Source organism: Acinetobacter populi (assembly GCF_002174125.1).
Classification (GTDB): Bacteria; Pseudomonadota; Gammaproteobacteria; order Pseudomonadales; family Moraxellaceae; genus Acinetobacter; species Acinetobacter populi.
In genome coordinates this window covers 115,343-173,013 of sequence record NZ_NEXX01000004.1, presented here as the reverse complement: position 1 = coordinate 173,013, position 57,671 = coordinate 115,343, and the positions used below count along the sequence as shown (strand labels likewise).

At 40.1% G+C, this 57,671-nt stretch carries 54 protein-coding genes (1 of these 54 cut by a window edge); 35 read left to right on the top strand and 19 right to left on the bottom strand.

What is annotated here, in order from left to right:
* The 16 genes from CAP51_RS11960 to CAP51_RS11885 all read left to right on the top strand — a co-directional run.
* Positions 1-143, top strand: partial view of an ABC transporter permease gene (locus CAP51_RS11960; protein WP_087620994.1) — the end only. 721 nt of this gene lie to the left of the window's left edge; the window shows 143 of its 864 coding nt (coding positions 722-864); its start codon lies beyond the left edge, outside the window; its stop codon occupies positions 141-143.
* A gap of 10 nt (positions 144-153) precedes the next feature.
* Positions 154-942 carry an ABC transporter permease gene (locus CAP51_RS11955; RefSeq protein WP_087620993.1) on the top strand — a complete coding sequence of 263 codons (789 nt, stop codon included), beginning with the start codon at positions 154-156 and terminating at the stop codon, positions 940-942.
* 11 nt (positions 943-953) lie between these two features.
* Positions 954-2,057, top strand: a complete 1,104-nt coding sequence (locus CAP51_RS11950) for an ABC transporter substrate-binding protein (RefSeq protein ID WP_245809149.1) — start codon at positions 954-956, stop codon at positions 2,055-2,057.
* Positions 2,054-3,163 carry an ABC transporter substrate-binding protein gene (locus tag CAP51_RS11945; protein ID WP_087620991.1) on the top strand — a complete coding sequence of 370 codons (1,110 nt, stop codon included), beginning with the start codon at positions 2,054-2,056 and terminating at the stop codon, positions 3,161-3,163. The genes CAP51_RS11950 and CAP51_RS11945 overlap by 4 nt, the downstream gene beginning before the upstream one ends.
* Positions 3,160-3,987 carry an ABC transporter ATP-binding protein gene (locus CAP51_RS11940; RefSeq protein WP_087620990.1) on the top strand — a complete coding sequence of 276 codons (828 nt, stop codon included), beginning with the start codon at positions 3,160-3,162 and terminating at the stop codon, positions 3,985-3,987. Before CAP51_RS11945 ends, CAP51_RS11940 begins: the two co-directional genes overlap by 4 nt.
* Positions 3,988-4,022: 35 nt before the next feature.
* Positions 4,023-4,877 (top strand): ABC transporter permease, encoded by an 855-nt coding sequence (locus tag CAP51_RS11935; protein WP_087620989.1) that lies wholly within the window; start codon positions 4,023-4,025, stop codon positions 4,875-4,877.
* A gap of 5 nt (positions 4,878-4,882) precedes the next feature.
* Positions 4,883-5,941 (top strand): ABC transporter substrate-binding protein, encoded by a 1,059-nt coding sequence (locus CAP51_RS11930; RefSeq protein ID WP_087620988.1) that lies wholly within the window; start codon positions 4,883-4,885, stop codon positions 5,939-5,941.
* Positions 5,942-6,057: 116 nt separating this feature from the next.
* Positions 6,058-7,203: a sigma-54 interaction domain-containing protein gene (locus CAP51_RS11925; protein WP_087620987.1), complete on the top strand. Its 1,146-nt coding sequence runs from the start codon at positions 6,058-6,060 to the stop codon at positions 7,201-7,203.
* A gap of 483 nt (positions 7,204-7,686) precedes the next feature.
* Positions 7,687-8,382, top strand: a complete 696-nt coding sequence (gene msuE / locus CAP51_RS11920) for an FMN reductase (RefSeq protein ID WP_087620986.1) — start codon at positions 7,687-7,689, stop codon at positions 8,380-8,382.
* A gap of 67 nt (positions 8,383-8,449) precedes the next feature.
* On the top strand, positions 8,450-9,565 hold the full coding sequence (sfnG, locus tag CAP51_RS11915) for a dimethylsulfone monooxygenase SfnG (protein ID WP_087620985.1): 1,116 nt from the start codon (positions 8,450-8,452) through the stop codon (positions 9,563-9,565).
* A gap of 21 nt (positions 9,566-9,586) precedes the next feature.
* Positions 9,587-10,822 (top strand): acyl-CoA dehydrogenase family protein, encoded by a 1,236-nt coding sequence (locus tag CAP51_RS11910; RefSeq protein WP_087620984.1) that lies wholly within the window; start codon positions 9,587-9,589, stop codon positions 10,820-10,822.
* Positions 10,823-11,127: 305 nt separating this feature from the next.
* Entirely contained in the window at positions 11,128-11,871 is a 744-nt protein-coding gene (locus tag CAP51_RS11905) for a hypothetical protein (RefSeq protein ID WP_245809148.1), read from the top strand.
* 51 nt (positions 11,872-11,922) lie between these two features.
* The gene (locus CAP51_RS11900) at positions 11,923-12,243 is read left to right on the top strand and encodes a type II toxin-antitoxin system RelE/ParE family toxin (protein ID WP_087620982.1); all 321 of its coding nucleotides are present in this window, start codon (positions 11,923-11,925) and stop codon (positions 12,241-12,243) included.
* On the top strand, positions 12,236-12,508 hold the full coding sequence (nadS, locus tag CAP51_RS11895) for a NadS family protein (protein ID WP_087620981.1): 273 nt from the start codon (positions 12,236-12,238) through the stop codon (positions 12,506-12,508). Before CAP51_RS11900 ends, nadS begins: the two co-directional genes overlap by 8 nt.
* Positions 12,509-13,113: 605 nt before the next feature.
* On the top strand, positions 13,114-13,587 hold the full coding sequence (locus CAP51_RS11890) for a hypothetical protein (protein ID WP_087620980.1): 474 nt from the start codon (positions 13,114-13,116) through the stop codon (positions 13,585-13,587).
* A 20-nt stretch (positions 13,588-13,607) separates the two neighbouring features.
* Positions 13,608-14,105: a hypothetical protein gene (locus CAP51_RS11885; RefSeq protein WP_087620979.1), complete on the top strand. Its 498-nt coding sequence runs from the start codon at positions 13,608-13,610 to the stop codon at positions 14,103-14,105.
* A 231-nt stretch (positions 14,106-14,336) separates the two neighbouring features.
* Here the strand turns inward: CAP51_RS11885 and CAP51_RS11880 are convergent, their stop codons facing one another.
* From CAP51_RS11880 to ssuD, 3 genes are all read right to left on the bottom strand, one after another.
* Complete coding sequence (locus tag CAP51_RS11880; RefSeq protein WP_087620978.1) at positions 14,337-15,410, bottom strand: sigma-54 interaction domain-containing protein; 1,074 nt, start codon at positions 15,408-15,410, stop codon at positions 14,337-14,339.
* Between the two features lie 93 nt (positions 15,411-15,503).
* Complete coding sequence (locus tag CAP51_RS11875; RefSeq protein ID WP_087620977.1) at positions 15,504-16,700, bottom strand: acyl-CoA dehydrogenase family protein; 1,197 nt, start codon at positions 16,698-16,700, stop codon at positions 15,504-15,506.
* A gap of 106 nt (positions 16,701-16,806) precedes the next feature.
* Positions 16,807-17,958: an FMNH2-dependent alkanesulfonate monooxygenase gene (ssuD, locus tag CAP51_RS11870; protein ID WP_087620976.1), complete on the bottom strand. Its 1,152-nt coding sequence runs from the start codon at positions 17,956-17,958 to the stop codon at positions 16,807-16,809.
* 483 nt (positions 17,959-18,441) lie between these two features.
* On the opposite strand from ssuD, the gene CAP51_RS11865 reads away from it, so the two are divergent.
* Entirely contained in the window at positions 18,442-19,515 is a 1,074-nt protein-coding gene (locus CAP51_RS11865) for a sigma-54 interaction domain-containing protein (protein ID WP_087620975.1), read from the top strand.
* A 55-nt stretch (positions 19,516-19,570) separates the two neighbouring features.
* On the opposite strand, the gene CAP51_RS11860 is transcribed toward CAP51_RS11865, so the two are convergent.
* Genes CAP51_RS11860 through CAP51_RS11845 form a run of 4 tightly spaced genes read right to left on the bottom strand, consistent with a single transcriptional unit; the run spans position 19,571 to position 23,680 of the window.
* Positions 19,571-20,932 carry an LLM class flavin-dependent oxidoreductase gene (locus CAP51_RS11860; RefSeq protein WP_087620974.1) on the bottom strand — a complete coding sequence of 454 codons (1,362 nt, stop codon included), beginning with the start codon at positions 20,930-20,932 and terminating at the stop codon, positions 19,571-19,573.
* Positions 20,933-20,970: 38 nt separating this feature from the next.
* On the bottom strand, positions 20,971-21,852 hold the full coding sequence (locus CAP51_RS11855; RefSeq protein WP_087620973.1) for a MetQ/NlpA family ABC transporter substrate-binding protein: 882 nt from the start codon (positions 21,850-21,852) through the stop codon (positions 20,971-20,973).
* 55 nt (positions 21,853-21,907) lie between these two features.
* On the bottom strand, positions 21,908-22,606 hold the full coding sequence (locus tag CAP51_RS11850) for a methionine ABC transporter permease (protein WP_087620972.1): 699 nt from the start codon (positions 22,604-22,606) through the stop codon (positions 21,908-21,910).
* A gap of 57 nt (positions 22,607-22,663) precedes the next feature.
* Positions 22,664-23,680, bottom strand: a complete 1,017-nt coding sequence (locus CAP51_RS11845; protein WP_087620971.1) for a methionine ABC transporter ATP-binding protein — start codon at positions 23,678-23,680, stop codon at positions 22,664-22,666.
* Positions 23,681-24,098: 418 nt separating this feature from the next.
* Here CAP51_RS11845 and CAP51_RS11840 point away from each other — a divergent pair, with 418 nt between their 5' ends.
* Positions 24,099-25,322 (top strand): SfnB family sulfur acquisition oxidoreductase, encoded by a 1,224-nt coding sequence (locus tag CAP51_RS11840; RefSeq protein ID WP_087620970.1) that lies wholly within the window; start codon positions 24,099-24,101, stop codon positions 25,320-25,322.
* A 92-nt stretch (positions 25,323-25,414) separates the two neighbouring features.
* Here the strand turns inward: CAP51_RS11840 and CAP51_RS11835 are convergent, their stop codons facing one another.
* Together CAP51_RS11835 and CAP51_RS11830 are read right to left on the bottom strand one after the other, a co-directional pair.
* On the bottom strand, positions 25,415-26,170 hold the full coding sequence (locus CAP51_RS11835; protein ID WP_245809147.1) for a TorF family putative porin: 756 nt from the start codon (positions 26,168-26,170) through the stop codon (positions 25,415-25,417).
* A 152-nt stretch (positions 26,171-26,322) separates the two neighbouring features.
* On the bottom strand, positions 26,323-28,557 hold the full coding sequence (locus tag CAP51_RS11830) for a primosomal protein N' (protein ID WP_087620969.1): 2,235 nt from the start codon (positions 28,555-28,557) through the stop codon (positions 26,323-26,325).
* A 175-nt stretch (positions 28,558-28,732) separates the two neighbouring features.
* On the opposite strand from CAP51_RS11830, the gene gspF reads away from it, so the two are divergent.
* The 3 genes from gspF (at position 28,733) to CAP51_RS11815 (ending at position 31,089) form a co-directional block, all read left to right on the top strand.
* On the top strand, positions 28,733-29,938 hold the full coding sequence (gspF, locus tag CAP51_RS11825) for a type II secretion system inner membrane protein GspF (protein WP_087620968.1): 1,206 nt from the start codon (positions 28,733-28,735) through the stop codon (positions 29,936-29,938).
* Between the two features lie 42 nt (positions 29,939-29,980).
* Positions 29,981-30,430, top strand: a complete 450-nt coding sequence (gene gspG, locus CAP51_RS11820) for a type II secretion system major pseudopilin GspG (RefSeq protein ID WP_140404438.1) — start codon at positions 29,981-29,983, stop codon at positions 30,428-30,430.
* 332 nt (positions 30,431-30,762) lie between these two features.
* The gene (locus tag CAP51_RS11815) at positions 30,763-31,089 is read left to right on the top strand and encodes a hypothetical protein (protein ID WP_087620966.1); all 327 of its coding nucleotides are present in this window, start codon (positions 30,763-30,765) and stop codon (positions 31,087-31,089) included.
* A gap of 92 nt (positions 31,090-31,181) precedes the next feature.
* On the opposite strand, the gene lnt is transcribed toward CAP51_RS11815, so the two are convergent.
* Together lnt and CAP51_RS11805 are read right to left on the bottom strand one after the other, a co-directional pair.
* Positions 31,182-32,744 (bottom strand): apolipoprotein N-acyltransferase, encoded by a 1,563-nt coding sequence (lnt, locus tag CAP51_RS11810; protein WP_087620965.1) that lies wholly within the window; start codon positions 32,742-32,744, stop codon positions 31,182-31,184.
* The gene (locus tag CAP51_RS11805) at positions 32,741-33,580 is read right to left on the bottom strand and encodes a CorC family transporter (protein WP_087620964.1); all 840 of its coding nucleotides are present in this window, start codon (positions 33,578-33,580) and stop codon (positions 32,741-32,743) included. The genes lnt and CAP51_RS11805 overlap by 4 nt, the downstream gene beginning before the upstream one ends.
* A 159-nt stretch (positions 33,581-33,739) precedes the next feature.
* On the opposite strand from CAP51_RS11805, the gene tusA reads away from it, so the two are divergent.
* On the top strand, positions 33,740-34,003 hold the full coding sequence (gene tusA / locus CAP51_RS11800; protein WP_087620963.1) for a sulfurtransferase TusA: 264 nt from the start codon (positions 33,740-33,742) through the stop codon (positions 34,001-34,003).
* Between the two features lie 33 nt (positions 34,004-34,036).
* Here tusA and CAP51_RS11795 read toward each other — a convergent pair whose 3' ends face one another.
* Together CAP51_RS11795 and CAP51_RS11790 are read right to left on the bottom strand one after the other, a co-directional pair.
* Positions 34,037-34,285 carry a DUF2789 family protein gene (locus CAP51_RS11795; RefSeq protein ID WP_087620962.1) on the bottom strand — a complete coding sequence of 83 codons (249 nt, stop codon included), beginning with the start codon at positions 34,283-34,285 and terminating at the stop codon, positions 34,037-34,039.
* Between the two features lie 103 nt (positions 34,286-34,388).
* Positions 34,389-35,249, bottom strand: a complete 861-nt coding sequence (locus tag CAP51_RS11790) for a hypothetical protein (RefSeq protein WP_140404437.1) — start codon at positions 35,247-35,249, stop codon at positions 34,389-34,391.
* Positions 35,250-35,378: 129 nt separating this feature from the next.
* On the opposite strand from CAP51_RS11790, the gene CAP51_RS11785 reads away from it, so the two are divergent.
* The 4 genes from CAP51_RS11785 to codA all read left to right on the top strand — a co-directional run bounded on the left by CAP51_RS11785 (position 35,379) and on the right by codA (position 40,369).
* On the top strand, positions 35,379-36,341 hold the full coding sequence (locus tag CAP51_RS11785) for a 2-hydroxyacid dehydrogenase (protein WP_087620960.1): 963 nt from the start codon (positions 35,379-35,381) through the stop codon (positions 36,339-36,341).
* A 261-nt stretch (positions 36,342-36,602) separates the two neighbouring features.
* Entirely contained in the window at positions 36,603-37,871 is a 1,269-nt protein-coding gene (gene codB, locus CAP51_RS11780; protein WP_087620959.1) for a cytosine permease, read from the top strand.
* A 14-nt stretch (positions 37,872-37,885) separates the two neighbouring features.
* Positions 37,886-39,115, top strand: coding sequence for a PucR family transcriptional regulator (locus tag CAP51_RS11775; protein WP_087620958.1), 1,230 nt, complete (start codon positions 37,886-37,888; stop codon positions 39,113-39,115).
* A 9-nt stretch (positions 39,116-39,124) separates the two neighbouring features.
* Complete coding sequence (codA, locus tag CAP51_RS11770) at positions 39,125-40,369, top strand: cytosine deaminase (RefSeq protein WP_087620957.1); 1,245 nt, start codon at positions 39,125-39,127, stop codon at positions 40,367-40,369.
* Positions 40,370-40,388: 19 nt separating this feature from the next.
* Here codA and CAP51_RS11765 read toward each other — a convergent pair whose 3' ends face one another.
* From CAP51_RS11765 to glyQ, 4 genes are all read right to left on the bottom strand, one after another.
* Positions 40,389-40,823: a hypothetical protein gene (locus tag CAP51_RS11765; protein WP_140404436.1), complete on the bottom strand. Its 435-nt coding sequence runs from the start codon at positions 40,821-40,823 to the stop codon at positions 40,389-40,391.
* A gap of 41 nt (positions 40,824-40,864) precedes the next feature.
* Positions 40,865-41,293 carry a hypothetical protein gene (locus tag CAP51_RS11760; protein ID WP_087620955.1) on the bottom strand — a complete coding sequence of 143 codons (429 nt, stop codon included), beginning with the start codon at positions 41,291-41,293 and terminating at the stop codon, positions 40,865-40,867.
* Between the two features lie 232 nt (positions 41,294-41,525).
* Positions 41,526-43,595 (bottom strand): glycine--tRNA ligase subunit beta, encoded by a 2,070-nt coding sequence (gene glyS / locus CAP51_RS11755; protein ID WP_087620954.1) that lies wholly within the window; start codon positions 43,593-43,595, stop codon positions 41,526-41,528.
* A 3-nt stretch (positions 43,596-43,598) separates the two neighbouring features.
* A complete protein-coding gene (gene glyQ / locus CAP51_RS11750) occupies positions 43,599-44,594 on the bottom strand; it encodes a glycine--tRNA ligase subunit alpha (protein WP_087620953.1) in 996 nt (331 codons plus the stop codon).
* Positions 44,595-44,722: 128 nt separating this feature from the next.
* Between glyQ and CAP51_RS11745 the strand changes: the two genes are divergently transcribed.
* Positions 44,723-45,448: a hypothetical protein gene (locus CAP51_RS11745; RefSeq protein WP_140404435.1), complete on the top strand. Its 726-nt coding sequence runs from the start codon at positions 44,723-44,725 to the stop codon at positions 45,446-45,448.
* A 117-nt stretch (positions 45,449-45,565) separates the two neighbouring features.
* Positions 45,566-46,753 (top strand): MFS transporter, encoded by a 1,188-nt coding sequence (locus CAP51_RS11740; protein ID WP_087620951.1) that lies wholly within the window; start codon positions 45,566-45,568, stop codon positions 46,751-46,753.
* Between the two features lie 52 nt (positions 46,754-46,805).
* On the opposite strand, the gene CAP51_RS11735 is transcribed toward CAP51_RS11740, so the two are convergent.
* A complete protein-coding gene (locus CAP51_RS11735) occupies positions 46,806-47,273 on the bottom strand; it encodes a 2-thiouracil desulfurase family protein (protein ID WP_087620950.1) in 468 nt (155 codons plus the stop codon).
* 164 nt (positions 47,274-47,437) lie between these two features.
* Complete coding sequence (locus tag CAP51_RS11730) at positions 47,438-47,770, bottom strand: hypothetical protein (RefSeq protein ID WP_087620949.1); 333 nt, start codon at positions 47,768-47,770, stop codon at positions 47,438-47,440.
* Positions 47,771-48,048: 278 nt separating this feature from the next.
* Between CAP51_RS11730 and CAP51_RS11725 the strand changes: the two genes are divergently transcribed.
* The 7 genes from CAP51_RS11725 (at position 48,049) to CAP51_RS11695 (ending at position 57,589) form a co-directional block, all read left to right on the top strand.
* A complete protein-coding gene (locus tag CAP51_RS11725) occupies positions 48,049-49,311 on the top strand; it encodes a putative DNA modification/repair radical SAM protein (RefSeq protein WP_087620948.1) in 1,263 nt (420 codons plus the stop codon).
* 1 nt (position 49,312) lies between these two features.
* On the top strand, positions 49,313-50,107 hold the full coding sequence (locus CAP51_RS11720) for a TIGR03915 family putative DNA repair protein (RefSeq protein ID WP_087620947.1): 795 nt from the start codon (positions 49,313-49,315) through the stop codon (positions 50,105-50,107).
* Between the two features lie 82 nt (positions 50,108-50,189).
* Positions 50,190-52,637 (top strand): ExeM/NucH family extracellular endonuclease, encoded by a 2,448-nt coding sequence (locus CAP51_RS11715; protein WP_087620946.1) that lies wholly within the window; start codon positions 50,190-50,192, stop codon positions 52,635-52,637.
* A gap of 257 nt (positions 52,638-52,894) precedes the next feature.
* Positions 52,895-54,427 (top strand): hypothetical protein, encoded by a 1,533-nt coding sequence (locus tag CAP51_RS11710; protein ID WP_425426804.1) that lies wholly within the window; start codon positions 52,895-52,897, stop codon positions 54,425-54,427.
* A 46-nt stretch (positions 54,428-54,473) separates the two neighbouring features.
* Positions 54,474-54,743, top strand: a complete 270-nt coding sequence (locus CAP51_RS11705; protein WP_087620944.1) for a hypothetical protein — start codon at positions 54,474-54,476, stop codon at positions 54,741-54,743.
* A 136-nt stretch (positions 54,744-54,879) separates the two neighbouring features.
* Positions 54,880-55,299, top strand: coding sequence for a hypothetical protein (locus tag CAP51_RS11700; RefSeq protein WP_087620943.1), 420 nt, complete (start codon positions 54,880-54,882; stop codon positions 55,297-55,299).
* 448 nt (positions 55,300-55,747) lie between these two features.
* On the top strand, positions 55,748-57,589 hold the full coding sequence (locus CAP51_RS11695; protein WP_087620942.1) for a DEAD/DEAH box helicase: 1,842 nt from the start codon (positions 55,748-55,750) through the stop codon (positions 57,587-57,589).
* The last annotated feature ends 82 nt before the right edge of the window (positions 57,590-57,671 follow it).

Genomic DNA, 57,671 nt, shown 5'->3' with positions numbered 1-57,671 from the left:
TGATTGTATGGGGACGTCAATTGTCGCAACCCGATATTATCTATATGTCGATTATTGTGATTGGGGTAATTGGTTATTTGCTGGATAGCATTTTACAACTGATTGAAAAACGTTTTAACCATTGGCAAAACCACGCATTCTAGGAGGTGATTCATGGCATTTATTCATCGAATTCAATCAGTGAATTGGCAACAAATCAATTGGCGTGGTTGGGTGATTCCATTGTTGTTTATTCTGTTATGGAATATCGCTTCTTGGCAGAATTGGGTCAATCCGAAGCTGATTCCTGCACCAGTTGATGTGCTGATTACAGCATGGCAGCATGTTCTACAACTAGAATTTTGGCAAAGCATTGCAGCAAGTTTATGGCGTGATTTAAGTGGATTTGCCATTGGGAGTTTCTTTGGTATTGCCTTTGGTATTTTGGTTGGTTCATCCAAAATAGCCAACTATCTGTTTTCTCCAAGTTTTAATGTATTGCGGCAAGTGTCTTTATTTGCCTGGTTACCATTGATTACTACCTTTTTGGACTATGGTAATAGTGCCAAGATTTTGTTTATCAGTTTATCCGTCTTTTATCCTGTTGCACTACATACGATTGATGGGGTACGGGGTATTTCTGCCAAACAATATGAAGTGGCACAGGTGTATGCCTTTAGTCGTTGGCAGTTACTGCGACAGTTAATTCTACCGGCTGCTGCACCACAGATTTTTGTAGGATTACAGTTGGGGTTGATCTTTGCTTGGCTTGCGACCATCGGTTCGGAGTTCTTATTAGCTAGTTACGGTGTTGGCTTAGGGAATCTGGTGATTCAAGGACGTGCTGCACTGGATGTGGGTTTGATTGTATTTGGTCTGATCGTCATTGGTGTGATTGGTATTTTATTAAATACGCTTGCTAATCAGTTAGAACGTCGCTGGCTACACTGGCGCAATCAATGAGGGAAAAACTAATGCAAATCCGGAAAGTTTCTCCTCAATTGTGGATCGTTATTTGGCTGCTCGGATTGAGTGCATTTCTCGTGGGTTGTCAGCAATCAAATGAATCGACAAAAGGCAAAATCACCGAGTTACGTTATCAGGGTACGCCAGGTGCAGTGGGTTTACCCGAGCTTGCTGAGGATCTTGGTTACTTAGGTGAGCTTAAACTGAATTATGTTGGTAGTAGTCAGGGTGGTCCGGAAAATATGCAGGCTCTGATGAGTAAGGATGTTGATTTTGCCAGTGCATTTAATGGTGCGATTGTGAAGCTGACCCATGCGACACGTAATAGTCCCAATAGTATTGTCGCAGTTGTTGGTTCTTATGGTAGTGATAAACATACATGGGCATGTTATTGCGTTTTGGAAGATAGTGCTATCCAAACAGCACGGGATTTGATTGGTAAAAAAATTGCGGGAAATACTTTAGGTGCACATTTTGAATTTATTATACGGGAATGGTTGGCACAGCAAGGTTTAACCCAGAATGAAATCAAGCAAGTGCAACTGGTGGTATTACCTCCTGTGAGTACGGAACAGGCCTTACGTCAAGGTCAGATTCATGCAGCCTCCATGTCAACGATTTTAAGGGATAAAGCTTTTGCCCGAGGCGGTATTCGTAAATTATTTGCCGATACTGATTTATATGGTGAGTTCACTGCCGGGACATATGTATTCACCCGCCAGTTTACCCAACAACATCCTGATGTGGTAAAGCAGTTTGTTTCTGGTGTGGGCCGGGCCTTAGAGTGGAGTCGGAACAATCCACCTGAAGTGGTGCGCGAACGATTAACACACATTATTCACAAGCGAGGTCGTAATGAAAATGATCAACTTATTCAATACTGGAATAGTTATGGCGTAATAGAAACAGGTGGCTATGTTACAGCGCAGCAATTTCAGCCATGGATTGATTTTATGGTGAAAAATGGTGAATTAAAAGCCAATGAAATTACACCTGAAGATATTTTTAGCAACGAATTTAATCCTTTTACACCCCAAAATGCACAAATGACAGCTGAGGCGAAGACGGTGGCTTATACCGAATCTGGTATACCTATGGAGGATAAGCCATGAGTATGTATCCGTTTCAAGATAAATATTTTAAACGTCAGTCAAAGATATTATTGATCGGTCTTTTGACAGGCATATTTATATTAACGGGCTGTGATCGCAAGACTGCAACAGATAAAACTGCATTGGGGAATAATGATAAATCCTTTGTTCTTCGTTATCAGGATTATCCTGGACGGGTCAGCTTACCCGAATTGGCGGAGGATTTAGGGTTCCTGGGCAGTATTAGGCTAGATTACAAAGGCAGTATTCAGGGTGGACCTGAAAATATGCAGGCTATGATCAGCGGCGATGTTGATTATTCCAGTGCATTTAATGGTGCCATTGTCAAACTAGCACTTGCGACAAGAAATAGTCCAAACAGTATTGTTGCCGTAGTGGGATCAAATGGTAGTGATAAGCAGACCTTTTGGTGTTATTGCGTTTTGGAGGACAGTCCGATCAGAACAGCACGGGATTTGATTGGTAAAAAGGTTGCAGGTAATACGTTAGGAGCACATGTTGAATTTATTCTACGAGAATGGTTGCAACAAAATGGGCTGAGTCGGGAAGAAGCAAAGCAGGTACAACTCATTGCATTACCACCTGTTGCCACTGAACAAGCATTACGACAAGGGCAAATTCAGGTTGCAGCAATGAACGATATTATCCGTGATAAAGCATTTGAACGTGGTGGGTTGCGTCAGTTATTTGCCGATATTGATTTATATGGCGAGTTTACTTCGGCAGATTATGTGTTTACCCGCCGTTTTACTCAGCAACATCCAGAGGTCGTCCGTCAATTTGTCAGAGGTGTCGCACAAGCTTTGCAATGGAGTCGGGAGCAGCCAAGAGAAGTTGTACAACAGCGCATGCGTAGCATTATTGCCAAGCGTAAACGAAATGAAAATGATGCATTGGTTCAATACTGGAAAAGTTATGGTGTGGTGGAGGCCAATGCTTCCATTACGCCAAGCCAGTATCAGCCATGGATTGACTTTATGGTTAAGCAGGGTGAGCTAAAACTCAATGAAATCACCCCGGAAGATATTTTTAGTAATGAATTTAATCCTTTTGTGAATGATAGCTCGCATGCTACATCGACAATAAAGGAAGGAGTAACACAATGAGCAGTAATTTAAGTATTCAACAGATATACAAAACTTTTCCCGCAAAGAAAGTAAAAGGAACAATAGCTTCCGACTTTATTGCTGTGGAAAACATTTCATTAGAGGTCAAGGCTGGAGAGTTTTTGGTGATTGTCGGGCCGAGTGGTTGTGGAAAATCAACTTTGCTGGATTTATTGGCTGGTTTGACCACACCAAGTGGAGGTGAAATCAAAATTGATGGTAGAGCGATTACTGGGCCGGGCTTGGATCGAGGTATTGTGTTTCAACAATACGCTTTATTCCCTTGGTTGACAGCATTGCAAAATATTGAATTTGGTTTGGAAGCAAAAGGTATAGCCAAAGAAGAACGTCAGAAAACGGCACAGTATTTCCTGCAATTGGTGGGTTTGACCGATTTTAAAGATCATTATCCAAGTGAGCTTTCGGGAGGCATGAAACAGCGTGTGGCGATTGCTAGAAGTTTAGCTTATAACCCAGATGTATTATTAATGGATGAACCATTTGCTGCACTGGATGCACAAACACGGGAAACACTGCAAGGTGAACTATTAAGGATTTGGCAACAGACTGGGAAAACGGTTGTCTTTATTACACACAGCATTGATGAAGCAATTTACTTAGGTCAGCGTATAGCTGTAATGACTTCAAAACCTGGTCGCATTGAGACCATTATTGATGTTCCTGAGGCATTACGCAGTAATCAGGAAGATGTTCGTTCTACACTGGAATTTGGTCAGCTGCGTCATCGTATCTGGAGTTTATTACGGGAAGAAGTGATTAAGGCACAAGATCTGGAAAATCGTATTCAGCTTAGTGCTTCCTAATTTTAATAAGATAAATTTATTCAGGAGTTATGCTCATGACAAGCTCAAAACAAGACATAATATCTACTGAACAGGCGCTTAGATCTGATGTTATTCGGGCTGCCACTTTTAAAGCCAGCAGCTATGACTGGACTTGGTTGCAAAATGGTTTCAGACGCAGTATAGCAATTGTCCTTTTTTTCCTTTTATGGGAGTTATTGCCACGTTTAGGTGTGGTTGATGAAGCCTTTTTACCACCGTTTAGTAAGGTGTTAATTGCAGGTTATCAGTTAATTGCAAATGGACAATTTTTTGTGCATTTACAGGCCAGTCTGGTGCGCTCATTAAGTGGTTTTGTCATTGCTTTGGCAACTGCAATCCCATTGGGCTTTGCGATTGGCTGGTATCGTGGATTTTCTGATTATTTGAATCCTTTACTGGAATTATTACGAAATACCAGTGCTTTGGCGGTATTGCCAGTATTTATGCTGTTTTTGGGGATTGGAGAATCATCGAAAATCGCATTGATTATTTTTGCCTGTGTTTGGCCGATTTTATTAAATACTATTTCTGCGGTGCGTAATGTGGATCCATTACTGATTAAATCGGCTCGGACACTGGGACTGAGTGATGCTAAATTGTTTCGTAAAGTGATTTTACCTGCGGCTGTACCGACGATTTTTGTAGGAATACGTTTGGCCGGAACCTCCTGTATTTTGGTTTTGGTGGCAGCTGAAATGATTGGTGCAAAAGCAGGTCTAGGATATTTAATTATTTATTCGCAATATAACTTTCAGATACCGGAAATGTTTGTTGGTATTATTAGTATTACTGCATTTGGTTTTGCATTTAATTATCTTTTATTGGCTGTGGAAAAACATTTTACCGCATGGAATAGAGCAGCAGGGTGAATCTAATGCATATCAGAATAAAGAAAAATCATTTTAATATACTGCTTTATTTATTTCTGGGCAGTATGGTACTGATATTAAACGGATGCAATAAAAGCATAGAAACAACCTCTGCAACGGGTGAAGTAAATGTTCTGGGTGAAGAATTAGAAACTTTGAATTTTAATTATCTGGGTTCACCTGGAACAGTCACACCATTGGAACTTGCCGAAGATTTGGGTTATCTGGCACCGGTCAAATTAAATTATGTTGGGATTGCTACCGGAGGACCACAAGGTTTACAAGCAGCATTGTCAGGGGATGTAGATATTAGCAGTACCTCATTTGTTGGTTCTATTGTGAATATTGTTGCCAGTAATGCACCAGTCGTTGCAGTGGTTGCAGGTTATGGTTCACCGCCTGACGATAACAAAGGTTATTATGTGCTGGAAGGCAGTCCGATTAAACAACAACGTGACTTAATCGGTAAAAAAGTTGCGGTCAATATTTTAGGGGCACAAGCTGAATTTATATTAAAAGAATGGCTGAAACGAGGTGGGCTAACTGCAAATGAAATTAATCAGGTGACGATGGTGGTTGTTCCGCCAGGCAGTGGTGAACAGGCATTACGACAAGGCCATGTTGATGTTGCAGCATTGACGGGACCAGCCATAGATCGGGGTGGAGTGCGAATATTGTATCGTGATTGGCAAATGTTTGGTGATAAAACTCTGGGTGCTTATGCTATGTCTAAGCGTTATCTGGAGAAAAATCCTCATACTGCGCAGCAAGTGGTTACTGGTATTGGTCGGGCTTTGGATTGGGCGAATGAGCGTAGTCGTGAAGAAGTGATTGCACGTTTTGAAGCAATTGTGGCAAAACGCCAGCGACCAGAAAATACCGATGCTTTGCGATATTGGTATGGCTGGGGTGTCGCCAATGGTGGCAAGCTCAAAGATGAAGATTTTCAAATCTGGATTGATTGGCTGGTTAATGATGGACAACTAAAAGCAGGGCAAGTAAAAGCCAGTCAGATATATCAAAATGATTATAATTTTGCTGATACGATTAAAAGTACTGATTAATCCTTTGGATAAAAGCATTTGCTTTAATAATGAATAACTAATATGGATTAATGATTTTTATCATGATTAAAATTAATGCATTATCACTAATTGAGATTTAATATTAGGATAAAGTTATGTCTATTTTAATTCATCCCGATTCACGTCGACTGATTAAATCTGAACGTGCCACAGCAATGGTATATGAAGATAAAAAGTCCCGTGCATTATTAGCAAGAATTGAACAAATTGCTTCTAGTGAAGCAAGTGTTTTAATTATTGGTGATACAGGGACGGGCAAGGAGTTGGTGGCTAGACATGTACATATGTTAAGTCAAAGAAAAGATGGGCCTTTTGTTGCTGTCAACTGTGGTGCTTTCACGGAATCATTGGCCGAAAGTGAATTATTTGGTCATGAGAAAGGTGCCTTTACAGGTGCTTTGTATCATAAAATGGGCTGGTTTGAAGCTGCCAATAATGGCACTTTATTTTTAGATGAAATCGGTGATTTATCTTTAAGCTTACAGGTCAAGTTATTACGCGTGTTACAAGAACGGGAGATTTATCGTGTCGGTTCATTAAAACCGATTAAGCTCAATGTCCGTGTTATTGCCGCAACCAATGTGCAATTAGATGAAGCAGTACAAGCAGGTAAATTTCGGGAAGATTTATTTTATCGGTTAAATGTGGTGAGATTAAAAATCTTACCTTTGGCTGATCGTCCAGATGATATCTTGCCGTTGGCGAATCATTTTGTCACCGAATACAGTCGTAGATTAGGTTATATCCGTCCAAAATTTAGTCCGGAAGCAGAAAGAAAATTATTAGGTTATGCCTATCCGGGTAATATTCGTGAACTGGAAAATGCTATCCATCATGCATTACTTGTCTGCAAGAATAATGAAATACAACCGACAGATTTTTGTTTTGCTACATTGGCACGGCAAGCCAGTCACCCTTCGTATCGTAATTCAGAAAGTACTTTAGATCATATGCGACCAACTGGTCTCTCATTTGAAAATGCTGAAAATCTTTTACCTAAGCAGATGTTACAACAGTCATTATTAAAAATCTTTGAGTCAGGTTCTGCATTATCACATGAAACCATAGATCGATTAATTGAAGAAACCACAATCCGAGTGGCTTATGAATATTGTCATCGTAACCAAATGCAGACAGCAAAGTTACTGGGTGTTAGTCGTAATGTGGTGAGAAATAGATTATTAAAATTTGGTATTATTGGAGAAGAAATCTCTTCTGTTATTGATATCAATGCATTTTAAATCTTGATTAGGCAATTACCATAGTGACATAAAAAGTAAAAAATTATTTTGATATACATCTATTAAAATTATTAATGCATATAAAATCAGAATAAGTGAATTAAAAAAGAAGCTAAAATGTATGTCTTGTTGGGCATACACTTTACTTTATCTTGAGATATTTTTTATTTTATGTCTACTGATAAAGCCTTTCGACATTGCTTGGTCTTTATACAGGAACGTATGTTCACAGCAGATTAGTGCTTTTTGTCTATTTTGTCCAAAGTCCAACATATGATTCCGCAATAGAGAAAATAAAAAATTGAGTGTTGTTCCAGCAACAGCTCATCAACACATCAGTGTAAATTAGTCCGATAAAGCACATTAATAAAAATATTAAACATATGAAAATTAATGAAAAATATTGTGGCACGATTTTGGCGTATATAAAAAAATATCAGCACATTGCTCTGTCATTTATATTGAAAAATTAGGTTATGTATTATGAGTTCAGTATCTTCAATTCGCCCTTTACGCTTGGTTGCCGTCTCTGGCGCAACAAGTTCACCTTCCAAAACCGAAGCCTTAATTGATGCGATCGTGGCACAGTTACAACGGCAAATTAATCTTGACGTTGAGTATGTCAAGCTGAGTCAGATTGGTCATTTACTGCATGGTGCGGCACGACGTGATTTGCTTGCGCCAGAAATCCAACAGGCACTGGATCATATTGAAAGTGCAGATGCCTTAATTGTTGCCAGTCCGGTTTATCGCGCGTCATATACAGGATTATTTAAACATTTATTTGATTTTATTGATCAATTTGCATTGGTGGATAAACCAGTCTTGTTGGCAGCAACTGGCGGCAGTGAGCGTCATGCACTGGTGCTGGAACATCAATTCCGTCCGTTATTTAGCTTTTTCCAAGCCCATACCTTGCCGATTGGGGTGTTTGCCACAGATCCAGATTTTGCAAACTACCAAGTGGCAAATCCTGTATTGCTTGAACGTATTCAGTTGGCGGTAACACGTGCGCTTCCCCAGTTTTTATTTGCCAGTCAGGTCAATGTTTCTGCTGAACAGCTTGATAAGGCCTCATCACCATTGAAATTACATCAATTATTGGCCACGCAATTACCGACCACATTGTTGGGTTCTATCAAACCCCAAATTCAGAAGCTGGAAGCATCAGCCAGTTAAACAGTGATTCATTGATCAACCAACAAAAATCAATTTTTTAACATTATACAATTTCAGGAGTTTTAATATGACAACAGTAAATAAAGAGAGTTCACCAGCAGATATTCGTTTTGCTTATTGGGTACCGAATGTAAGTGGTGGTTTGGTGGTCAGTAATATCGAACAACGCACCGATTGGAGCATTGATTATAACCGTCGTTTGGCACAGACCGCCGAGCGTAATGGTTTTGATTATGCGCTATCGCAAATTCGCTTTACCGCAGGGTATGGTGCGGAATATCAGCATGAATCGGTATCTTTCAGTCATGCCATTTTGGCTGCAACAGATAAATTAAAAGTGATTGCTGCAATTTTACCTGGACCCTGGAAACCTGCATTGGCAGCAAAGCAATTGGCGACTATTGATCAACTGACCAATGGGCGGATTGCAGTCAATATTGTCAGTGGCTGGTTTAAAGGTGAATTTGATGCGATCGGTGAGCAATGGCCAGAACATGATGAACGTTATGTCCGTTCTGAAGAATTTATTCGCAGCTTAAAGGGCATCTGGACACAGGATAATTTTTCATTTGATGGTAAATATTATCAATTTAAAGACTACACTTTAAAGCCAAAACCATTACAACAACATCCAGAAATTTTTCAGGGCGGTAGTTCCCGTGCGGCACGTGATATGGCTGCTCGTGTTTCCGATTGGTATTTTACCAATGGCAATAGTGTTGAAGGAATCAAGGCTCAAGTCGATGATATTCGAGAAAAAGCCAAAGCCAATAATCATCATGTCAAGATTGGCGTAAATGCGTTTATTATCGCCCGTGATACCGAGGAAGAAGCACAGGCTGTGTTGCAGGAAATTATTGCCAAAGCTAATCCAGAAGCGGTTAATGCCTTTGGTGATGCCACCCGTGAAGCAGGTGCAGCAAGTCCAGAGGGGGAAGGGAACTGGGCAAAATCAACCTTTGATGATTTGGTGCAATATAACGATGGCTTTAAAACCAATCTGATTGGAACGCCACAACAAGTTGCCGAAAGAATCGTGGCATTAAAAGCCGTGGGTGTGGATCTGGTACTGGCTGCCTTTTTACATTTTATTGAAGAAGTCGAATACTTTGGTGAAAAAGTCTTACCTTTGGTGCGTGAACTTGAAGCACAACAAAAAGCACAGCTTGAAGAAGCGGTTTAATTAAAGAATGAGGATAATAAAATGACAAGCTTACACGATATTCCAGCGATTGCGTATAGTGCAGACTATAAAGCACTCGCACAAAAATACCGTCCGATCTTTGATCAAATTGCTGCGGGCGCTTTGCAACGGGAAAAAGAAAGAATTTTACCTTTTGAACCGATTCAGTGGCTTAAACAAGCAGGCTTTGGTGCGGTTCGTATTCCTGTTGAACAGGGTGGTGATGGTGCTTCGATTCCCCAACTTTTTCAGCTATTAATTGAGCTTTCCAAAGCAGATTCAAATGTCACGCAAGCCCTACGTGGACATTTCGCTTTTGTTGAGGATCGCTTGAATGCACAGCGAGATGCCGATCAAAGCCACTGGTTTAAACGCTTTGTTGCTGGTGAAATTGTCGGTAATGCCTGGACAGAAATTGGCAATGTCAAAATCGGCGATGTGATTACCAAAGTCACCAAACAGGGTGAGCAATGGATTGTAAATGGTAAAAAATATTACACCACTGGTAGTATCTTTGCCGACTGGTTTGACCTGTTTGCCCAGATTGAAGAAACAGGTGAGTCTGTGATTGCTGCGACCCGAACGCAGCAACAAGGCGTGACCATAGATGATGATTGGGATGGTTTTGGTCAACGCACCACAGGCAGCGGCACAGCGGTTTTAATCAATGCCGAGGTAGAAGAAGTGATTCCTTTTGATTCACGCTTTAAATATCAAACCGCCTTTTACCAACTGTTTCATTTATCGACATTAACAGGCATTGCCCAAGCCGCTGTGGCAGAGTTTACCCAGCAAGTACGGCAACGTACCCGTGTCTTTAGTCATGGCAATGGTGATCGGGTCGATCAGGATGTACAAGTGCTACAAGTGATTGGTAAAGCATCGGCACAAGCCTATGCAGCAGAAGCCATTACCATTCAGGCAGCTCAGGCTTCACAGCGGGCTTTTCAAGCACATTTTTCCCAAGATGAAGAGGCTGAAAAGCAAATCAATATTTTGGCAGAAATTGAATCTGCACAAGGACAGGTTGTGATTGCCGATCTGGTCTTGGATTTAACCAGTAAATTGTTCAATGTACTTGGTGCTTCGGCAGCAAGTCGTGATAAAGCATTGGATCGCTTCTGGCGCAATGCACGTACTGTATCTTCCCATAATCCTCTTATTTATAAAGAGAAAAGTATTGGCGACTGGGAAGTGAATGGTACAGAGCCAATTTATGCATGGCAGATTGGTGGTGGTAGTAAAGAGAACGGTTAGTCTTGTTTTAAAATAAAACGCTTATCGGCAGATGAGCGTTTTATTTTTGTAGAAATTGTAATAAAATATTTAAGAGAGATATTATTTTTTCATAAGTTATTAATTGTATTGTGAATTTTTATTTTGCATTAGAGATTTTATGTTAAATAAGTTAATATTTTTATTCTTTAGCTTTTTAAACTATTGTTAGCATATTTCAACTTCCAAAGAAATTTATGATCCATCACTACACTTCTATTAGTACATTGGCATTGATATTGGAAACCAAAAAAATTAGGTTTACTCGACTTGATTGTTTTGACGATATGCTTGAAGCAAAATCTGTTAAAGGTATTGATTTTGGAAATCAGTTATTTGCAAGCTGTTGGACAAAAGCAGATGAATCTATTCCTCAGTGGTATATGTATGGCTCTCAATTATCTGGAGTTAGACTATCTTTTTTACCTAATGAGTTATTTAATTGGTATCAATTACAAGGTGGTAGGAAAGTGGAAAGGAATGGAAAGCATGCGGGTATGGATATACCTTTACCTTTAGATGCTCCTTATTCACTTGATAATATTTATGGTTATGGCTATTCACTCGTACCTGAACCAGATATGAAGCAGAGGTTTTTAAGAGATATTGAATATGTAAATAATTTAGATGAAATTTTAGAAGAATTTGAGAAAAGAATTACTATTGAAAGTGGTATTATAACGATTAAAGGTATGTATAGTGATTTTGGATTCCATAAGTCTTCAATATGGAGTTTTCAAGAAGAATGTAGATTTATATTAACTGCTAACTGTTTCCTACAGACTTTAAATGTTACAGATGATCAGTTTTTTGATTTCTATATGCAAAGTGGTCGCTTGAATCCTTTAGAAATAAAAAGCATTGATTTACCATACAATTCAAATGCTTTGGATAATTTATTAGTAACACTTGGCCCATCGACCACGAAAGCAGATGAGATACTTGTTAGATCCTTACTTGAAAAATATGCTCCAAAAGCTCAATTAAAAAACAGTAATTTATCTGGAAAAATTAGAAGTGTTTCTAGATAAATTATTAAATAGATGATATATTCCTAATACGCCATTGACGTACTTTTACTTATGTTATTTATTGAAACCAGCATTTTCACCAAACAAATCAAAGAGCTTGTCTCTGATGATGAGTACAGAGAACTCCAACAGGAACTTTTAGTTCAACCAGATAAAGGAGATCTCATTAAAAATGGCGGTGGGATTCGTAAAGTACGTTGTGCTCAAGGTAATAAAGGCAAAAGTGGTGGCATTCGAGTTATATATTACTGGATCACTGAAGATGATCAGATCTTTATGCTATTGGCTTATCCTAAGTCTGTTAAAGAGAATCTAACTGATAAAGAAACAGCCATCCTACGTCAACTTGTGAAGGACCAATTTCATGGATAATAACTTATTTGATGACCTCGTTGCTTCGATCAAAGAAGCAGGTGCAATTAAACGTAATGAAGTTAAAGCAACTAGAGTGACTGAGCTAACTCTTCCTGATATTAAAGAAGTTCGAGAAAAAACAGGTTTGAGTCAAAATGAATTTGCTGCACGTCTTCATATCAGCCCTCGTACCCTACAAAATTGGGAACAAGGTCGTAGATATCCAACTGGCCCAGCAGCGACATTAATTCGTATTTTAGATGCTCATCCAAGTTTGATTTAAAATATAAGTAATAAAAAATCCCGACATCCAGTTGGGTTTTTTTGGTATTTAGTGCCTAAGCCTGACTCCTGTCGAGCTTCACGATCCTGGTGTTGCGCTTATCATTATTATTTTATGCTTGGAACATCCTGTTCTCTATGACTTCATGATAGGAAATTGACGTACTGTTGCCTATCGGACAGTCTTTTGAATCATTGTAAGAGATTTCTTACATACAAATTGTCCAGAAATTATCCCAATATTTATCCGCAAAAATTGCGGATAATTTCAGCACTGTGACCATTGAAAACTCAGGAATAAATGAACTTTTGATTATTTGTTGATCAGCTTTATTAGGGGAAATATCAATTTCGCTCAAAAAGAAAGCGACTTGGAAACAAGTCGTTTTTTCCGTGATGATTTTAGGTTTTTATAAATTATAAGTATTTGATTTTAAATAAAAATATTAAAGACATTTCGCATAACGACCATTATGTTAAATGGAGATTGAAAAAGTCTTTTACTTAAACGGAATAATTGGTTTATTAGCCTAAAAATTAAAAGTAGACAGAGGTTGTTTTTTAATCTAATATGAAATAAAAATAGATCATGGAGGTAGAGAAAAAGTGTTTAAAATAAGATGGATAACACTATTAATATTATTTTCGCCACTTAGTTCAGCTGAAACTCAAATGTGCTATTCAGATGCCGAATGTAAGCTTCATCAAATATGTAATGATGATGGAAAATGCGTAGCTGATGAAAGACCAGACTATCTCCTAAATGACTTAATACTAAATAATAAAGGAATATATAAAAATATAAGCTTAATCGATAAAAATCCTAAGGTAAAAATAGAGTCAAACATTACATTAAAAATGTTAAAAAAAATGAATCAAGATAAATCTTCATATTATTGTGGTCTAAAATTTAAGGAAAGCTCATCAACGCATGCTACTTTTGAGGCTCAGTATTACACTACTTTTTGGGTAAACATGGTAAAAGGCGGTGCTGTAGTGGCTCGCTCTTTAATGACATTGAAAAAAGGTGACTTATTACATTTAGAACTAGGCACACAAGGTTTTACGTGTGTTAACTAAGATTTCTATGGAGGCAAAGTATGTCAAGAGGATTGATTTTGACGAGCTTAATTGTACTTGTTAGCTCTAATCTATATGCGAAAGAAGATAACCGATATGCATACTGTACTGTAACAATGTCTGAAAAAAATAAGCTATATCCGTCAGAAGATTATGCAGTTTTATTTTCTAAAATATTTAAAGTTAGAGTGGATACGTTAGATCCAAATGTGTCTAGAGTTGAACTAGCTGGACAGTTTGTTAATTCACTTTATAAAAATATTGATGGAGACGGTTCTTTGTATGATCGTTATGTAAAAAAATACAACTTTGGCGGAGTAATAAGACAGGGGTGTAATTTTGATAACTCTACTTTTGAGAAAGCAAAGACAGCATATGATATTGAGCACAAATCTTTAATGAAAAAATCAAGGCATTATTCCGAGAAAAAACCATGTGAGTTTGTTGGCATAGTTAATTGGGCGTATAAAGATCAACCTCTGTATCCAAATACAAATTCTTTAGACTATTGTGAATAAGCAGAACAATTGATGGTGTACTAATTCTTAGTTTTTCTAAAATTAACATAATACGCCTTATACGAAATTCTAAAATTAGTTTAATTTTTTCAACAGCTTATAGTTAAACTATTCTGCCATAATAGCCGACAGCAACATGTCGGCTATCTTTTAGACTTACTGATACATATTACCAAAATTTCAGCAATTTTATGCCCAAAGTGAATTCTATTATTAAGTATCGCTTAAATTTTAATCCCCCCGTTTACTCACCACCAATTCCCCCAACTCGATTAATCTTGAACGAACCACATTGCGGCTTAGACCCAATAATTGAGCGGTTTTCACCTGATTTTGATGGCAATAATCATAGGCGACCCGTAGGAGCTGTTCTTCAAACTGTGAATATACTTTGCCTTCGTGTTGCTGAAATAAACCCTGAAAGACTTCTTTGAGTTTTGCATCAATCACTGGGCGTTTGGCTTCTTGTTGATGCTTATCATTGGCACGTTGGGCAGGGGATTTTAACAAGGGCAAATCATCACTTTGGATGATGCCATTTTGACAAATCAATAAGGCATGATGAATCATGTTTTCCAGTTCACGAATATTGCCGGGCCACCAGTAATCGTTTAGTTTTTGTTTCGCTTGATCTGAAAATTCAGCTTTTTCATAGCCTAGTTGAGCATGATATTTATCAATAAAATGATAGGCTAATGGTAAAATATCACCTTTACGTTCTCGTAATGATTTGATATTTAAGGTAACGACATTAAGGCGATAATATAAATCCTCACGGAATTGTTCGGCAATAATGGCTTGTTCCAGATTGACATTGGTGGCAGCTAAAACCCGTACATCGACGGCAATACTTTTACGTGAGCCTAAGCGCACGACTTCTCGTTCCTGTAAAACCCGTAATAATTTGACCTGAATGCGTTTGGATAAATCACCGATTTCATCGAGCAACAAGGTACCGCCATTGGCCGCTTCAAACCAACCCGCACTACTGGATAATGCGCCGGTAAAAGCACCTTTTTCATGTCCAAACAGTTCACTTTCCACCAGATTTTCAGAAAATGCACCGCAGTTCACCGCGATAAATGGTTTGTGGCGACGATGACTATGTTCATGAATTTGCCTTGCAATCAATTCCTTACCTGTACCTGTTTCACCATGAATCAGAACACTGGCTTCACTTGGCGCAATTTGTTTAATGTATTCCAGTAATTTTTGTGATTCTGGATCATTAAATACCTGTGCCGTCGCTTTGTGGGAATGACTACGTTGGGTAATTTCGGGCAAAGTAATAATATCTTGTCGCATTCCATTATATCCTTGTCACTACACGATAATTTAATATTGAGATAATGATTTCCTCAGCGGATCGTGCAGTATTGAAAAATGTCATCGTATCCATTATGAATAAAAAGATGCTTTGGGATAACGGTCATTTAAAGCCCATTGTCCAAGATCTTTAAGTTTATATTCCACCGGATCATGCAGAGTCTGGGTACGAACATTACGCCAGAAGCGATCAAAACGTAAGGCCGCATGTGTAGCGCGTGCGCCTGTCACTTCAAAGATACGATTACTAATATCCAGACTAGTACGGGTTGCAGCGACTTTAGCAGTTGCAACAGCAAGTGCAACTTCACCACGTTGTTGTTCGGTTAAATCTTCTCCGATCTCCCATGCCCATTGCAATTTACTGATGGCATGTTGATTAAGCAACCGTAACGACTCCAGTTCTAGCCAGAACTCACCATAATGCCGCAGGATATAAGGATCATCGGTTGCATGTTCTACATCGGACAAAAACCATGCCCGAGTTTCTTTGCTGGTATAGTGTTTGGCTTCGGCCAGTGCGCCTTCGGCGACACCAAGGAACATATTGACAAAAATTAGTTGGGCAATTAATGGTCGTAGTGAAGAAAATGGGGTACTGAGTGGACCCGGATCAATCAGCATGTCCTTGGCTTCGACGCGGACACGTTCAAAAATCGCACTGCCACTATCAGTTTGACGTTGTCCGATATTATCCCAGTCGTGATATAAGGTAATTCCCGAACGTGATGTCGGTACAGCTGCAATCAATAATTTTCCTGTGTGTTCATCCAGACCTGAGACAATCAGCATTTCAGAATCGAGTGCGCCGGAACAAAAACTTTTTTTACCAGAAAATTCGTACCAGCCGTCTTGATATTTGACTACCGTGCGTTTATCCAGTGGATTTAAAGCATTACCCCAAAACCATGATTTTTCGGCAGTGAGTTGATACCAGCGTTGCCACTGTTGTTGATTCCCAAACAAGCGTATGGTAGCCAAATGCAGATGATGAAAGCCAAAAACATGAGCAAGTGAGCTATCGGCTTGGGCAAAAATTCTTACTACATCTAAAGTTTGCTGCCATGAAGCAGAAAATCCGCCAAATTCTTCGGGAATCGATAAAGACAGTAAGCCACTTTGGCGAATTAAATCACGTTCATCTTTGGGTGTGCCACCTTGCCGATCTCGTTCAATTGCGGTATGTGCAAATTGCTGAGCAAGTGCCTGTGCTACAGCACTTGCATCGGAAAGTTGGCTAATGCGATGCGTTTGATTAAAAACATTCATGTTTTGTTATCCTACAAAATATCGTGATCTATTTTTAAAGCTGAATGGCATGGGTTATATCTCTCTGACAATAGCATGCATGTTCTCGTATAAAATTTAAAATGATTTATGCTTGTTCGGTTTTTTGTGGTGGGATCACATCATTGGCAATCATTTCACCAAAAGGCCCGGTCAAGTTGGTCTGACCAAATTTGGCATAACTGGCATAAGGCTCCGGCAATAAAGGGAACACCAGTTCTGCAAAGCGATAGGCTTCTTCAAGATGTGGATAACCAGAAAAAATAAAACTTTCAATGCCCAGATCTGCATATTCCTTGATACGTGCCACGATCGTTTCTGGATCGCCAACTAATGCGGTTCCTGCACCGCCCCGTACCAGACCGACACCTGCCCAGAGGTTTGGTGATACTTCCAGTTGATCGCGTCGTCCCTGATGTAATTCGGCCATACGTTTTTGTCCGACGGAATCAAAACGGGCAAAAGAGGCTTGAGCTTTGGCAATGGTTTCATCGGAGATATGTTCAATCAGTTGATTGGCGGCTTCCCACGCTTCCTCATTGGTTCTACGTATAATTACATGCAAGCGAATACCGAATTTAACTTGTCGTCCTTGCTGTTCTGCTTTGGCCCGTACCTGTGCAATTTTTTCTGCGACCGCAGCAGGTGGTTCCCCCCAAGTTAAATAAACATCGACCTGTTTGGCTGCCAAATCTTGTGCAACATCGGATGAGCCGCCAAAATACAGCGGTGGATAAGGTTTCTGTACAGGCGGATAGAGCACTTTGGCATTTTTAACAGTCAGATGTTTGCCTTCAAAATTTACCGCTTCACCTTGTAAAACTTGACGCCAGATGTGTAGAAATTCATCGGCAGCTTCATAGCGTTCACTGTGGTTTAGAAATAAACCATCACCTAGATTCTCATCGGGATCGCCACCTGACACGATATTAATCAATAAACGCCCATTGGACAAACGATCCAGCGTGGCAGCCTGTCTAGCTGAAACTGTGGGTGAAATAATCCCGGGACGAATGGCCACCAGAAATTTTAATTTTTCAGTTAAGGGTGCCAGTGCCGAGGCCACCACCCATGAATCTTCACAGGAACGACCTGTTGGAATTAATACACCATAATAGCCAAGATAATCTGCTGCCTGCGCGATTTGTCTTAAATACGGTAGAGAAACAGGTCGGGCACTTTCACTTGTCCCCAAAAAATGCCCATCGCCATGCGTTGGTAAAAACCAGAAAATATTCATTGTAAGTTAACTCTGTTAAAACATTATATTTACTGCTTTGCAATCTATATACCAATAATTTTATTTATATAAAACAATAGAATAATAATTTAATATGGTTTTGTTTATTCAATGTGAGGGAAAAGATGTTGATTCACTGTTGGTCATGCAACAGTTCTTGATCAAGCTTGCGTCACCCAACTTTACGCATAAAAAGTGTTAATAGTTAAACTGAATATTTTTAGCATTTAATCTTATTGGTATTACTTGAATAAAAAAATTAAATTAACCCAATATCATTAAGGCATGTTGCAGCGTTATTCGCAAATATGTCAATTCGATTTGTCCTAGGATGCTTTCATTTTCAATCATTTATCAAAGCATATAGGATTTAAATTTTTCTTGTTGATCAAGATCAGTCAGCATTTATTCTTTTGTTATCGCTACTTTTACTTAAAGCATTGCCATGCAATGTATTTGCCCTCATGAATTTTGGAGATAATTATGGAGATCGTCAAGCATCCCGAATCTCGTCAACTTGTACGCACGGTCAAGGCCAGTGCCTATGTATTTGAAGATCAAAATTCAAAACGGCTGATGTCGTATATTGCACAAATTGCCCCCAGTGAAGCAACCGTATTAATTATTGGTGAAACAGGTACGGGGAAGGAACTGGTCGCACGTCAGATTCATGCCTTGTCGAGTCGTAAAAACAAACCCTTTGTTGCGGTGAATTGTGGAGCCTTATCCGATACATTGGCCGAAGCCGAGCTGTTTGGTCATGAGCGTGGTGCATTTACAGGCGCAATCAGTAATCAAGTTGGCTGGTTTGAGGCAGCACAAGGCGGCACCATTTTCCTTGATGAAATTGGTGATTTGTCACCGAGTATTCAAGTGAAGTTATTGCGGATTCTGCAAGAAAATGAAGTGGTGCGCTTAGGCTCCCGCCAGACCAAGAAAATTGATGTACGGGTCATTGCAGCCACCAATATCAAACTGGAAGAAGCAGTTTATGCTGGAAATTTTCGGGAAGATTTATACTTCCGCTTAAAAGTTGCCTCTTTACACATCCTGCCATTGCGCCTGCGTATTGGTGATATTCTGCCATTGGCACAGCATTTTATTGAAGACTATTCCCGCAGTTTAAAACGTCCTGTACCGATCTTAAGTGAAGAGGCAGAACGATTATTATGTGATTATCACTGGCCTGGGAATATTCGGGAGCTGGAAAATGCCATACATCATGCCTTATTGATTTGTAAAAATGGCATTATTCAAAGTTATGATTTTCAATTGACTGGCTTTAAGCATAAGCTGTCCTTACACGATGCTGATTTATCCATTTATCAACCGGCGGGACAGAACCTAAAACAAATTTTATTTGAATGGTTCGAGCAGGGCATCGAAGATTTAAATGAACAGCTAGAAGCGGAAATTACCGAAGCTGCTTATCAATATTGTCATGAAAACCAATTGCATACTGCAAAACTATTAGGTGTTAGCCGCAATATTATCCGTGCCCGATTAATCAAACATGGTTTGTTGTCACCCAATACACGCGCATCAACTGTGTCTTGATCATTGTCTGTCAAGAGGAATGTGATGGTGAAAAAACTTCACCATCACATTTTTTCTAGCGTTTATAACTTGCACCAATATGCGGTGCAGATAAATGATCTCCTTGACCAAATAACTTATGCCGCAACGTTCCTTCACGATAGGCTTGAGGATAAACCCCTCGTTTCTGTAGCTCTGGCACCACATATTCAACCACGTCACTAAAGGTTTCATGTGCCACTGCATAGGCGAGATTAAAACCATCTACACCAGTTTCTTCTACCCATTCCTGCAAAACATCGGCAATGGTTGCAGCAGAGCCGACAAATACAGGCCCATTACCGCCAATACTGGTCCATTCCGCGACTTCATCGACAGTCCATGAACGACTTGGATCGGCAGTGCTATAAGATTCCAATAGCGATTGAATGGCATTGGTTTTAATATATTGGATTCGGTCATCTTTGCCAAACTGGGCAAAATCAACACCACTCCAGCCAGATACCAGCGTTAATGCACCGTCATGACTAGCATATTTTTGATATTCCTTGAGCTTATCTTGAGCCTCTTGATCAGTTGCGCCGGTAATAATGGTCGCTAGCGTATAGATATAAACACTGTTTGGATCACGGCCTTCGGCTTGCAGGCGTTGTCTAGTATCATCTACAAAACGTTTTAATAGAACTTTTGATGGTACAGAAATAAAAATACATTCTGCATGTTTGGCAGCAAAGTTTTTACCACGGGATGATGCACCAGCCTGATATAAAACGGGCGTTCTTTGTGGGGAAGGTTCACTAATATGAATACCGGGGACTTTAAAATATTTACCTTCATGTTCAATCGGAAACACTTTATCAGCATGGGTAAAAATCCCTGATTCACGATCACGCACCACCGCATCATCCTGCCAACTCCCTTGCCATAATTTATACAAGACCTCTAAGTATTCATCGGCAATATCATAACGATCATCATGGGACACCTGATCATCTTGTCCGATATTTTTTGCACCACTAGATAGATAAGATGTGACAATGTTCCAGCCAGCTCGTCCTTTGGTTAAATGATCCAGTGTGGTGATACGACGGGCAAATGGATACGGATGTTCAAAAGAGATAGAGGTCGTGATACCAAAGCCTAAATGTTTGGTTACTGCTGCCATTGCAGGTGCCAGTTGTAATGGATCATTGACTGGGACTTGTACTGCACCTTGTAGGGCATGGCGATTATCCCCATGGAAAACATCGTATGTGCCGAGGACATCGGCAATAAAAATACCATCAAAGATACCTTTTTCCAGAATTTGAGCCAAATCTGTCCAGTATTCAATATCTTTATATTGCCATGAGCGATCTCTCGGATGGCGCCATAGACCTGGCGATTGATGGGCAACACAGTTCATTTCAAATGCATTAAAACGAATTTGCTTGGTCATGATTATTTCCTCTATTTTTGATTGATTTTTCAATGGGATTATTCGGCAGATACAGGCGTTAACACATTTTTGACTAGAGGATCATTGGTAGTCCGTAAATATTCATCTAGACGTGGATCTGCAAAGGCTTGTTGTAATTTAATAATCTGTGGGTTTTTTAAATGTTCGGTTGCAACCACTAATCGAGATGCAAATGTTTTTGGTGCAGGTGGAAATAATATACCTTTACTTCGCGGAACTTTACCGGCATCAAATTGTAGGACATAACCAATCGCAGCATCTACGGAGTCCAGTACACGAGGTAATGACAGTAAATCAAGTTCTTTAAAAATGAAATTTTTTGGATTGTCCTGAATATCACGTAGTTTTGCCACCCGAGGTTCGATGGCTGGATTTAAGCCAATTGCACCGATACGTTGTAATAACCATAATGCCTGTCCCTGATTGGCACCATCATTGGGAACAATAATCGTTGCACCATTTGGTAGATCAGCAAAGTTTTTATAACGATCAGAATAAATGCCAAAGGCCCATTGAAAGACTTCAACGGTTGGCGTGAGCTTAAAATCATTTGCATCAACGACTTGTTTTAACCACCATTGATGCTGATAAATTGTTCCGGCATATTGGCCATCGTTTACCGCACGATTAGCCTGTACCGGATCTTGTAAGCCAACTGCTTCAATTTTTATACCGTAATCGGGTGCAATATTTTGACTAACAAATTCAATGATACGTTGTTCTCCTGCCATCGCAGGTTCAAAATGAACTTTAAGAACATCACCAAAATCACTGCTGTGTTGATTTTTTTTAAGGCTAAACACTGCGATTAGAATCACAATGATAAGAATCGCGATGCCGATCAGTAAGGGTTTTTTGCTGGATTTTTTTAATTCAAAATCAGTAGGGGTATTACTCATGGGAGAGTCCTCAAGTTTATTTCATCTTGTTTCAGATTGGAAATTATTAAAATGCTCATGGTCGTGTTGCCCATTGGCTTAGTTTTTGACCGACCAGTTGTACCAGTTGAATGGTGATAATGAGGGTAATAATTGTGGCAATCATGATGTGATGATCAAAGCGCTGATAGCCGTAAACCACTGCCAGATAACCGATACCACCTGCACCAATAGTGCCGGCAATGGCTGAATATTCGATCATGGTGATGGTGTTGAGTGTTGCTGCCGAAATTAAACTGGGGAGAGCTTCGGATAGTTGTACCGATTGAATAATTTGCAGATTTGATCCACCTGAAACACGACCTACAGCAGTGACTTCTTCGGGTAATTCACGCAAGGCGTTTTCAACCAAGCGCGCAAAAAATGGAATGCCTGCAATGGTCATGGGTACCACGGCCGCAGGAATACCAATTGTGGTGCCCGTGAGCCATTTGGTGAAGGGGATAATCGCTGCCATTAAGACCAGAAAAGGTAAAGATCGCCCGATATTAACCAATATGCTTAATACGTCATGAAGTGAACGATGGGGAAAAAGACCTTTTTTCGAGCTATTGAATAAAAGTACACCCACAAAACCACCGATAATAATGACCAGTGTCATCACAATTCCAACCATTATCCATGTTTCCAAATAGGCAGGCAGTAACATCTCTGGCACTTCAGACCACGGCGTGTTTTGATTAAATGTAATGTCTGGTAAACGATTTTCACTCATATGATTCTCATGGTTTATTTATTGTGTTTGCTGCTTGTATCGTCATATATTTTGATCTTAATGACAGGTTTGACTGTTATTCGCTCTCGTCTGATAGACTTTGGCTTGTATGTGGTGAGCCTTTAAGAATCTGATGGCTTGATCGCTATCAATACCTTTAAAGCCAATTAACGCACGGGCCACGGTGGCGTCGGATATTTCTTCAATATTTGCTGCAAGTAACTGAACACCCTGATTAAACTGTTGTGAAAAATCATTTAACCAAGACTGTTCCTGATCACTTGCATGCGAATACAATACTTCCAGCAGGGTCAAATCGGCAGCAAGATGCTGAGGGTGTTTTAAGGGTAATAATTGTTTGCCAATCGTTGAGTCAGGATTAAGAATGAGTTGCTGTAATGCACCTTGTTCTATGATTTGACCGGCATTGAGTACTGCAACCTGATCTGCAACTTGACGAACCACATCCATTTCGTGTGTGATCAACATGACAGAGAGTTCCAATTCGTCTTTTAAACGGCTAATCAAGTTGAGAATAGACTGGGTTGTTTCGGGATCTAGCCCGGAGGTCGCTTCATCTGCTAGTAAAATTTTGGGTTTAAGTGCTAAGGCGCGTGCAATACCGACACGCTGTTTTTGTCCGCCAGAGAGTTGACTTGGATAATGGTGTGCACGATCTGATAAGCCGACATTTTCCAATAATTCCTGTACCCGTTTAGCAATGGCCTGATCCGTCACGCCGAGATAATGTAAGGGTAAAGCAATATTTTCTGCCACTGTACGACGGCCAAGCAAAGAGGACGATTGAAAGATCACTCCAATATTTCGCCGATGAGTGCTTAATTCTTTTTCGGACAGATGTGTTAAATCTAAACCATCAACTTTAATGCTGCCTTGACTGGGTCGTTCTAATAAACTGACACATTTAGACAGTGTGGACTTTCCTGATCCACTCGGACCTAACACTGCGGTAATAGACTTTTTGGCCACATATAGATTGATATCCTTTAATACTTGGATTTGTTCTATTGCAGGATTTTGATAATTTTTATAAAGATGTTCGATTTGTAGCATATGTTGGCACCAAGGAGAAAATTCAAAAATAATCTGATATTGGTTTGTTAATGCGGAAACCATGCCAATAATTTTTTATAATATTTTCAATTGGTTGTATTTATTCTTAAATCAATTTATCCTTTTATTGTTGTCATAAATGTTTAATCACTGTTGAGTGAACAACACTTGTTGTTCTCCAAGGGCGTTACTGCCATTGGGTTTTAACATTGTTTCTGCGGCAACAGTCAATCATCAGGATTGATAAAAAAAGTACAGTCTAAGCATATATTTTTATAATAAAAACTTATTATTCAATGGCTTATATTTGGCATGGCTAATGCACTATAAGCGTAAATAACCTTAGAAAGGTGAAGACATTTTCTAATGGCAGCATTAGAAAACTTTAATAATGTATTTTAAATAAGAGAGCAAATATATGGGTAACTTAAATATTGATCAATATATTCAGTCCACACCAAAACAGACTGCACACCGTATTCAATCCGAAGCAGAAGCAATCGAGATTGCCAAACAACTGGCCGAAAAATTTAAACAGGGGGCGGCTGAACGTGACCAAAATAGACAATTACCAATTGATGAATTAAATGAATATTCACAAAGTGGTTTATGGGCAATTCGAGTACCAAAAGAATATGGTGGTATTGGTGCTTCCTATCGTACTGTGGTGGAAGTGTTTAAAACCATTTCGTCAGCCGATGGTTCGCTTGGACAGATTCCACAAAATCATGTCGCGATTTTGGATACGCTGATTTTTGATGGTTCTGAACAGCAAAAACAGTTTTTTTATGACTTGGTATTACAAGGCAATCGTTTTGGTAATGCTTTTTCGGAAATCGGCAATAAGCATGTCGCTGACTTTCAGACCAAAATTAGAAAAGAGGGTGATGACTATATTGTAAATGGCAAGAAATTCTTTTCTACAGGGGCATTACTGGCACAGTGGATTCCGATTGTTACCGTAGATGATGAGGGCAATGTTTATCTGGCATTTACCCCAAGAGAAACCGAAGGTTTGACTATCGTCAATGACTGGTCTAGCTTTGGTCAGAAAACCACAGCCAGTGGGACAGTGATTATTGAAAACGTGCGGGTTCCTGCACAGTATGTTGTACCGATCAACTCCTTTACCAATCCAACACCAACAGGTGCAATTTCACAAATTCTACAGGCTGCAATTGATGCAGGTTTGGCTCGCGCTGCGATTGAAGAAACCATCAATTACGTCAAACACTATACTCGGCCATGGATTGATGCCAAACAGGAAAGTGCGACCGAAGATCACTTTAGCATTGCGGCAATTGGCGATTTAAAAACCCGATTGCTGGCAGCCGAGGCGGTTCTGGATCTGGCTGCGGATCAGGTTGATCTTGCGATTAAGGAGCAAACTGAACACAATTCGGCACAGGCTTCTATTCTGGTGGCACAGGCTAAAATCTTAACCACCGAAATTGCAATTTTGGCGAGTAATAAATTATTTGAACTGGCTGGCACTCGTTCAACATTGGCAGAACACAATCTAGATCGTCACTGGCGCAATGCACGTACCCATACCTTACATGATCCGGTGCGCTGGAAATATTATATCGTTGGTAATTTTTTCCTGAATGATATTCAACCAGAACGGCATGCATGGTTATAAGCAGTGATTTAATGCCAAATATTAAAAAAGATATTTGGTGTTTATTTAATATAAATAGCCTATATTCATAATAGGCTATTTTAGTATTTGGATTAGAATGAAAATGATTTATTTAAACCCAGAATAATTTTATTATCATGACCATCGAGATCAATACCAACATAAGAAAATTTGGCAGAAAAACCTTCTTTAAACTGTTTATTTAAACTTAGCGAATAATTGATAAACTTATCCATGCCACCGACCTTTTTTTGATCCAGTGCATCACCAAAAACGTAGCCAACTTGAGGGGTTAAAATCAGATCGGATTTTAATTGAATATCTGCTTGAGTTGTGACATACCATGCAGATTCATCCTGTGTTTTTGGGGAAGGCAAATAGCCATTACGATCAGGTGAGAAATAGACTCTGGCACTCAGATTAGTGGGTACACTACCATCAATCTGATAATTTAAACTAGCAGAACCTTCAATAAAATTATATTTAGATGCATTGAGAAACGTAATATAACTAAGGTTAAGATCATAGCCGAGTTTATCCGTAATTTTATTAGCATAGCCAGTATAAAAATCCCATTCAACATCACTGTCAAATACGCCATCACCAGTCTTATCATACCATTTGATGTTTGAAGAAAAACTGCCGAGGTAAAATCCTGAAGCATTGTTATAATCAATATTTCCTTGAACACTGACGCCACCAGTTTGATCTAATCCCCTGGCATAATAATCACTAACGACACCAATATTTCCAGAAACATCTGCATAACTTAATATACTGAATAATGATGTAGAAAGAAATAATCCTGATTTAATCATAGAATTGATTTGATTTTTAAAAAATAGCATATGTAAAATACCCTGAATATTAAATGGTATGATGCTATGGCATTTTTTATGCCAAAATTAATACATTGAAAAATATATAAAAAATTATTTTTTATTGATATTTATTGTATATTTTTATGAAAATTTGTTTATTAACTGTTGTATTTTTTGGATTAACTTAATTCCTGTGGATCAATATCAATAATAATGCGTAATTCAAATTTACGGGGTTGTTTAAATAGCCATTGCCACCACAAGCTGATTTGTTGTTGTAAAGCGACTCTTGAACTACACAACATGAGTAAATGTGCACGATAGGAACCAGCCTTACGCTGCATTGGTGCAGGAATCGGACCCCAGAATTCAACCTCGGTATTGCCAAAGTTTGGCCATATTTGTGCGGCCATCTGTAGAAATTCCAGATTAAACAGATCGTTTTGGCTTTCTGCACGGATTAATGCTGCATAGCGATAAGGTGGCAGTTGGGCAATTTTACGTTCAGCCAGAGATTTTTCTGCGAAGGCAGCATAACCTTCATGAATCAAGGTTTGTAATAATGGATGATCAGGACGGTAACTTTGCAATAATACTTGTCCAGCCACTTGTCCCCGGCCAGCACGTCCAGCGACTTGCATGATCAATTGGGCAGTACGTTCCGGTGCCCGAAAATCGACACTCATCAGGCCTGCATCAATATCCAAAATTGTGACTAAACTGACATAGGGAAAATGGTGTCCTTTTGCCAGCATTTGTGTGCCCAAAAATATGGCTGCGCCTGAACGATAGGCACGCTGGTAGACTTTCTCCCAACTGTTTGATTGCATGGTGGTATCACGATCAACCCGAAAAATTGGATAGTCCGGAAATAATTCCTGTAAATGCTCCTCGATACGTGCAGTTCCGCTACCAATTGGTTTTAATTCTGTGGACTGACAGGACGGGCAGCTGGTTGGTATAGGTTGTATTAAATCGCAATGATGGCATTGCAATTGTGCCCGAGGATGATAATGCAGGGTTAAATGTGCATCACAACGCGGACAGTCGGCTTGCCAGCCACAACTGGTACACATTAACACAGGTGCATAGCCCCGACGATTAATGAACACCAGTACTTGTTGACCTTTTTCCAGCTGTTGTCTGATGGTCTCAATTAAGCTTTTTGCCAGACCATGCTGTTTTTCCGCAGATTTTAAATCGATTAGTTTAAAGCTTGGCGGTTTGGCTGTTCCGGCACGATGTTTAAGTCTGAGATGGGTCATTTTTTGTTGTTGAACCAGATACAGACTTTCAAAACTTGGTGTGGCCGAACCCAGAACAACCGGACATTGTTGTTTAAAGGCACGATACAGCGCCACATCGCGGGCATGATAACGGAACATATCCTGCTGTTTATAGGATAAATCATGTTCTTCATCCAGAATAATCAGTCCCAAACGTGGCAAGGGACAGAAAATTGCCAGTCGTGTACCGAGAATAATACTGGCTTTACCGGTTTGTGCCTGTTGCCATGCCTGTAAGCGCTGTGAATCGGTCAGGCCGGAGTGCAAAAGAATGGTATCTGTCAGAAAACGTGCCTTAAAGCGCTCTACAGTTTGCGGTGTTAAACCGATTTCCGGCACCAGCACCAGCACTTGTTTATTGCGTTCCAGTGCAGTCTGGATTGCCTGTAAATAGACTTCTGTTTTACCACTGCCGGTGATTCCATCGAGTAGGAAACTCTCATATTTACCGAGTGCCTTGCGTATTTTTTTTATGGCGATGTCTTGCTCGGCATTGGCATCAAGGGGCATTTGTGCCAGTTGCATGGGCGTCGGACTAAAATCGATCGGTTGCATAAAATGCTCAACCAAACCGCGCTTTTCCAGTTGTTTTAATTGATTGGTGCTGACACCAGACATATTTAAAATTGATTCGGAAGCACCTTTTTTATGCAATTTTATGGATTGATAGGCCGCATAAAGTTTACTGCCAGCTTTTGGCAGCTTAATTTCATCACCAGCTTCATTATGAGGTTCGAGTATTTTCCAGTAATAGGACAATAAGTGATATGGACGACCCTGTCTTAAAATATTTGGTAAGGCGGTTAGGATCACCTCTCCAATGGGCGACTGATAGTAGTGAGCAGCCCAGCTTAAAACGTGCAGACATTGCTGATCAAACAACGCCGGCTCTTTAAATAATTTGATAATCGGTTTGAGTTTAAACGGCTGGGTAAAGGCAACGTGACAATCAATTTTTTCGACAATAATGCCGATCATTTTTTTATTCATAAAGGGTACGGCAACCCTTGCGCCAATAGTGGCTTGTTCAAATTGTTCAGGCGTGACTTCATACTCGATCAGATCAAAAATAAATACGGCAATCGCTACACGAATGCGGTAGGGATGATCTTGTACGGTTGTTGTCATAAATGCTTTATCCAATTTAAAAAACAATCATAGCGAAAAAATGATTCGTCAGTTATGCTTAAATCTAACAATGTGTTATCGCAATAATCGTTACATCGTATGGAATTTTAATCAATATATCATTCAAATATGATAATAATGTCCATATTTTTCTGATTAATTTTTTGAGTAAGTGATGCCTGCCTATCAGTATTCTGCAATTGACGCAAATGGCAAACAACATAAAGGGTTGATGGATGGCGATTCTGCGCGTCAGATTCGCCAGCAATTGCGTGATCAACAGCTTACCCCGATTCAGGTCGAACCTGTTCTTGATCAAAATAAATCTACAAAATTCGGTTTTTTCCAGAAAACGCTGAGTGCTTATGATCTGGCATTAATGACCAGACAACTTTCGGTGTTGATTGCGGCCAGTATTCCATTGGAAGAAGCTATTCGTGCGGTTGCCAAGCAAAGCGAAAAACGGCATGTACAAAGTCTGCTTATGTCTGTGCGATCAAAAGTACTGGAAGGACATTCGCTGGCACAGGCCTTACAGCAAAGCTCAAGCTTTCCTTCTTTATATATCGCGACCATTGCCGCAGGCGAGCGGTCAGGACATCTGGATCTTATTCTTGATCAACTGGCAGACTACACCGAAAATCGTTATGCCATGCAAAAGAAAGTGCAGGGTGCAATGATTTACCCGATCATTCTGATGCTGATGTCTTTTGCTATCATCATGGGATTAATGACTTATGTTGTCCCTGATATTGTCAAGGTCTTTGCCAATACCAAACAGGCTTTGCCCTGGATCACACAAGTCCTGATGGTCAGTAGTGATGTTATTCGTACATTTTGGCCCTATATGCTTGTGCTGAGTGTGATATTTCTGTTTTTACTCACTAGATTTCTAAGAACCAGTGCAGGACATTACACACTTGATCGTTTAATCCTCAAATTGCCATTAATTGGTAAATTATCTCGTGGTATAAATGCAGCACGTTTTGCCAGTACTTTATCGATCCTGACGCAATCTGGTGTACCGTTGGTGGATGCCTTAAAAATCGGTGCAGCGGTCAGTTCGAACTGGGTGATACGGGATGCAGTCAATATCGCCGCAGAAAAAGTGACCGAAGGTGGCAATCTGGCCAGTCAGCTGGAGAAATCAGGTTATTTCCCACCGATGATGGTACAAATGATTCGAAGTGGTGAAAGTTCCGGTGAGCTGGATCGTATGTTACAACGGGCATCGGATATGCAGGATCGTGAAGTGACCTCAACCATTACGACGTTATTGGCTTTACTTGAACCATTAATGCTGGTATTTATGGCAGCAATCGTGTTAGTCATTGTGATTGCAGTGATGTTACCCATTGTGAATATGAATAACTTAATTTAGTGTTTAATCTATCGTGTAAAAATGAAATATTGGAGTTTCAGCATGCGCCAGTTTGGCAGAAATAATAAAGTATATAAAAAGCAATCAGGCTTTACCTTGATCGAAGTAATGGTGGTGATCGTCATTCTTGGTGTTTTGGCAGCCTTAATTGTCCCCAATGTCATGGGACGTGGTGAAAAGGCCAAAGTGGATACCACCAATATTGCGCTAAAAAGTACAGCAGGCGCACTGGATCAATACAAACTGGATAATGGTCGTTATCCAACCATGCAAGATGGTGGACTTGATGCTCTAGTTAATCAGCCAGCATCAGCAAAAAACTGGCTACCTGGTGGATATGTCAAAGGTGGCTATCCGAAGGACAGCTGGGACAACGATTTACAATACGTGATTCCGGGAACAGAAGGACGAAAATTTGATTTATATTCATTTGGTGCCGATGGTAAAGAAGGCGGCGAAGGCAATGATGCTGATATCTATTACCAGCCATAAATTGCGATCAAATATAAATAACTTTTAATCATGAATCGTTCTCAACTATAAATCGCTATCAAGCGTAAATGATTTTAAGTATAAAATTTAAACTATAATTCGGCCTTAAGTTAAAATAGTGATTTAAGGCCGTAAAAATCCATAATTCAAATAGAATAAAACGATTGAAAATAAAATATTTATATTTATCATGTATATATAAAATAGTTGATAATAGTTATTAATGCCGGTATTTACAATATAAATAAAATGTGAAGGAATATAGGCTTAACAATAAAACATATTCTTTGCATAATGCATTTAACAAGAAGGCAATTATCGAGGAGAATATGATGCGTGCATTTTTAATCACTGATCCATTGAATCAGCTGCATTGGGCAATGCTAAAATCAATCGCAGTCATTTTAGCCATTCTCCCAGTAAGTCATGTTTTATTACAGGCAATGCAAAATGCTGAAGGGGGCAGTCAGATTATGATTGGTTTCTTTGCCTTAAGTATTTTAAGCACAAATTGTATTATTTCATTTGTCACTGCATTGCAAATCACGACCTGGCAGAATAATCTGGCGCAAAATAAAAGTGAAAGAGTGTTGTTTAAAGTCTATCAACAAATTCCGATGTTATTTTTAACAGCGATATTGGTTTATGTGGTGATGTAAGTTGCCTCATTTATCAGTATCCTTGCGGATCAAAAAAGCCGTTCAATGCTTAGACAATAGTATTGAACGGCTTTTTTATGTTTTATTGTCGCTTAACGACGTTGTTTGAAGGCTGTATTAACGACTCTAGGTCTAAATAAAAGGCCAAGTGCCAATAATAAAGAACAGAATAAGAGAATCATCCAGTCGCCAAAACGGCTATAGAGTGTTTCACCAGTATATGCGGGTAACTCACCGCGTAAGACCATACGTTGATCGCTTGGCAGCTGTTTTACAATATGGCCCTGTGCATTGATAAAGGCTGTTACGCCGGTATTGGTTGCACGGATAATCCATCTGCCATTTTCTTTGGCACGCATTTGTACCATTTGTAAATGCTGCCAAGGACCGCTAGTCCCTGTGAACCATGCATCATTGGAAATCGTGATCAAAAAGTCATTGTCTTTGGCATTATTGCGGGTCAGGTTCGGATAAGCGATTTCATAACAAATGGCAGAGGCCAAACGATGATTTTTAATGATGAGTGGTGCCTGATGGTCATGTCCTGCACTAAAACCACTTAAGGTCACGTCATCTTGTAGACCCGGCAATACCCAGCTTAATGCACCAGAGAACGGAATATATTCGCCAAACGGTACCAGACGTTGTTTGAAATATAAACCTGATGATTGACTGCCCGAGGCCATAATCGCATTATAATAAAGTGGGTGACCTTCTTGAGAGTTTTCGAGATCCCAATAAGGAATTCCTGTTACCCAAGCGGAACCACGTTCTTGAGCATGTTTGCTGATCACCTCCAGAAAAGGCTGGATATCGGTTTGAAACATGGGAATAGAGGCTTCAGGCCAAACCACTAGATCACGACCCCATTCAGTTTGACTGAGTGTGGCATAAATGCGTAAGGTTTCGGTTTGATATTCCACTAGCCATTTTAGGTCTTGTGGGATGTTGCCCTGAATTAAAGAAACGCTTAATGGTTTTTCATTCTTGGGTTCAACCCACTGAATATATTTGGCTCCCCATGCGCCGAATAAAAGCAGGGCAATCGGGATAAGCCAAAAGCGTTTACCAAATAGGCATTCTGTCAACGCCGCAGCAATGACTATTACGACAAAGGAAACACCAAAAATTCCAAATAATGGTGCATATTCATCTAAACCATAAGTGGTAAATGCATAACCGACAAAAAGCCATGGAAAACCGGTGAAAATCCAGGTTTTCATCCATTCAAACAATACCCAGAGCGGTGCAAAAGTCAGTGGTGTTTCTGGGAAGAACCGACGATAAAGCCAGCACTGCACAGCATTAAACAGTCCCATGGCGATGGCCATAAACGCAATCATCAGGACAGACAAGATTGCAGAGGTATCACCATAAACATGAATTGAGGTGTAGAGCCAGAATGCACCGACAAACCATAACCCGATGCCATAACTCCAACCGATAAAAAAGGCTTGTCTGGCTGTACGTTGATGCAGGCAGGCATAAAGCAGTGCAGGGGAAAGAATGGCAAGCCACCAGCTATGATACGGTGCCAAAGCAAATGGCAGGAGAATGCCTGCCATAAGTGAAATTAAACACACCAGACTCAAGGGAATGCGCTGTGTTGTTGAGCTGGATTGTATATTATTGATTTTACGAAAAAATGATCTCATAGCCTTACTGCACGAATCAGCTGAATACTACGGGAATCTGCTTCCAGGATATCAAAACTCCAGCCATCCAGTTCGATCACTTGACCTTCTAGATCATTGACCAGACCAATTTCCTGTAATAACAATCCACCCATAGTTTCGACTTCTTCATCGGAAAAATGCGTACCTAATAGGGTATTAAAATGTTCGATTGGGGTTAATGCCTGCACCAGCCATGCATTTTGTAATTCTGATTCCGGATCGGGCTGGATAAATTGTGCATATTGATCGGCTTCATCATGTTCGTCTTCAATTTCACCGACGATTTCTTCCAAAATATCTTCCAGTGTGACAATGCCGGAGGTTGTCCCGTATTCATCAATCACAATGGCAATATGGGTTTGGGTATTTTTAAGCATACGCAGCACTTGATCAGAACGGGCACTTTCCGGAACAAATAAAGGCTGACGCATCAATGCTGTAATATCGACTTTTTGTGATTGACGTTCGGTTAAGAACGGTAATAAATCTTTGGCCAGTAACACACCGATCACCGAATCGTTATTTTCTGCGGAAAAAACCGGGAAGCGGGAATGGGCAGACTCAATCAGAACATGAATAATATCCAGAAGATCATCATTTTCTTGCAGACTGATTAAGGATGTTCGAGGCGTCATGACTTCGCGAATTTTGGTCGCAGGTAAATCAAGCACACCCTCAAGCATTGCCACAGTATCGGGCTCTAAAAATTTTCTAGAATTTTGGACTAATTTCAATAATTCATCACGCGTTTCTGGTTCCGCATTCAGCCATTTTTTTAAACCACGGGTCCACGATGGGCTCGATTCTTCTTGCATGAGGTATCCTAAATAATGCAAATCAAGAAAAAGTCATCTTCATCATACCGAAGAAAACTTCGACTTGCATCTAAAAACAGATTGAAATTTATTATCAAATTTTGATTAGGGTGATTTTCGTCGGTCATGATAAAATATGTTTTTACGTGAGGGTAAATTATGGCTCATATAGAAACATCAGCAACACCGATCAAACAACTTGATACTCGGGGGCTACGCTGTCCGGAACCGGTGATGATGCTGCATCAAGCCATCAGAAAATCACAAAATGGCGATGTCATTGAAATTTTTGCAACAGATCCTTCAACATCTTGGGATATTCCAAAATTTTGCATGCATTTGGGACATGAATTGCTGGTGCAAGAACAACGAGATGTAGATGGCAAAACCGAATACTATTATCAAGTGCAAAAAAAATCCTGAGATGATCTGCTTTGAGATCACCTCAGATGCTACTTATTTTTGATTGACCGAATCTTCATGTAAGGATTCATTAAGTTGGTCAACAATGGTTGCCCAGTTATCATCGGCTGCAAGTTTTTCATGAATAAATGCACGTTGTCCTTCATCCCAGAAATCTGCATCGCTGATATAAGTATCTGCATCAAGTTGATGATTTTTAATGAAAGCTGCGATTGCACTCTCGCTAGAATCCAAACCGAGTTGTTCGAATAGGTTGGTCATTCTTGGCTGTACAGTGTTCATGGATACACTCCTTTGTTTTTACAAAGTAATATTGAAACAATTAACATAGCATAAACTGTATTTAAATCGATGATATTTAATCTAAAGTTTTAACGAATATTTTCTAGGGTTGATCCTGAACGGATTTTGGTGCAGCAGGGCGGTAATATTCACCACGCTGTCCACGCCCTTCCCAGACAGGTAACAAAACATCCTGATGAATTTCCAGATATTGGGGCAACATGGTGGCTTGTCCGACTATATTGTTCAGTAAAATTTCAATGATGAGGGGTTGGGACTGATTTTTGGGTAAATTTACCCAAGTGAGTGCTTCATCCATATCTGGAAATGTTAAGGCAATGGCTGTGGGTGTAGTTTTTCGACGGGTAAACTGGGCCATATGTTGATGAATAGACTGCACTTCTGTTGTGCCATCTGCCCAGCGTAATACGATTGAAAACCCTTCCAAACTCATACCATATTGTTTTTCCAAAGCAAAAACATGTAATACATGAGTATTTTGTTTTTGCTGTTCAATTTGTTTTGCTTCGGCAAAAATCTCTTTTGTCCACTGATCCTGATTTTCTGACAAGAACTGAAAATACTGAGAAGGAAGATTGGCATCGACTGCCAGTCCGATACAATGATATGTCGGATTTAACCACCATTGCCCTTGAGCAGATTGATCCATCGCTCCATATGCCAGCATAAAATCAAATCTACCATTGGGATTTAATACAAGTGTAGAACCAGTTTCCATGATGCCATTAAGATAATATCGGCCAGACCATGTTTTGGCCTGCTCAACAAATTTGAGCGGTGGGCAGGTTACGAAGTGTTGATCTTGAAATGAAGCATCCGAATGGACTGCACTTTCATTTATCTTATGCTGGGTGACAGTTGGTTTTGCAAAAAGAAAGGGTGAAATCATGCACAAAATAGATATGCTTAAAGTTCTGAGGGAAAATTGTTTATCGTATTGCATGGCGAATCCTCGAGATTTAATATTTTATTTCCTTGAGATTTGTTGACAATTAATACAGTGAACTTAGGTAACATATCAACAAGGCTTAAATATGCAGATCATTTTTTAGATCGCAATGGAGATGAAGTGATGTCATTTAACGCAGTATTTCTGGATTATGCAACTTTGGATCAAGGGGATTTAGATTTTAAGTCTCTGCATAATCATTTTGGACATTTGCAGTTATATCCCGAAACACTTGCGACACAGGTACTTGAACGTCTCAAAAATGTTGAGGTAGCTATTACCAATAAAGTGGTTCTCGATGCAAAAATTATTCAGCAATTACCCCAGTTAAAACTTATTCTGGTTGCGGCAACCGGGACCAATAATGTGGATTTAAATGCCGCCAAAGCGCAAGGTATTATCGTGTGTAATTGTCAGGGTTATGGTACACATTCGGTGGCACAGCATACGCTGGCTTTAATGCTGGCGTTGGCAACCAATCTGGTGAAATATGATCATGCAGTTAAACAGGGTCGCTGGCAACAATCAGAACAATTCTGTTTTCTGGATTATCCGGTTGTTGAGTTGTCGGGTAAAACGCTAGGGATTATTGGTTATGGTGAGCTTGGACATGCGGTAGCACAACTGGCAAAAGCCTTTGGAATGCATGTGATTCTGGGACAAATTCCCCATCGCCCAGCAAAGGCTGATCATTTACCTTTAGATGAATTTTTGCCACAACTTGATGTGCTAAGTCTGCATTGTCCTTTGACCGATGCAACCCGAAATTTAATCGATGAAGCACAGATTAACTTGATGAAGCCTAGTGCTTTTATTGTCAACGTGGCGCGCGGTGGTATTGTCAATGAGCAGGCACTGGCCAATGCTTTGAAAACGGGGCGAATTGCTGGTGCTGCAACCGATGTACTTAGTGTAGAGCCGCCAAAAGACGGCAATGTTCTATTAAATGCTGATGTCCCCAATTTAATCATCACACCACATTCTGCCTGGGGCAGTGTACAGGCTCGGCAGCGGATTGTGGATCAATTGGGGGAAAATGTAGTGGCCTTTCAACAAGGACAGATGCTTCGGCAGGTTAATCCCTAGTCTGTCATTTCTTCCTTATTATATTTTTTTATTTTACCAATCAGATCGATGTAACCCGCTGGTTGGTAAACCAGCACTAAAAATAAACAATAATGTTCGATTGGCACAATTATAGCTTTCAAATTTTATAGATTTACTAAAAAACTATGCATGATGCATGGTTTTTCGTACGTTTTTCGCAAAGTAAAGTGTATTAAAAACGGCACAGCAGTTGCAATGAGGAGTTCTCTTTCTATTGCGTTCTATCATTGAGGTGAACACATGAACCAGCAAGATGAACATCCTTTAAGTGAAACACCTTTATCACAGCGTAAAGGTTTCTTCCCGATTGCAATGGTGTTGTTTAGTTTTACATTTTTTACCGGCACCATGTTTGCAGGTGGAAAAATTGGCGTAGCATTTAATTTTGTTGATATTTTATGGATCACGGCGCTTGGTAATTTTTTATTGGCAAGTTATGCCGCTTCTTTGGGGGTAATCTCTGCACGAAGTGGCCTCAATACGGTATTGATGGGTCGTTTTTGCTTTGGCAACCTTGGAAGCAAATTATCAGATGTGATTTTGGGTTTTGCCGAATTAGGCTGGTATGCATGGGGAACAGCAACGCTGGCAATTTCTCTAGTTAAAATTATTCATTTACCTGAAGCATTAACTATTCCATTGATGGTGCTTTTCGGACTGGGCTTTTCGATTACCGCCATTATTGGATTCAAGGGATTGGAAAGTTTGTCGAAAATTTCCATTCCTTTAATGGCGGTATTATTGATTGTTTCGATGTATCTTGCGACCAAAACCATTGGTGGATGGACTGGGTTAAATCAGGTGCAACCTACAGAGCATTTAACATTTTCTGCTGCTTTAACCATTGTTTTTGGTACCTTTGCCAGTGGGGCAACACAAATTACCAACTGGACCCGTATGGCCAAATCAAGCAAGGTTGCAGTCTGGGCTTGCTTAATCAGTTTTGTCATTGGTAATGGTCTTATGGTACTAGCGGGTGCGTGGATGGCAATCGTCTATCAACAGCCTGATATTGTAGAAGTACTAATCTTACAAGGTTTATCTATTGCTGCGGTGATTATGCTTTGTCTGAATTTATGGACTATTCAGGGGCCAACCATCTATAACGTTTCTGCGGCAGCCTGTCACCTGATTCGCAGTGAACGACGTAAAACGCTGGTCATGGTTTCGGCTGTCATTGGAATTATTCTCGCTGTTGCAGGGATGTATGAATTATTAATTCCGTTTCTTCTGTTGCTGGGTGCGATTATTCCGCCAATTGGTGGAGTGATTATGGCGGATTACTGGTTTAAGTATAAAGGCCATTATCCAAATCTGGCAACGGCACATTTACCGCAATTTAACTGGATTGGTTTATCTTCCTATTTTATAGGGGCACTGGTTGCCTATAATTCGCCGTGGATTGCCCCGATTGTTGGTATCGTCGTGTCAGTAGTTTGTTATGTGGTCGGTATCAGTCTGTTTTCGGCAAAAACAGTTAAGCCGTCGCAACATCTTCATATTGATTAGACAGGATATAAACCATGGGATTATCCATTCATGATGTCTTAAATTTTCCTCAGTTGCAGCAAATGCGCCTGCGCGCTGGGCATGACGATATTTATAAGGCAATCCGCTGGATATATGTTGCAGAAAATGAAAATATTTTTGAATGGTTAAAAGGTGGAGAACTGGTGTTCATTACCGGAATAAATCACCAACGCAATGAAAAAAATTTGCTGGAGTTGGTGTATCAAGGCTATCAGAAAAACATTGCGGGTTTAGTCATTTTGACCGGAGAAGAGTGTATTCATTTTATTCCTGCAAGTGTAATTGCTTATGCCAATGAATTGAATGTACCGATTGTGGAGCAGCCTTACAGTCTTAAGATGATTGAGGTTACTCACATTATCGGGACTGCACTGGTTGAGCTGGAACAAACTCAGAATTCTATCGCTGATACCTTCTCCCGTCTGATTTTTGCTAATTATTCGTCTGAGGAAACGATTGCAATTCGGGCTAAGAACCTGAATTTAAATTTACAAGTCTCTTATCTCTTAGTCAGTATTAAAATGGCTGCCCATGATGAATTATTTATTTCTGATCAATATCTGGATCCGGAGAAAAAACTTCGGGATAAAAAACAATTTTTAATTGAACAACTAGATGCTTGGGCCAATGAAGAACAACTGAATTTTCCGGTTCTTAAATTTGGTGATGTTTTTGTGCTGGCACTTCCCCTACGCCATGAAGATATAGAAACATGGATAGGAAAGATGAATCATTTGATTCTACAACTAGCAGAAAAAACCAAACCACTCAAATTGTATATTGGGTTATCCAATATCGTTCAGTCTGTTGCATCTTTTCAGCGGGGTTTTGATGAAGCAACTCAGGCTCAAAAACTGGCGATAGACCTTCATCTTGAACATCGCTGTTTGCCTTATAACGATTTGGGAATCCTACGATTAATTAGTGCAATTCCGGATAAATCGGTTCCTCGCCAATTTATGCAGGAAACGCTGGGCTGTTTTTTCACAGCAGGAAAACGGCAGGCCGATATATATCTTAATACCCTGGACGCCTTGGTTCAGGAAAATTTTAACGTGATGAATACAGCTGTCAGATTGGGTATTCACCGCAATACCATCACGCAGCGTATGCAAAAAATTGAAGCATTGACTGGATATTCGCTGGAAGATCCGAAATATCGTTTGCATCTTTCGGTTTCTCTCATCATCTGGCAACTATTCAGTCCTACACCATTATACTAGGATAAATTCATGAAAGTAATTAATGCGACTTTACGTGGCAAAGACGGGCTATACACTTTAGAAACCGCAAATGGTGTGATTCATGCCTTGACGCTGCAATCTGAAAAACTACCATCTTCTTCTCTTCCTGAAATTATTGATGCAGAGGAAAACTTACTTATGGCCCCTTTTGTGGAGCCACATATCCATTTAGATGCTGTATTAACGGCAGGAGAACCGGAATGGAATATGTCCGGTACACTTTTTGAAGGCATTGAACGTTGGGGGCAACGCAAAGCTAGCATTACCGCAGAAGATACTAAGCAGCGCGCGACTAAAGTAATTCATATGCTTGCCCAACATGGTATTCAACATGTGCGTACACATGTGGATGTGACAGATCCTCAGTTAACGGCTTTGACGGCTATGCTGGAACTAAAGGATTCAGTTAAACACTTGATTAATTTGCAAATTGTGGCATTTCCGCAGGAAGGCATAGAATCCTTTCAACAGGGGCGGGAGTTAATGCAACGCGCGGTTGATATGGGGGTAGATGTGATAGGTGGAATTCCCCATTTTGAATATACACGGGATAAAGGTGTGAGTTCGGTTAAATTTCTTATGGATTTGGCAGAACGACATGATAAATTGGTTGATGTCCATTGTGATGAAATTGATGATCCCAATTCACGATTTTTGGAAGTGCTGGCAGATGAAGCCCGTATTCGCGGTATGGGTGCACATGTGACAGCTAGTCATACCACTGCTATGGGTTCATATGATAATGCCTATTGTTTTAAATTATTCCGTTTGCTAAAACGCTCAGGTATTAATTTTATCTCCTGTCCTACCGAAAGTATTCATTTGCAGGGGCGGTTTGATACTTATCCCAAAAGGCGCGGATTAACACGTGTTTACGAGATAGATCGTGCTGGCATGAATATCTGTTTTGCTCAAGATTCTATTCGTGATCCGTGGTATCCGATAGGAAATGGCAATATTATGCGGATACTGGATGCCGGATTACATATTTGTCATATGTTGGGTTACGAGGATTTACAACGATGTCTAGATTTTATTTCAGATAATTCTGCCAAGGCATTAAATTTACAGGATCAATATGGTTTGGAAGTTCATCGACCTGCAAACTTTATTTTACTCAATGCAAAAAATGATTATGACGCACTAGCCAATCAGGCGAAAGCTTATCTTAGCGTGCGTCATGGTAAAATCATCATGCAACGGCAGAATGAACAGGTCATCTTAACTGCTTAAAAAGTGAAAAGGATTAAGGCTAATTTTCTGGGCTATTGGAAATATTGCCTTGATTTGCTGGCTGTATCGGTGTGGTTAATGGGCGAGATTCAATTGGTGCTGTGCCATTGTTGGGTGTACCAATGATGGCTTCTTTACCTTGTTGCCATTTTTCCTTGCCATAGGTGGTCGCCTGTTGAGTTTTTTCCTTAGCAAATTGTGCAGTTGATGTCGCACCTTGTTCAACACGTTCTCCAATATTCTGGTTTTGGATCGACTGACTGGTATTTTCGGCACCACGCTGAATCGCATCACCTGTTTTTGATAATGTTTGCCCTGATTTATAGGTTAGAACTCGCCATAAACTCGGATTATCAGGCAATCCATTGCTTGCTTGTGTTGCTGGGGCTTCTTCGGCAAAAGTCGCAGAGGCCAGTAACAATGTCGTGCCTAAAAGTAGTATTGCCTGTTTCATCATCATGATTTCCTTATATACTTCTATTTATAACATCTGCTTTATTGACATTTCTGTAATTCATCGTCTTTAAAATAACCGAGCAATGATTGGAAGTTCTTCTGTGTATCTGCATTATGGGTATCAAAGTTTTTTTGTTGCTGTGATGCGATCTTAATCGGTTGATCAAAGTCATTGGCTTGATTCAATCCATGATCAACATAGGTACTGATGACAGATTTTGCAGACAGCAGTTGCTTACCTTGGAATGTCCATGTTTCAGTTGCTTTACCAGTTTCATAAAAGCCAGTAAATTCAATGGCACAGCCTTTATCCAGTTGGTATAACTTGGCATCATTGCTATCGCTTGCCGGTACAGCCTGTAAATTCTCAATTTTTTGAACCAGTTGTCCATTTTCCTCTGTAGGATGAATGGGACTATGATGACAGGCTGCAATAGCAACACAGCTTGCAGCCGTGAGTAAAATCATTTTGATGTTCATATTTTCATAATGTGCTAACGAATTGATTTTAGTATAGCGAGTTATGGCATATGGAAAATGTATGATTTTATATATTTTGTTATGCTGCGTTGTGATTCATTTATTCCAATTCTCTGTATATATCCATCTATATTGAAAATTATTTTTGCCTATTTTAATGGTAAAAATAAACCCTGCTATAAATGAGCAGGGTTTATAAGGGCTTCAATAAAATTCAGGCTTAATGTTGCAATACGCTGATATCGGCAACCGCAGTAAACAAACCACGTAATTGCGCCAGTAAACGTAAGCGATTGGCTTTGAGTTCGGCATCATCTGCCATAACCATAACATTTTCAAAGAAGGCATCAATTGGTGCACGTAATGCTGCCAGTTTAGACAAAGCTTCGGTATAGTTACGGCTAGCCAGTAATGGCTGAACTTCGGTAGTTAGGCTTTGTAACTGTTGATACAGTGCTTTTTCGGCATCTTCAACCAGTTTGCTTTCAATCACTGCACCTTCCGGTGTTGCTTCTTTGGCAAGAATGTTGGCAACACGTTTATTGGCGGCTGCCAATGCTGCGGCTTCCGGCAGGGTACGGAAATGTTGTACCGCAGTAATTCGTTTGTCGAAATCCAGAGGTGATGCCGGTGACAATGCTTGTACGGCTTGAATCACATCAACATCAACACCCTGATCTTCATATTTGGCACGATAACGTCCTTCAAGGAACGCCACTGCATCAGCACGGGTCTTGGCATGATCTTTAATTACGTCAGCATAGTCGTCTAAAGTGAGTAGTACCAATTCATCGAGTGTAACATCCAGTTCATTTTCAATGATTAGACGCAGAATCCCGATGGCTGAACGGCGTAATGCAAACGGGTCTTTGGAGCCTGTAGGCGCCTGACCAATACCAAAAATACCCACCAATGTCACTAGACGATCAGCAAGGGCAAGGGTGGTACCTGTTTTGGTTTGTGGTAATACATCGCCGGCAAATTTTGGTAAATATTGTTCGCCTAGTGCTTGTGCGACTTCATCATTTTCACCTTCAAGGTGGGCATAATAAGTACCTGCAATGCCTTGCAATTCAGGGAATTCACCGACCAGTTCAGATGTTAAGTCGCATTTGGACAGGAAAGCAGCTTTTTCTGCATCGACTGCCTGAGCTCCAGTAATTTGTGAAAGTGCCACCGACAGTTTGGCGACACGTTCGGTTTTTTCCCAAAGTGTACCAAGCTGTGCCTGAAAGACCATGTTTTTGAGTTTATCTTTACGGCTGGCCAGCGGTTGTTTTTGATCCTGCAAGAAGAAAAATTCTGCATCGCTTAAACGTGGACGTACGACTTTTTCATTACCTTCAATAATTTGTGTCGGGTCTTTTGACTCAATATTCGAAATGGTAATGAAATAAGGTTGTAATTTATTATGGTGATCGACCAAACAGAAATATTTTTGGTTATCCTGCATGGTGGTAATCAAGGCTTCCTGTGGTACGGCAAGGAAACGTTCTTCAAAGGTAGCACGTAAGGCAACAGGTAATTCGACCAGCGCTGTGACTTCATCACGTAGATCAGCAGGGACAATGGCAATGGCATTGACCTCATCAGCCAATTGTTTAACCTGTGCATCAATAATGGCTTGACGTTCTTCAAAACTGGCAATGACTTTGGCTTGACGCAGTGCATCCAGATAATCATTGGCATGTTTGAGAGTAATTGCTTCCGGCGCATGGAAACGATGACCATACGTTACATTTCCGGTTTTAAAGTCTTGAATCGTCGCATCAATAATCTGGTCATCTTTAAGCAACACTACCCATTGCACAGGGCGTACAAATTCGGTACGACTTGCTGCCGAGCGCATACGTTTGGCAATCGGTAAATTATCCAGTGCAGTTTGTAAAATTACCGGTAACAAGGTATCTAGATTTTGACCTTTGATATCTTTGTAATAGCAAACTTTTTCGACTTTACCTGCCTGAAAGGTAGAAACTTGTTCAGCGCTGATGCCCTGACCACGCATAAAGCCTTCCAGTGCTTTGGTTGGTTTACCTTCGCTATCATAGGCAGCTTGTACAGCAGGGCCATCAAAGCGTTTTTGTGTATCGGGTTGCTGACCTTCTACCGCAACGATTTTCAGTGCCAGACGACGTGGCGCAGCATACGCGTCAATGTGTTCAAAGGCCAGACCTGCTGCCTGTAAGCCTTTTTCGACTTCACTTTTCAAGGCATCACGCAAGTTTTTAAGGCTTTTGGGTGGCAGTTCTTCACAGCCAAGTTCAAATAATACAGTGTGTAAGCTCATGATTTAACCCTGATTCATTTCCGCATTGGCTTTATTGAGTAATGCTTCCGCATCGGCTTGCGCTTTTAACTGTGCCAATACTTCATCACGTAATTCTGGTTCTGCCATTGGGAAACCTAATTTGGCACGAGATTGTACATAGCTCTGTGCAATGGCACGGGCAAGGGTACGTACCCGCAGAATGTAACGCTGACGTTCAGTCACGGAAATTGCGCCACGGGCATCCAGCAGGTTAAAACAGTGCGATGCTTTAATCACTTGTTCATAGGCTGGTAATGGTAATTCTGCCTGCATCAAACGATTTGACTCGGATTCATAAAAATCAAATAATTCAAACAGTTTATCAATTGGTGCTTGTTCAAAGTTATAGGTGGATTGTTCGACTTCATTTTGATGGAATACATCGCCATAGGTAACCGTCCCAAACTGACCTTTGGTCCAGACTAGATCATAAACCGAATCAACACCTTGCAGATACATGGCCAGACGTTCCAGACCATAGGTGATTTCACCGGTCACTGGATAGCATTCCACACCACCGACTTGCTGGAAGTAGGTAAACTGCGTTACCTCCATACCATTTAACCAGACTTCCCAGCCCAATCCCCATGCACCCAGTGTTGGTGATTCCCAGTTATCCTCAACAAAACGAATGTCATGTACCAATGGATCAATACCAATGGCTTTTAAGGAATCCAGATACAATTGCTGGATATTACTTGGGTTGGGTTTTAATACCACCTGAAACTGATAATAATGTTGCAGACGGTTTGGATTTTCACCATAGCGGCCATCTTTTGGACGACGAGAGGGCTGTACATAGGCTGCATTCCATGTCTCTGGTCCAAGCGCACGTAAAAAGGTTGCGGTATGAAATGTCCCCGCACCCATTTCCAGATCATAAGGTTGCAAGACCACACAGCCCTGTTCTGCCCAATAGTTTTGTAAGGCAAGGATTAAACCCTGAAAAGTATCAATATGTGATATGGCACGGCTCATGCTGTATCCGTTATAAGTCTAAGTAAAAATTGTGCTTAAGTATAAGGATTTTGTTGAGATGTGGCAAAGGCTATAAATCAGTTAATTTCTCAGCTAATATTGAGGTAGATACAATATCTGGATCAAAAATGCATATATTATCTTTTATGCGGATGAGTATTTTAATGGTTGTTGCTATGCTCTCACAGGATTTGCTGGCACAAACATTTGATTCCGCACAGTGGACCAAACTAAAACCTCTTCGAGATACAGAGCAACTTGTAGATAATGTGGAATATCTCATTCCCTTTCCTCAAGATGCAGCAAATTATCAATGGCAGGTTGAAATTCGCATTAATGATAAAAATAAGAAAAAGCCACAAATTATTCTAAAAAATCCGCATCCAGAACTTATGCTGCTCAATCAGCATGTGCTTAAGCTGGCCAATGCGATACAGGTTGAAACCTTACCACAAATGTCGCAATTGTATGAAAATAAAAAGACAAAAATCGTTGAAAGTGTCCGTCAACCTTATCCACATTATTTGATGAATTATCGTTTTTTATCCGGACATGATCAATTTCAACCACCAAAATTGGACCTCCAGCAACTGCGCTATGTGACGGTACAATACTGTAAATTGAATACTCAAAAAGCAGATCAACCTTTAGTGGATTTAAAAGCATATATTGATGTTGATCAGTCGGGTCAAGTGCAGGTTCGTTTGTCAGATCCAGATGTAGCGCCACGTATCAAGGAAGTCATTGAGGATATGATTAAACGCCATAAATTTGCTCGGTTTTATGATATCGACAAGGATCAATATCAACCCTATCAATATATGATGCCTATTCGTTTGTTATGCGCATCATAAAGCATTTTATTTTGTGTAGCACAAGTAATAAAACTTGTGAATTTCTGACCATCTGGTTGAAACAATGATCTGATCGGTATAAATTTTACCTTCAAATTTTAAAGCACCTGGATCATCATGAATACTCGACAGACCTGGCAGCCATTTTTAATGGTCAGTCTGGCGCTTTGTGTCGGCACTTCGGGGACTGCGTTATCCAGTCCTTTATATCCCATCTATGAATTATCATGGCATCTTTTACCTAGTCAGATTACCTATATCTTTGTTGCCTATATGTTTGGTTGTCTGGCAGCACTGTTGTTTTTAGGACGCGTTTCCAATCATATAGGTTATGTTCGCACTTTGCAGCTGGGTTTGTTGCTGTGTATTTTGGGTTTGGGATTATCGGCATTTGCACCGAACGTATTCTGGTTGTCGATTGGGCGCTTTATTATCGGTATCGCCTCAGGACTCATTAACACCTCTGCAATGCTCGGTCTGTTTTATACCATTCCGGATTCTCATAAGGCTTATTCAGCACAGTTAAGTTCTATTATTACCGTGATAGGATTTGGGGTCGGTCCAGTGATTGGTGGCTTTATTGCCCAGTTTTTTGCCTATCCGCTGGTGACGCCTTATTTACCGATTATTCTGTTGTCTTTATTAAGTTTGGTTAGTTTGTTTCGTTTAAAAGCAAAGTTTACGCCACAGAAACTCACCTTTATGCCGCATCTGGAAATGCCGGAAACCAAATATAAATTACTGTTTCTGATTATTGGGTTTTCCGCCTTTAGTGCCTTTGGTTCCTTTAGTTTATTTGCCTCTCTAGCACCTTCTTTTATAAAGGAAGTCATTCCATGGCATGGTCCTCTGGTGAGTGGTATGACGATTTCCAGTATTTTACTGTTGTCGGCGTCTTCTCAGATTATTGCAAAATCTCTGGAACCGCATAAAGGATTAAATCTGGGACTATATACCTTGATTGGTAGTTATGTGATTCTTGCCATATGTATGCTGATGCAATGGAGTATCTTATTTTTTATCAGTGTGGTTGGCGTGGGAATCGGACATGGTTTAACACTGCTGGCGGCATTTTCACTGGTCAATAAAATGACGCAAACAGAAAATCGTGCGGCGGTCGTATCCACTTATCTGTTTATGGCTTATCTAGGGACAATTCTGCCGATTTTGGCAGTGGGATATCTTTCCGATCATTTTGGCATGATCTGGGGTGTAGTCAGTTTTTGTCTGGTAATGGGAATACTGTGCTTATCCCTGTTATTGTTGCATTTTAGACAGATGCAACAACGCGTTCATATCAATTGATGGATGTATCTATTATTTGGATTTGGGCTTTATTCATACCTAATAGAACAAATTAAGTATGAGATTCTAGCCAGTCTTGCAATTGATGTTCTGAAATGACATTAAATCCATGTTGTCTAAACAAAGCAGCAGTCACACCCATTCCCATGATTTTATGTCCATCAAATGAACCATCATAAATCTGTTGACTACCACAGGAAGGGCTATTTTCTTTTAACACGATACAGCTTGCATCTAAATCCTGTGCAATTTTCAGGGCTTTATAAGCCCCGTCAAGATATTGTGTCGTCACATCTTCACCCGCACAGTCCATAACTTTTGCCGTGCCGTTTAACACATCCAGCCCTGTGCCATTGACGATTTCGGCAGGTAAGCGGGGAATAGGAAAGCCGCCAAGTAATTCAGGACAGACAAATTTTGCTTTTCCCTGCTGGATCAATTGCCGAATTTTATCATGAGCACTGTCCTGACCATCGTAACGAACTGGCTCGCCTGCCAGACAGGCACTGACTAAAAGCATATGTCTTTAATACTCAATTTTTTGATTGATGCGTTGATCGTATTTTAAAGCAAGCTTAGAAGAAAATCAGGAATAAATAGGATTTAAAGACTTTAAGAAAAAGGGCTGGCTAAAATTAAAGAAGCAGGTATTGATGACCTGCTTCTTGTTGAAGAGAATAGAAATTAAGAGTTCGCTTTCTGATCAACTTTTTGTTTTAGATCTGTGCTGGCTTTTGTTGCAGTTGTTTTGGTTTCTGCTTTTACTGCATTTTTACTTGTAGTTGCTTTGCTATCAAGTTTTTTGACTTCAGTTTTGGCGGTAGAACTTGCTTTTTGGCTATCTTTTTTCACAGTTGTTTTTGCCGCAGTAGTTGTGGCTTTTGCTTTTTGTGTGGTTTTTGCGATAGCAACACATTTCCCTTTTTCCAGCGTTGTACCGGTTGGACAAGCCGCCATTGCGGTTGCACTTAAAGTGGTAAAGGCAAGTGCCATAACAGAAGCAATGATTTTATTCATAAGTTTTCACTAAATTCATCAGGTGAGAGTACCTGTATGTCATGATCTATAAAAATTATGGATAGATTGAGAATAGGAAGATTTTGAATTGTAAATAATGTATTGAGTATTATGATGATTAACGGGGAAATTTTAACCGACTTTGTTGTTTACCCAGATAGGAATTTCTTTAGAGCAAAACTTTAACGACATGTCTTGACGCACGACATGGAAGAGTCCCTTAACGTCAGTAATGCCCCATGCTAGGGTATGCTGATGTTGCGATAAAGAGAAAAGTCATGTCCGACCGAATCCGGGAAAAACTCCATATTCTTGCCGATGCTGCCAAATATGATGTGTCTTGTTCATCTAGTGGTAGCAATCGTAAAAATAAAGACAAAGGCTTAGGTGACGCAAGTCGATCAGGGATTTGTCATACCTTTACCGAAGATGGGCGCTGTGTCTCCTTATTAAAAATATTATTTAGCAATGTCTGTATTTATGACTGCGCTTATTGTGTGTCCCGACGTTCCAATGATGTGCAGCGGGCAGCCTTTACCGTGCAGGAAGTGGTGGATTTAACCATTAACTTTTATCGTCGTAATTATATTGAAGGTCTGTTTTTAAGTTCAGGCATTTTTAAGTCTGCCGACCATACTATGGAGCGTATGATGCAGGTAGTTAGAAAACTACGTCTGGAAGAGAATTTTAACGGTTATATTCACTTAAAAACCATTCCCGGGGCATCGCCGGAACTGATTCACGAAGCTGGCCTATATGCCGATCGAATGAGTATCAATCTGGAAATGCCGACGGAAACAGGACTTAAAATTTATGCTCCAGAAAAATCGCATCAGGAAGTACAGAAAGATTTGGGGCTGGTACGTGATCGGCTGATTCAACTGAAAGATGAACGGCAAATCATTAAGCATGTACCGAAATATGTCCCAGCGGGACAAACCACGCAAATGGTGGTGGGGGCTCATCAGGAAAGTGATCAAGACGTATTGATGATGGCAGATCATCACTATCGGGAATTTAAACTAAAACGTGTCTATTATTCCGGTTATATTCCGATTAATTCTGAACATCAGTTATTACCCGTGGTCGGTTCAGCCCCACCTTTATTACGAGAGAACCGTTTGTATCAAAGTGACTGGCTGATGCGGTTTTATGGGTTTGCTGCCAGTGAAATTGTTAATGACCAGCATCCCAATCTCGATCTGGAAGTTGATCCGAAATTGAGCTGGGCTTTACGCCATCCTGAACAATTTCCAGTGGATTTAAATTGTGCTGAGTATCGTATGATTTTGCGTGTACCAGGGATTGGGGTGAAATCTGCCAAAAAGATTATAGATGCCCGTCGCTTTGGCAAAATCCATACCGATTTATTGAAACGGCTTGGTGTTGCTTATTCCCGTGCCAGACATTTTATCCGCTGTGAAGATAGCCCTTCCTTTCAAAAAGAATTACAACCGCATCAGATACGGCAAAATATTCTGGAAAATAGTCACTCTAAATATATTAAACAGCTTTCGCCACAGCTGAGTTTGGGCTTTTAAAATGGCATCTTTGGCACTGCAACGCTATCATTTTGATGGTTCAATGAGTGGATTATTATGCTGTGTATTTCGGGCATTTCAGTTTAAACAGTTTTATGTGGAACTTTGCCATCAGGGCTTATCCCAAAGTCATCTATTTGAAGATTTTATAGATGTTCCCAGTGATGAAGCAAAAGCCCAGCGTGTCTGGGACGCACTTAAACAAAAAGTTTCTGCATCGGCTTTACGGCAGCTTTATTTTGCTTATTTATCCGAATCAATAGATGCGCATCAACATCTATTTCATTATTGTATTTATGTTTTTCGTCAACAATCACAAGTAGAAAAAGATTATTCCCATCCCAGTGTTCTGGCGATTGCACAATGGGCAAAAAAAGTTGGTCGTGAAAAGCATCGTATGGAAGCCTTTGTTCGCTTTAAGAAGACGGCTGAAGGTTTATTTCTCAGTTTGATTCAACCGGATTTTAATGTTCTGCCTTTGATCCAGCCACATTTTAAACGTCGTTATCAGGATCAACGCTGGCTAATTTACGATGAAAAACGTCATTACGGACTTTATTATGATTTGCAGGAGATTCACGAGGTATCACTTTGCGCCAAAGAGATTGATGCACATATAGCGATTGGTTCGAGTCAGCATTTTGTGGTGGCGCTAGATGCGGAGGAAATGTTATATGATCAGCTCTGGAAAGATTATTTTAGCAGTATCAATATTCAGGCACGACAAAACATCAAGCTGCATGTGCAATATGTGCCAAAACGCTATTGGCGTTATCTGAATGAGAAAACAATCTAAAAGAGTAAATTTATTTATTTTTCATGTGAATGTCATAGCAAAAAAATAAGCTAAAGCTAACTTTTCCTGTGATTATCAAGTGATGAAAAATTCGAAACTCAATATTTTAATGCAATCTTTTTTGCTACTCGGCGCGTCTACCTGTTTCACTTCGGCACATGCACAATTAATGTTTAGTCATTATATTCATGGAAGTGGAAATAACAAAGGGATGGAAGTTTATAATCCTGATGCGGCAACCGTGAATCTGGCAGATTATCAAATTAAGCTTTTTGCAAATGGTGCGGCAGCAGATAAGCCAACAACCACGATCACTTTGACCGGGAATCTTGCGAGTAAAGGGAAATATTTGGTTGGTCATGCCGATTTAAAAACAACGCTAGGCGATGCGGTTAAACAAGTAGGTAATCTCACCATGAATGGTGATGATACACTTGTCCTTTACTATAAAGGAATTCCTATCGATATCTTTGGTCAAGTCGGGTTTAGACCGGAGATCGGCTGGGTTGTTGCAGGTAGTGTCTTAACCGCAAAAAATAGTTTTGAGCGAACCAAAACCAGTAATAATGTTGCAGATAGTGGTATAGACATTTATCAAACATTTGATGTGAATGAATCATGGAAAATCTGGTCAAGTCCGACAGCTTATTCAACCTACTTAACGCTTGATTCAACATCAACGACACCAGTAGAAGCATTAAACTGTGCCTCGACATACACAGCGATTGCTGATGTGCGAAAGGGTACCGAAAACACCAAATATAATGTACGAGGCATCATTACCGCAGATTATCGTTATAGTAATGGACATGATGGCTTTTTTCTGCAAACACCAGATACGACGGCAAAATCTGGGGGAAGTAATGGTATTTTTGTCTATGTGCCTACCATTACAGATGCAAAAGTAGGTGATGACGTTATTTTGAATGGGACCTTGGGTAGCTATAACAATCAGCTTCAAATTAAAGATGTAAGCAAAGTATTGACCTGTAATACTTCGCTTTCTGCGCTGGTTAAACCCAAGTCACTCACTTTACCATTAAGCAGTCTGAATTTGCTCGAACAATATCAAGGTGAATTGATTGAATTAAAACCGACTCAGGCTTTAACCATCAGTGAAAATTATAATTATGGACGTTATGGTGCCTTGAGTCTGACACCTTCCCGTTTGTACATGCCAACCCAGCTTTATTCAGCAGGTTCATCTGAGGCAAAAACTTTGGCCGAACTCAATGAGCGTTCGGAAATTAATCTCGACGATGGCTATGGCAAACAGAACATTAATCCATTATGGCCACAAAATTTTAGTTCAGCGAATACTTTGCGTGCAGGTGCACAGGTTAATGTCAATGTGAAAGGTGTACTTTCCCGTATGGCCTATGGTTATGCGATCCAACCAATTTTGACGGAAAGTACTGTAGAAGTAGTTGCGGAAAGTAATAAGCGACCTTCAATGGTTGCCAAAGACAGCAAACAAATCCGGGTTGCGGCATTTAATGTCCTGAACTATGACAATGGTGAACAAGGTTTTCCAACCGAGCGTGGGGCAACGACGGAAGCAGAGTTTAAGCGTCAGCATCAAAAAATTGTGAGTGCCTTAAAAACCATAGATGCTGATGTTTATGGATTAATGGAAATTGCCAACAATGGTTATGGTGAAAACAGTGCAGTTGCCTATTTAACCAATGCTTTGGGTGCCGATTGGAAATATGTTACGCCAAAATCTGGTGATAAATTGGGGACTGATGCCATTGCAGTGGCAATTATCTATAATAGCAAACGGGTAAAACCCGTAAATGATCCGGTGATTTTTGATTTTGCCGATAATAAAACACGGACCACTATTGCACAAAGTTTCCAGCCGATTTCGGGTGGCAAAACTTTTACTGTGGTTCCACAACATTTGAAATCAAAAAGCTGTTCCGGTGCGACCGACACAGAAGCTGATCAAGATGATGGACAAAGCTGCTGGAATCCAACGCGTAAAGTTTCGGTCGAAAAATTAACGCAATGGCTGGCAAAAAATCCGACAGGCGTAACAAAAAGCAATACCTTAATTTTGGGGGATATGAACAGTTATGCCAAAGAAGATCCGATTTTACTTTTTGAACAGGCCGGTTTTAAAACCTTACTGACAGATGAAAAAATTGGGGAAGGTAAAACAGGTTATAGTTATGTATTTGGTGTCGCCAGTAATAATAATGGGAATGGCGGAGCTGGGAATCTGGACCATGCACTTGCCGATACAGACCTTTATCCGCTTGTGAAGAAAACCTTTGCATGGCATATCAATGCCGATGAGCCAACGGTACTGGATTATAATGAAGAGTATAAAACAGATGAACAAAAAGCTTTATTCTATGCCGAAGATGCCTATCGTTCATCTGATCATGATCCGGTAATTGTTGATCTGGATTTAAGTGAGGCCAGTACTACAAGCAAAACAAATTCTGGTAGTTTCGGAGTTTGGACCATGTTTGGTTTGATTGGTATGGGATTGATCTCGACGCTAAGCCGCCGTAAGAAATAAATATAAAAGACTTGAAAAGGTTGTAATTAGCCTAAGTTGATTACAACCTTTTTCTATTCAATAAATGATCAAGATGGCGTGATCTTCTATATTTAAAAACTCAGTCAGTTATAACATCATCAAAGTTGCATGTTGAAAAGAACAATGCTCCATACATAAAAACAAAACTTAACCACAATGAGCTTTTTGGTCAGTTATTTTACCGCAATTTTTTGCCATGATTAGCAGTTAGCTTTTTTGATGATGATTGTAATCGTATGGAGACGCATAATATGTCTACAAAAAATAATGATGGCATCCAGTTTCCTGTATTGGCGCAGACCGGTAAACCCAGTACATCACGTTTTGGTAAAACGGTTATTCATGCTGCATTACAAGCAGCTGCGGCACCACAATCTGTAGACGTATTAAAAGAAAAAAACTGGCGCAGAGATTATCCCTATTATTTTAAAGCATTGGTACAGCATAGTATTCAGTCGGTCGATGCCGCATTAAAAATTGCCGAAAAAGGACTACACACTGCACAGCAAACGCTGGTTTTTCACCGTGATGGCGAAACCTATACACTCAATGAAGCAATGCAGCGTTCACAAGATTTTAGCTTTGCCAAATTCACTTTAAAGGGGGAAGGCAGTGCGGAAATTGCTGAATGGGGCATTCCCTATCACGGCAAGTTTTTAACCGGACAAGCCTTACTTGAGCAAATCGACATTTGGCAGGATAACGGAATTATTGATCCTACTCATGCACAGGCATTAAAAACTGTTCAGCAACATCCCGAATGGTTTGACTTATCACAACGTACCGTGGTGTTGTTTGGTGCTGCTTCCGAAGCAGGACCTTTGACATGGTTGTCAAAATGGAAAGCTAATATCGTTGCTATTGATTTGCCTAATGAAAAGATCTGGCAAAAAATTCAGGATACCATCCGTAAGGGTAATGCCACATTGATTGCACCAATGCAGCAAGGGAAAAATGGTGAGCGGGTTCTTGGTGTGGATTTACTTAAACAGGCACCGGAAATCGCCAACTGGCTGGCAAGTTTTCGGCAACAGCTGGATTTGGCTGGGATTGCTTATCTCGATGGTGAAAAGCATGTGCGTGTTTCGCTTGCAATGATTTCGATTATGCAAAAAATTAGTCAGTTAAAATCTGACTGTAGCATTATGTTTATGCTTACACCAACGGATATTTATGCCATTCCCAAGCGTGTGATTGAAGCCATTGAGCAGCGTAAACAAAAACGCACACAGATCGAAAAGTTTTTATCCAAGGCTGTCAATAAAGTGTCGTTTTCACATTTCTTTCAGCCCAATGATGAATCCTTATATGCGTCGGATAATGGTCAGCAATATGCCATTGCCGATTGTATGGTGGTAGAGCAGGGACCGAATTATGCTTTGGCTAAACGTTTGCAGCAATGGTATGCTTTGATTGCACGTCAGCAAGGACAAAAAGTATCGATTAATATTGCGCCATCGACCACAACTCGATCAGTAATTAAAAATCCATTATTAAAAGCCGCTTTTGAAGGCGCAGATTTGTTTGGTGTGGAAGCCTTTAGCCCGGAAACCACCAATGCGATTATGGCTGCATTATGGATTTATGATCTTAATTGTCCAGATAGCGTGGCTAATCCACAAAATACGCTGGAACATCCATTAAAATTGATCATGGAAAATGCCAATCATGGCGGTTTGTGGTATGTGCCTTATCTGGCAAGAACAGCTTTACCTTTTGCAGCCATTTATGGGTTTACGCTGGGTAAATTGAAAAAAGCGAGAACGTAAATGTTATGATAAAAGATATCTAAGATGACCAATGTTGTGGAAGTATATGCGTAAATGGTTTAAAGATAATTATCCTATCCTTGTATTGATCGCAATAATTTTATCTATGCCTATTCTTGTATTAAATGGCATTAAGTTTAATACAAGAGGACAATTTGTGCAGACTTGTGCAACTGTAAAAATTCCTAATGAAATTAAACCAAAAGATCAGCTTGATTTCTGTCAATGTGTGAGGAATTCACTCAATGTAATGGAACCGCAAGAGAAACATCAATATTGTTTAAAACAATTTAGCTTATCGCCAAAAAAAGAATAATTATTAATATAAGTATTTGATTTTAATTTAAATATATTAGGTTTTGTGCTAAAAAATAATGTGGTAATAAGTCTTATTTCTGAAATATAAATGGTTTTAAATTATTCCTACATTAACTTATAAAGTGGAGAGCGTAATGACTTTAGCAGAGCGTGAATTATATGTAAAAATTATTAAGGCTTTATACGGTAATTCTGTGTATGTTGATGAAAGTATGATTTCAGATGAGGTTGCTGAAATCGTGGACAAGATTCTTCAGGAAATTCGATCATGTACTGTAGGGTTAGGAATTTTCATCGCTATTGTACAAGGTGTGGTAGATGGCTTGCAAAATATAGGTGAAAATATCGGTTTTGATATAGCAGATGATATGCTACGAGATAATGAGGTAAACTGGGTTCGTAAAATAGCTTCTAATTTTGGTTCAGGATTTGCTTATAGCTTTGTAGATACTTGGTTATCAATTCTTATGAATGATACTCAGTCACTTGCTTGCAAGAATGCTGCTGCATTAAATTGGAAATCTGCATTGGCAATTGCTTTATTAGGATTGTAATGTTTGTGTTTATGAAACCATGGTATATTTAAAGTTAAATATACCATGTATTATTTAACTCATAATTTAAGTTTTCTGAGATTGCAATGGAACGCTCTAGAGCTAAATAAAACAAACTATTCTAATAAGTATATCTTTTTTAGTTTTTTGCTGTTATACTTGCCAAACGCACGAATTTTCCGTTCTTACCTGAACATTTCCTTTTAAATACTACCTATAGTCTGCGTAGTCTGCGCGTGTTGTCCAATGAGAGGACGTTCCCTTCGCGCCGAATCGCCTAAGCGATTTTTCAGGTTGCAGCCGTAATCATGTGTGCGTTTATAGACCACATCGTCTTAAATCGGATATCTACTTGAAATAGTGGGTAAAAGCTTGAGCTTTGCCGCCTGATGCCGATGTATTACATACAAATTTTAAAATTGGAGCACCTGAATAGGTGGAACTCTCTATGAGCAAGACATTTGCAGATTTTTCTCTCGCAGAATCATTACAACTCGCCTTAACAGATTTAGGTTTTACTGCACCCACACCAGTACAAGAACAAGCAATTCCTGCTGCCCTAGAAGGTAAGGATTTATTGGTTTCTAGCCAGACAGGTTCAGGTAAAACAGTGGCATTCTTATTGCCAACATTAAATGCAATTGCACAACAAGATACTTTTGTACCGTTTAAAGAACGTATGCGTGCAGCACCTGCACCATCTATTTTGGTACTTTGCCCAACACGTGAATTGGCACAGCAAGTTAGTCATGATGCCATTGATCTGGTTCGCCACATGAAAGGTGTGCGTGTCGCAGCGGTTATGGGTGGTATGCCATTTGCAAAACAAATTCAACAGTTAAAAGGTGCACAGGTTTTAGTTGCGACACCAGGCCGTTTACTGGATTTAGTTAATCGTCGTCAATTAAAACTTAATCAAGTTAAAGCGTTAATCGTTGATGAAGCAGACCGTATGCTGGATCTTGGCTTCTCTGAAGATTTAGAAGCGATTAGTGATTTGGCTGGTGAGCGTGATCAAACTTTAATGTTCTCTGCAACATTTGCTGACCGCATTATTTCACTTGCTGAACGCATGATGAACTCGCCTGAGCGTATCGCAATCGAAACAGGTCACACAACCAATACTGATGTTACACAAACTCTGCATTGGACTGATGGTTTTGAACATAAGAAAAAATTACTGAATCACTGGTTAAGTGATGAAACACTTGATCAAGCGGTAGTATTTGCTTCTACACAAGAAGATACCGATATGCTGGCTGAAGAGTTGGCTGAATCTGGTTTTTCTGTGGTTGCATTGCACGGTGCGATGCCACAATCGGTTCGTAACCGTCGTTTACGCAGTATTCGTGAAGGTAAAGCAAAAATTCTGGTGGCAACCGATGTTGCAGCACGTGGTCTAGATGTTCCGACAATCTCTCACGTGATTAACTTTGGTCTTCCAATGAAAAATGAAGACTATGTTCACCGTGTGGGTCGTACTGGCCGTGCTGGTCGTTCAGGTCAGGCAGTTACTTTGGCGACTTACCGTGAACGTGGCAAAATTCGTGCATTAGAAGATTATTTGGAAACACGTTTAAATGTTTCTGAAATCGAAGGTTTAGAGCCATCTCCACCACAAGAACGTCCTCGTCGTAGTGGTGCTGGTGGTAAGAAACAAGGTGATCGTCGTGGTGGACGTGGCGGTTTTGATCGTTCTTCAGACCGTGGTGGACGTAGTGATCGTCCTGAAGGCCGCAGCTTTGGTGGTGGTTTTACGGGTAAACGTCGTGTTGAAGGTGAAGGCCATTTCAAACGTGAAGAGCGTAGCCCACGCCGTGAGCGTAGCGAATATGCATCGACTGATGCAGTAGGTCAATTTGCTGGTAAGCCACGTTCCGATAAACCGCGTTTTAATAATGATGATAATCGTGGTAACCGTGCCGATTATCAACCACGTGGTGATCGTCCTGCACGTAAAGAATTTGGTGATCATCCACCGCGTCGTGAATTTGGCAATGGTGACCGTCCTGCGCGTAAAGAGTTTGGTGATCGTCCACCACGTCGTGAATTTGGTAACAGTGATCGCCCTGCACGTAAAGAGTTTGGTGACCGTCCACCGCGTCGTGAATTTGGTAATAGCGATCGTCCGGCACCACGCAAAGACTTTGGTGATCGTCCAGTTCGCCGTGAGTTTGGTAACAGTGAGCGTCCTGCGCGTCGCGAATTTGGTCAACATGATAATACTGAGCGTCGTTTTTCTCAGGGTGATCGTGGCGAACGTCGTAAATGGTCAAGTGATAAATCTTAATTTTTAGAGTTTGTCAAAAAAACACGCTTTAGGGCGTGTTTTTTTATGGCTATTCTTAAAACAGTTGCTATGTTAAAATGTG

Excerpts from the sequence above, each read along its gene's own strand:
- CAP51_RS11955 (WP_087620993.1), top strand. The coding sequence starts at position 154 with ATGGCATTTATTCATCGAATTCAATCAGTGAATTGGCAACAAATCAAT.
- CAP51_RS11950 (WP_245809149.1), top strand. The coding sequence starts at position 954 with ATGCAAATCCGGAAAGTTTCTCCTCAATTGTGGATCGTTATTTGGCTG.
- CAP51_RS11945 (WP_087620991.1), top strand. The coding sequence starts at position 2,054 with ATGAGTATGTATCCGTTTCAAGATAAATATTTTAAACGTCAGTCAAAG.
- CAP51_RS11940 (WP_087620990.1), top strand. The coding sequence starts at position 3,160 with ATGAGCAGTAATTTAAGTATTCAACAGATATACAAAACTTTTCCCGCA.
- CAP51_RS11935 (WP_087620989.1), top strand. The coding sequence starts at position 4,023 with ATGACAAGCTCAAAACAAGACATAATATCTACTGAACAGGCGCTTAGA.
- CAP51_RS11930 (WP_087620988.1), top strand. The coding sequence starts at position 4,883 with ATGCATATCAGAATAAAGAAAAATCATTTTAATATACTGCTTTATTTA.
- CAP51_RS11925 (WP_087620987.1), top strand. The coding sequence starts at position 6,058 with ATGTCTATTTTAATTCATCCCGATTCACGTCGACTGATTAAATCTGAA.
- msuE (WP_087620986.1), top strand. The coding sequence starts at position 7,687 with ATGAGTTCAGTATCTTCAATTCGCCCTTTACGCTTGGTTGCCGTCTCT.
- sfnG (WP_087620985.1), top strand. The coding sequence starts at position 8,450 with ATGACAACAGTAAATAAAGAGAGTTCACCAGCAGATATTCGTTTTGCT.
- CAP51_RS11910 (WP_087620984.1), top strand. The coding sequence starts at position 9,587 with ATGACAAGCTTACACGATATTCCAGCGATTGCGTATAGTGCAGACTAT.
- CAP51_RS11905 (WP_245809148.1), top strand. The coding sequence starts at position 11,128 with ATGCTTGAAGCAAAATCTGTTAAAGGTATTGATTTTGGAAATCAGTTA.
- CAP51_RS11900 (WP_087620982.1), top strand. The coding sequence starts at position 11,923 with ATGTTATTTATTGAAACCAGCATTTTCACCAAACAAATCAAAGAGCTT.
- nadS (WP_087620981.1), top strand. The coding sequence starts at position 12,236 with ATGGATAATAACTTATTTGATGACCTCGTTGCTTCGATCAAAGAAGCA.
- CAP51_RS11885 (WP_087620979.1), top strand. The coding sequence starts at position 13,608 with ATGTCAAGAGGATTGATTTTGACGAGCTTAATTGTACTTGTTAGCTCT.
- CAP51_RS11880 (WP_087620978.1), bottom strand. The coding sequence starts at position 15,410 with ATGCGACAAGATATTATTACTTTGCCCGAAATTACCCAACGTAGTCAT.
- CAP51_RS11875 (WP_087620977.1), bottom strand. The coding sequence starts at position 16,700 with ATGAATGTTTTTAATCAAACGCATCGCATTAGCCAACTTTCCGATGCA.
- ssuD (WP_087620976.1), bottom strand. The coding sequence starts at position 17,958 with ATGAATATTTTCTGGTTTTTACCAACGCATGGCGATGGGCATTTTTTG.
- CAP51_RS11865 (WP_087620975.1), top strand. The coding sequence starts at position 18,442 with ATGGAGATCGTCAAGCATCCCGAATCTCGTCAACTTGTACGCACGGTC.
- CAP51_RS11860 (WP_087620974.1), bottom strand. The coding sequence starts at position 20,932 with ATGACCAAGCAAATTCGTTTTAATGCATTTGAAATGAACTGTGTTGCC.
- CAP51_RS11855 (WP_087620973.1), bottom strand. The coding sequence starts at position 21,852 with ATGAGTAATACCCCTACTGATTTTGAATTAAAAAAATCCAGCAAAAAA.
- CAP51_RS11850 (WP_087620972.1), bottom strand. The coding sequence starts at position 22,606 with ATGAGTGAAAATCGTTTACCAGACATTACATTTAATCAAAACACGCCG.
- CAP51_RS11845 (WP_087620971.1), bottom strand. The coding sequence starts at position 23,680 with ATGCTACAAATCGAACATCTTTATAAAAATTATCAAAATCCTGCAATA.
- CAP51_RS11840 (WP_087620970.1), top strand. The coding sequence starts at position 24,099 with ATGGGTAACTTAAATATTGATCAATATATTCAGTCCACACCAAAACAG.
- CAP51_RS11835 (WP_245809147.1), bottom strand. The coding sequence starts at position 26,170 with ATGCTATTTTTTAAAAATCAAATCAATTCTATGATTAAATCAGGATTA.
- CAP51_RS11830 (WP_087620969.1), bottom strand. The coding sequence starts at position 28,557 with ATGACAACAACCGTACAAGATCATCCCTACCGCATTCGTGTAGCGATT.
- gspF (WP_087620968.1), top strand. The coding sequence starts at position 28,733 with ATGCCTGCCTATCAGTATTCTGCAATTGACGCAAATGGCAAACAACAT.
- gspG (WP_140404438.1), top strand. The coding sequence starts at position 29,981 with ATGCGCCAGTTTGGCAGAAATAATAAAGTATATAAAAAGCAATCAGGC.
- CAP51_RS11815 (WP_087620966.1), top strand. The coding sequence starts at position 30,763 with ATGCGTGCATTTTTAATCACTGATCCATTGAATCAGCTGCATTGGGCA.
- lnt (WP_087620965.1), bottom strand. The coding sequence starts at position 32,744 with ATGAGATCATTTTTTCGTAAAATCAATAATATACAATCCAGCTCAACA.
- CAP51_RS11805 (WP_087620964.1), bottom strand. The coding sequence starts at position 33,580 with ATGCAAGAAGAATCGAGCCCATCGTGGACCCGTGGTTTAAAAAAATGG.
- tusA (WP_087620963.1), top strand. The coding sequence starts at position 33,740 with ATGGCTCATATAGAAACATCAGCAACACCGATCAAACAACTTGATACT.
- CAP51_RS11795 (WP_087620962.1), bottom strand. The coding sequence starts at position 34,285 with ATGAACACTGTACAGCCAAGAATGACCAACCTATTCGAACAACTCGGT.
- CAP51_RS11790 (WP_140404437.1), bottom strand. The coding sequence starts at position 35,249 with ATGCAATACGATAAACAATTTTCCCTCAGAACTTTAAGCATATCTATT.
- CAP51_RS11785 (WP_087620960.1), top strand. The coding sequence starts at position 35,379 with ATGTCATTTAACGCAGTATTTCTGGATTATGCAACTTTGGATCAAGGG.
- codB (WP_087620959.1), top strand. The coding sequence starts at position 36,603 with ATGAACCAGCAAGATGAACATCCTTTAAGTGAAACACCTTTATCACAG.
- CAP51_RS11775 (WP_087620958.1), top strand. The coding sequence starts at position 37,886 with ATGGGATTATCCATTCATGATGTCTTAAATTTTCCTCAGTTGCAGCAA.
- codA (WP_087620957.1), top strand. The coding sequence starts at position 39,125 with ATGAAAGTAATTAATGCGACTTTACGTGGCAAAGACGGGCTATACACT.
- CAP51_RS11765 (WP_140404436.1), bottom strand. The coding sequence starts at position 40,823 with ATGAAACAGGCAATACTACTTTTAGGCACGACATTGTTACTGGCCTCT.
- CAP51_RS11760 (WP_087620955.1), bottom strand. The coding sequence starts at position 41,293 with ATGATTTTACTCACGGCTGCAAGCTGTGTTGCTATTGCAGCCTGTCAT.
- glyS (WP_087620954.1), bottom strand. The coding sequence starts at position 43,595 with ATGAGCTTACACACTGTATTATTTGAACTTGGCTGTGAAGAACTGCCA.
- glyQ (WP_087620953.1), bottom strand. The coding sequence starts at position 44,594 with ATGAGCCGTGCCATATCACATATTGATACTTTTCAGGGTTTAATCCTT.
- CAP51_RS11745 (WP_140404435.1), top strand. The coding sequence starts at position 44,723 with ATGCATATATTATCTTTTATGCGGATGAGTATTTTAATGGTTGTTGCT.
- CAP51_RS11740 (WP_087620951.1), top strand. The coding sequence starts at position 45,566 with ATGAATACTCGACAGACCTGGCAGCCATTTTTAATGGTCAGTCTGGCG.
- CAP51_RS11735 (WP_087620950.1), bottom strand. The coding sequence starts at position 47,273 with ATGCTTTTAGTCAGTGCCTGTCTGGCAGGCGAGCCAGTTCGTTACGAT.
- CAP51_RS11730 (WP_087620949.1), bottom strand. The coding sequence starts at position 47,770 with ATGAATAAAATCATTGCTTCTGTTATGGCACTTGCCTTTACCACTTTA.
- CAP51_RS11725 (WP_087620948.1), top strand. The coding sequence starts at position 48,049 with ATGTCCGACCGAATCCGGGAAAAACTCCATATTCTTGCCGATGCTGCC.
- CAP51_RS11720 (WP_087620947.1), top strand. The coding sequence starts at position 49,313 with ATGGCATCTTTGGCACTGCAACGCTATCATTTTGATGGTTCAATGAGT.
- CAP51_RS11715 (WP_087620946.1), top strand. The coding sequence starts at position 50,190 with ATGAAAAATTCGAAACTCAATATTTTAATGCAATCTTTTTTGCTACTC.
- CAP51_RS11710 (WP_425426804.1), top strand. The coding sequence starts at position 52,895 with ATGGAGACGCATAATATGTCTACAAAAAATAATGATGGCATCCAGTTT.
- CAP51_RS11705 (WP_087620944.1), top strand. The coding sequence starts at position 54,474 with ATGCGTAAATGGTTTAAAGATAATTATCCTATCCTTGTATTGATCGCA.
- CAP51_RS11700 (WP_087620943.1), top strand. The coding sequence starts at position 54,880 with ATGACTTTAGCAGAGCGTGAATTATATGTAAAAATTATTAAGGCTTTA.
- CAP51_RS11695 (WP_087620942.1), top strand. The coding sequence starts at position 55,748 with ATGAGCAAGACATTTGCAGATTTTTCTCTCGCAGAATCATTACAACTC.